Source organism: Chitinophaga sp. W3I9 (genome assembly GCF_050434025.1).
Classification (GTDB): Bacteria; Bacteroidota; Bacteroidia; order Chitinophagales; family Chitinophagaceae; genus Chitinophaga.
Genome location: NZ_JBNPWC010000001.1, coordinates 7230906 through 7288213, shown reverse-complemented (window position 1 = coordinate 7288213; position 57308 = coordinate 7230906). Strand labels below are relative to the sequence as shown.

Here is a 57308-nt window from a genome sequence, read left to right as displayed (position 1 = left end):
TCAACGAAAGCGAACTGGCGGCTTTCATGACGGTATACCTGATGCGCAGCATCACCATCGATGAGTTGCTGGGCTTCCGCGACGCGCTGCTGGAACTCTGTGTACCGGTTAATCTCAACGGTTACGATGTACTGGACATTGTTGGTACCGGCGGGGATGCAAAAAATACTTTTAATATTTCTACCTTGTCGTGCTTTGTGGTAGCCGGCGCAGGGGCAAAAGTAGCTAAGCATGGCAACTATGGCGTGTCTTCTGTCAGTGGTGCTTCCAATGTAATGGAGCTGGTAGGGTATAAATTCAAGAATGACGATGCCAAACTGAGAACAGAGCTGGAGGATTCAGGGATCTGTTTTCTGCACGCACCACTGTTCCACCCGGCATTGAAACATGTAGCAGGCATCCGCCGCCAGCTGGGTATCCGTACGTTCTTTAACATGCTTGGTCCCCTTGTGAACCCGGCGCTGGCCAAACATCAGCTGATCGGTGTTTACAGCCTGGAAATGGCGAGGGTATACAACTACCTGTTCCAGCAAACGGACAAGCAGTTTGTGATTGTTCACAGCCTCGATGGATATGATGAAATATCCCTCACGGCAGATACCAAAGTGATTACCAATAAAGGTGAACAGGACTGGACCCCGGAGCAGCTGGGCAAACGTAAAGTTCACCAGGAAGATATTTACGGCGGTAACTCTACTGAAGAAGCCGCAAAGATCTTTATGAAGATCCTGAAAGGAGAAGGTACCTGGGCACAGAATTCCGTTGTTTTTGCCAACGCAGCAATGGGTTTGTACAGCCTCGGAACATATAATTCGTATGAAGATTGCTTCGCCGCCGCGGTAGAATCCCTGGAGTCGGGCAATGCACATAATGCGTTCAAAAAACTGATTGCTTTGCAGTCGTAGTACAGATAGTTTATCATGAAGAATATTTTAGCAGAAATTGTTGCTCATAAACACATCGAAGTAGCTGCCCGCAAATTGCAGCGCAGCGCGCAGGACCTGGAGCAGTCGCCGGCCTTCCCGAGGGAAACATTATCGCTCCGCCATTTCCTGCAGCAGCCGGAAAAAACGGGCATTATTGCGGAATTCAAACGGCGCTCTCCTTCGAAAGGAGTGATCAATGGCGATGTAACTGTTCAACAGGTAACTACCGCATACACCCGTTACGGCGCTTCCGGGCTGTCGGTGCTCACCGATGAAAAATATTTCGGTGGTTCTTCCGACGATCTGCAACAGGCGCGTAGCTTCAACCAGATCCCGATTCTGCGGAAAGATTTTGTGATAGATGAATACCAGATACTGGAGGCAAAGGCTATCGGGGCAGATGTAATACTCCTCATTGCAGAATGCCTGGATGCCGCACAGGTAGCACACCTGGCAGCTTTTGCACATAACCTCGGACTGGAAGTATTACTGGAAGTACATAGTGAAGCGCAACTGGAAAAAGTAACGGCACATACCCACCTGGTGGGCGTGAATAACCGCGATCTGATCACGTTCCAGGTAGACTTTAACCGTTCCTGTGAACTGGCGCCGAAGATTCCAGCGGATAAAGTGAAAGTGGCGGAAAGTGGTATCAATGACCCCGCTGCTATTGTAACACTGAAAGCCGCCGGATTCCAGGGATTCCTGATAGGCGAGCATTTCATGAAGCAGGAAGATCCCGCACGTGCCTTTGAAAATTTTGTACAAACACTCAGCGATCTGCAGCATAAATCATAACACGATGCGTATTAAAGTTTGCGGTATTACCAGGATAAATGATCTGCAGGCGCTGGCGGATAACGGCGTTGACTATGCAGGATTTATTTTTTACGAGAAGTCACCGCGTTTTGCCGGTAACAAAATAGATGCGAGATCGGTACGGGAAACCTCCGGCATCAAAAAGGCAGGGGTTTTTGTAAACGCGCCGCTGGAGCAGATCCAACGCACCGTGAGTGATTATGCACTGGACCTGGTGCAATTGCATGGTGATGAAACGCCGGAGTTTTGCGCTGCTGTCCGCACCTTCATCCCGGTGGTAAAAGCTTTTCGTATAGGTGATAACGTTAACTGGCAAACGGAAGTGGCGCCTTTTATACCGGTAACCGATTACTTTCTCTTCGATACCGCTTCCGTAAAAGGTTATGGCGGAACAGGCGAGCAATTCAACTGGGACCTGCTGAAAACGTACCCGTTTGATCATCCTTTCTTTTTGAGCGGCGGCATCAGTGCCGGCCAGGCAACAGAAATACAGGAGATGCAGTTGCCGGCGTTGTTTGCAGCAGATGTGAACAGTAAATTTGAGGACAGTCCGGGTGTGAAAAACATCGCGCTGGTAAAACAATTTGTGAAACAAATTCATTCATCAATAATAAAATAAACGGTCATGGATATTGCGATTAATACCGGCAACTCCAGGTATCAGGTGGATAAGAATGGCTATTATGGCAGATTTGGCGGGGCGTACATTCCCGAGATGCTGTATCCCAACGTAGAGGAATTACAGTCCAAATATCTCGGCATCCTCAGCGATCCCGGTTTTCAGCAGGACTTTGAAGCCCTGTTGCGGGATTATGTAGGAAGGCCTTCCCCTTTATATTTTGCCAAACGTTTGTCTGAAAAATATAAAGCGAAAATTTATCTTAAAAGAGAAGATCTGAATCATACCGGTGCACATAAAGTAAACAATACCATCGGGCAGATCCTGCTGGCGCAACGCCTGGGCAAACGCCGTATCATCGCTGAAACCGGCGCTGGTCAGCATGGCGTGGCCACGGCTACCGTATGCGCGCTCATGGGCATGGAGTGCGTGGTGTATATGGGCAGCATTGATATAGAAAGACAGGCGCCCAACGTAGCGCGGATGAAAATGCTGGGAGCCACCGTAGTGCCGGCCACCAGCGGCAGTAAAACCTTGAAAGATGCTACCAATGAAGCGATTCGCGACTGGATCAACAACCCGGTAGATACACATTATATTCTGGGCACCGCTGCAGGTCCGCATCCATATCCTGATATGGTGGCCCGCTTCCAGTCGGTGATCAGCGAAGAAATAAAAAAACAGCTGTTGGAGAAAACCGGCAGCGAGAATCCTGACTATGTCCTGGCTTGTATCGGTGGCGGCAGCAATGCAGCCGGCGCTTACTTCCATTACCTCGACAGGGAAGAGGTAAAACTGGTAGCCGTGGAAGCTGGCGGAAAGGGTGTACACAGCGGGTTTTCCGCAGCTACTACGCAGCTGGGCACCATTGGTATTATCCATGCCAGCAAAACATTGCTGATGCAAACCAACGACGGACAGATCGTGGAACCACATTCCATTTCCGCAGGACTCGATTATCCCGGCATCGGACCTATGCACGCCCATTTGTATGAATCGGGCCGCGCACAGTTCCTGTCGGCTACCGATGAAGAAGCCCTGGCGGCGGCTTATGAACTGAGCCTGCTGGAAGGAATTATTCCTGCTATGGAATCGGCTCACGCCCTGGCTAAACTGAAAGACCTGCCCCTGAATACAGATGATGTAGTGGTGGTATGCCTTTCCGGCCGCGGGGATAAAGATCTGGATACCTATATCCGTCACATGAATAAATAAATGGATTATGCAAAATCGTATTGATCAACTGTTTGCTGTTAAGCGGCACAACGTTTTAAATATATATTGTACGGCTGGCTTTCCGCAGTTAAATGACACCCTGCCTGTAATGACTGCATTACAGCAATATGGAGCGGACCTTATTGAGCTGGGCATGCCATTCTCCGATCCGCTGGCCGACGGGCCTGTTATCCAGGACAGCAGCACTAAAGCGTTGCAGAACGGCATGAGCCTGCACAAACTGTTTGAACAACTTACCGGTTTCAGGGACCGTATACAGGTGCCTGTTATCCTGATGGGATATTTTAACCCGGTATTAACTTACGGTGTGGAAGCCTTTTGCGCAAAATGTGCAGAAGTAGGTGTGGATGGTATCATTGTGCCGGACCTGCCAATGGCCGAATATGAAAATGAGTACAGACCAGTGTTTGAAAAATACAACCTGCACCTGATTTTCCTGGTGACACCGGAAACCAGTGAAGCACGGATCCGTAAAATAGACAGCCTGAGTAAAGGCTTTATTTATGCCGTATCTTCTTCTTCCACCACGGGGAAAGACAAGGATATGAAAGACCAGCAGGCTTATTTTGAGCGGCTGAAGCAGTTGCAGCTCACAAACCCTGTTTTAATTGGTTTTGGTATAAAAGATAAAGCTACTTTTGATACGGCATCTGCATATGCCAATGGCGCTATTATCGGCACTGCCTTTATCAGGGCCATTGAGCACAGTAAGAATATTGACGAAACGGTGAAAACGTTTATTTCGGGAATAATTCAGTAATAACATGAAAACGGTTATCATAAAATACAACGCCGGTAATATCCGCTCTGTGCAGTTTGCATTGGAGCGTTTAGGCGTAAACGGCACTGTTACGGATGATCACGAAGAGATCATGTCGGCCGATAAGGTGATTTTTCCCGGTGTGGGAGAAGCCAGCACGGCGATGCAGTACCTGAGAGAAAGAAAACTGGATGCCGTAATTGCCGGCCTGAAACAGCCGGTGCTGGGCATTTGCCTGGGTATGCAGCTGTTGTGTAAATATTCGGAAGAAAACGATACCAAATGCATCGGTGTATTTGATGTGGATGTGAAACGTTTTCAATCGCCGGTGGAAAACCTGCTGAAAATACCGCAGATCGGATGGAACAATATCACCGGTTTGCACAGCGTGGTGTTTGAACACGTACCGGAGAACTCCTATATGTACTTTGTGCATAGCTATTATGCGGCACTCGGGGCAGATACCGTGGCCATCACCAATTATGTGATCAACTACAGCGCTGCGTTGCAGAAGGATAATTTTTATGCAGTGCAGTTTCACCCGGAGAAATCAGCTATAGCAGGCGCCCGTATTATTGAAAACTTTTTGAACCTGTAAGATGAATATCCGGAAAATCAGCGCAGATGACACGCTGCAACTCCGCAGGGATGTGATGTATCCCAATGAGTCGCTGGAAGCCGTAAAAGTAGACCACGATGCAGATGGACTGCACTTCGGCGTTTTTGACCAGGGGCAACTGGTAACAGTAGTGTCCCTTTTCCTGGGCCGCGAAAGCGCGCAGTTCCGCAAACTGGCTACAGCGCCGGCTGCACAGGGGAAAGGCTTTGGTAAAGCGATACTGGCACATCTGGTGGACATCTGTAAAAAAGAAAAAATAAAACTGCTCTGGTGTAATGCCCGTGATACCGCAGTAACATTTTATGACAGGCTGGGCTATACGAAGAAAGGAGATTACTTTGTTAAGGGAGGAATCACTTTTGTGAGAATGGAACTGCCTTTGGATCAGCAAAACATGACAACTAAAAAATTTGAAGTTATACCTGCCATTGATATCATCGATGGTAAATGTGTAAGGCTTACCCAGGGTGATTACAACCAGCAGAAAGTGTACAACGAACATCCGCTCGAAGTGGCAAAGGAATTTGAAGCCATCGGCGTTCGCCGCCTTCACCTGGTAGACCTCGACGGCGCCAAGAAAGGAGCGGTGGTAAACTGGAAAGTGCTGGAGAGCATTGCCGGTAAAACCGGTTTGATAACAGATTTTGGCGGCGGTATTAAAACGGATAAAGACCTGGAGATTGTATTTCAAAGCGGTGCTGCATTGGCTACGATAGGCAGCGTAGCGGTGAAGCAACCGGAACTGTTTTTCAGTTGGGTGAAGCAATACGGAGCCGGTAAAATATTCCTGGGCGCCGATGTAAAAGAAGAAAAGATTGCAGTAGGTGGGTGGCTGGAAACAACGGAGTTGTCGGTATTCGATTTTCTGGAAAGCAATATCTCGCAGGGCGTCAGCAATATCTTTTGTACAGATATCGCTAAGGATGGTCTTTTACAGGGACCGTCTGTAGAGCTGTATAAAAAGATTATAGAACGCTTCCCGGATATTAACTTTGTGGCCAGCGGCGGCGTGAGTAATATTGAAGATGTGGCTGCCTTGCAGGAAATTGGCTGCAGTGGCGCTATCATCGGTAAAGCGATCTATGAAGGTAACATCTCCATGGATGCATTAAAAACATTCCTGTAAACTATTAGCACATGTTGACCAAACGCATCATACCATGCCTGGATATCAAAGACGGCCGTACCGTGAAAGGCATCAATTTTGAAAATATCCGCGATGCCGGCGACCCTGTTGAACTGGGAGCGTTGTATGCTTCACAGGGAGCTGATGAGCTGGTATTTCTGGATATAACGGCAACGAACGAACGGAGAAAGACGCTGGCGGAACTGGTAACGAATATTGCCCGTCATGTGAATATTCCTTTTACCGTGGGCGGGGGCATATCTTCCGTGGAAGATGTATACGTGCTGCTGCAATCCGGTGCGGATAAGATTTCGGTGAATACCTCTGCGTTTAAGGACCCTGCGCTGGTGGACAGGCTGGCCCGTGAATTTGGGAGTCAGTGTATAGTACTGGCTATTGACACCCGCTTTGAGGAGGGCGACTGGTATGTGTACCTGAATGGTGGCCGTGTGAAAACGGATATAAAGGCATTTGACTGGGCAAAAGAAGCGGTAGGCCGTGGTGCTGGTGAGATACTGCTCACTTCCATGAACAACGATGGCACCAAGAAAGGCTTTGCCCTGGATATTACCGGGCAGCTGGCACAGCACCTGAATGTACCTGTTATCGCTTCCGGCGGTGCTGGTACAATGGAACATTTTACCGATGTTTTTGAAAACGCACAGGCAGATGCCGCACTCGCAGCCAGCATCTTCCATTATAAAGAAATAGAAATTCCTGCGCTCAAAACTTTTCTTTATAACAAAGGAGTGAACGTAAGATTTTAAGTGATACCTGAAATAAATAAACAATGCAGATAGATTTTCAAAAGTCGCCCGATGGCCTCGTACCGGCCGTTATACAGGACGCCATCACCAATAAGGTGCTGATGCTTGGTTATATGAACCGGGAGTCGCTGGAGAAAACCGTTTTGGATGGCAAGGTGACTTTTTTCAGCCGCTCAAAAAACCGTTTGTGGACAAAAGGAGAAGAGAGTGGTAATTTCCTGATCGTAAAAGACCTTAAAGTAGATTGCGACCAGGATACGATTCTCATCAAAGCCAGTCCTGTAGGCCCGGTATGCCATACCGGCGCTGATACCTGCTGGGATGAAAAGAATGTAAGCAACGACTTTCTTTCTACCCTGGAGAACATTATTACCGACCGGAAAAATAATCCTTCCGATAAATCTTACACTGCCAGTCTTTTTGAAAAGGGCATCAACAAAATTGCACAGAAAGTAGGAGAGGAAGCGGTAGAAGTGGTCATTGAAGCCAAGGACAATAACGATGAGCTGTTCCTCAATGAATCCGCTGACCTGTTGTTCCATTACCTGATCCTTCTTCAGGCAAAGGGTTTCCAGCTGGCAGATGTTATATCGGTGTTAAAACAGCGCCACAAGTAGCTGCCGGCTTCGCCGGCTTTTAGATTGTCTTATTGCATGATTTAGTTGATTATACTGATTACCATGATTTTATTTTTATTTATTAGAGGTTGATAATTAACTTATAAGCTTGCTCATAAACAAAATCAAATCATGGTAATCAGTATAATCAACTAAATCATGCAATAAGACAATTTAGTGCTGGCGAAGCCGGCACCCCTCGCCATAAAAAAATCTCTTCGTATATTACACCCCACTAACTAATTAAAATAATTTGTAATGAAACAGATTTTACTGTTAGCCGCTGCGGTGTTGGTTTTCGCAGGTGTGAATGCCCAACAGGTGTCGGGTGTTGTGAGGGGAGGCAACGGCAAAACCATTTATCTTTTTGACGACCAGGATAATAACCCGGATGATTCGGTGGTGATAAAGAATGAGCAGTTCAGCTTCCGTGTAAAAAGTGGCAAGGAGCCAGCAGTGTATGCGTTGATCCTGCGGGATGTAAATTACCCGATGTTGTTTGTAACAGGGAATGAGCCTGTTCAGTTTACTACTTCCGTGGCTACTTATCCTATTGCTACTTCCGTGAAGGGAAATGCGAATACGCTGGCGATGCAGGAGTACCAGAAGGCATTTGAGCCTTTGATCAAACAGGCGCAGGAGCTGAACAACGAAGCAAAGCAGATTAACCCCGAGGATGAGCCAGGGAAGAATGCCTTCCGTAAGAAAGCGGAGACATTCAGCCGGGAGGTGGTGAACACTGGTAAGCAGTTTATTACCTCACATCCAAAGAGTATTGCCAGTATATGGCTGATGATGAATGAGCTGCGCAGCAGGCTGGAACCGGAGGAGTTCAGGCAATTGTTTGAATCACTGGATAAGTCGGTGCAGGAAAGTTCGTACGGACAAAGCGTAACCGCCTATGTAAAAAGTTTGAAAGCAAATGTGTTGAATGTGGCCGCCGACGATTTTTCGCAGGAGGATACCAAAGGGAATCCGGTAAAATTATCGTCTTTCCGTGGTAAGTACGTATTGGTTGATTTCTGGGCGAGCTGGTGTGGTCCCTGCCGCCAGGAGAATCCTAATGTAGTAAAGGCTTATAACAGGTTCAAGGATAAAAACTTCACCATTTTGGGCGTTTCGCTGGATGACAACCGTGATCGTTGGTTACGGGCTATCAGCCAGGATGGACTGGCCTGGACCCAGGTATCTGACCTGCGAGGCTGGGGCAATGAAGTAGCGGTGCAGTATGGCGTTCAGTCTATTCCCACCAACTTCCTGGTAGATCCTGCCGGGAAAATTATCGCCCGCAATCTCCGCGGGGAAGAGCTGGAGGCGAAGCTGGAGCAGTTGTTAAAATAGCCGCTTATCAAAATCAGGTTGCTAAAGAGCGGCGGATTTTACAAATTTGTTATTCGTAAAACAAAAACCAATGAAAAAAGCGATTATAGGTGTTGCCCTTTTAGTGCCGGGGTTCATGTTTGCCCAGGATAAGAAAGACGCAAGTGCAGGAAAACCTTATACTATACAGGGAACTCTTTCCCAGCAACAGAATCCGGCTACTGTTTATCTCAGGATGCGCAAGGGCGGTGAGAACTTCATGGACAGCGCGCAGATCAAGGACGGCAAATTTACCTTTAACGGAACTTTGGAAGAAGCCGGTTTGGCCAGCCTGATGCTGGTACAAAAAGGTTCAGAAAAGCCAATGTCGATGGGACGTGATATGCTGGCGGTTTTCCTGGATAAAGGCGTTATCACTATCAGCACTACTGATTCTATCAGCAAAGCTACTGTTACGGGCTCTAAAGCAAACGATGATTACAAAAATCTGAATGAACTGCTGAAAGATGTAAATGAGAAGGGTGCAGCTTTGCAGAAACAATACCGTGAACTTGCGAAGAATAAGGATGAAGAAGGGATTAAGAAACTTGAAGCAGCATATGATTCGTTAGATACAGAAGAGAAAAAAATTGAGAACGATTTTCTTTCTAAAAATACCAATTCTCCTATTGCGATGTTCCTGTTAAACCAGGTAGCCGGTTACGATATAAAACCTGCTGAAGTTACACCGCTGTTCAAGAAATTAAGTAAGGAAGCAAAGAATTCACCTTCAGGTAAAGAATTCTCCAAGCGTCTTGAGGCGGCCCGTAAAACGGCGGTTGGTCAGCCTGCTATTGAATTTGCCCAGGCAGATGCCAATGGTAAGGACATCAGCCTGTCGTCTTTCCGTGGCAAATATGTATTGGTTGATTTCTGGGCCAGCTGGTGCGGTCCCTGCCGTGCAGAAAACCCTAACGTGGTAAAGGCATACGATAAATTTAAGTCCAAAGGCTTTGAAATCCTCGGTGTTTCCCTGGATGACAAAAAAGACAAATGGCTGGCTGCTGTTGATGCAGATAAGCTCACCTGGACGCATGTTTCCGATCTGAAAGGCTGGAAGAATGCAGCAGCAGACCTTTACGGCGTGCGTGCCATCCCGCAGAATGTACTGATTGATCCTAAAGGAAAGATCGTAGCGAAAAACCTGCGTGGTGAGGAACTGGCCTCCAAGCTGGAAGAAATATTGAAGTAATAATTTCCTCTCCGGGAGAAAGTATATCAAGAGGTGCAGGGTTTATCCTTGCACCTCTTTCTTTTTTAAACAATTTTGCCTGCTAAGATCATTTATCTAAAAAAATATTTGTTTATCTACGAAACATTCGTAGATTTACGAAAGAATCGTAATTCAAAATATTCATTTGTATGGAAAAACTTACCCAGCAAGAAGAAACGGCCATGCTGGCTATCTGGAAAGTAGGGAAAGGTTTTGTGAAAGACTTCCTGGAAGCGCACAGCGCTCCGGCGCCGCCTTATACTACATTGGCTTCTACGATTAAGAACCTGGAGAAAAAGGGATTTGTGGAAAGCCGGAAAGTGGGTAACGTATATGAATATACGCCGGTTATGGAAGAAGCAGCTTATAAACAGAAGTTTATGAATGGCTTTGTAAAAGACTATTTCGAAAACTCCTACAAAGAGCTGGTGTCTTTTTTCGCGAAAGAGAAAAAGATCAGCCCGGATGAGTTAAAGGAAATTATCAACATGATAGAAAAAGGTAAATAATAAAATTACAGCCATGGTACCTGCTATTTTAATATACCTCTTAAAGGCAAATATCGCACTCACCTTATTTTTTCTCGCTTACCGCTTTGGTTTGCGCAGGCTTACCTTTTATACCGGGAACAGGTTGTTCCTGCTCACCGGTATTGTCTTTTCGTCCCTGTTTCCCTTAATTCCCATTGATGCGTTTGTAAACAGGCATGAAGTGCTGGCGGGCAACGTCATGACCTATGTTCCGGATCTGGCCGGCTGGCGGGCGCCTGCACCGGTGTTCACGATCTGGACACTACTGGTGTATATTTTCTGGGCAGGGGTATCTGTAATGGCTATACGTTTTTGTTTCCAGTTGTTATCCTTATGGAAGATACACCGGACCTCGCAACGCAGTGAAATAGCCGATATCCCGGTGCAGGTATTGCGGCAACCGGTGAATCCTTTTTCTTTTTTCCGGAATATCTATATCAATCCGGTACTTCATCAACCTGAGGAGCTGCCCGCCATACTGCGTCATGAAAAAGTGCATGTACAGCAGTGGCACAGCGTGGATGTGGTGTTAGGAGAACTTAATAACATTTTTTACTGGTTCAATCCCGGCGCATGGCTGATGAAAACAGCCATCCGTGAAAACCTGGAGTTTATAACAGACAGGTACCTGCTGAAGCAGGGTGTGGATAAAACCGCCTATCAATACAATTTAATTAAAGTAAGTGGGATCCCATATGCGACGGCCATCGCAAACAATTTCAATTTCTCACATCTAAAAAACAGGATCATCATGATGAACAGCAAAAAGTCATCACGTTATCAAATGGCGCGTTACCTGGTATTAGGACTGCTGGTAGGTGGAACCGTTTTGTCGCTCAATTACACCAAGGCGCCTTCCGTTAATCCTTTAGCCCTTGTTATCGTCAAGGACACTGTACCGCCATCTCCGCCGGCGCCACCACTTCCTCCACCTCCGCCGGCGCCACCTAAAATAAAGGTGGCTAAACCGACACCACCGGCAAAAGTAAAAGAAGTACCAGCGCCGGAAGTCAAACTGAGCGGTAGTATGACTCTTCGGGGAATAGACCCCGCCAATGCACCGCTCTATATAATTGATGGTAAAGTTGCGGAATCAATTGAAGGTATTGACCCTAACAGGATTGAAGCCATCAATGTGCTGAAAGACGGCTCTGCCACCTCGTTGTATGGCACACGTGAAAAGAACGGCGTAATTCTCGTTACTATGAAAGGCACAGAGACTGTGAAAGGCAAAGGTTCTGATGACAAGCTCTCAGAAGTTACGGTGGAAGGATACGGGGAAAAGAAAGGGGGCCGGCCCTTAGAAGGTAAAGTTATCGGACTCGGAAGCAACAATGCTTTTCCCGCTGATGCATTGATAGTAGTAGATGGGAAAAAAGTAACCCATGAAGAAGCCGCGGCCATACCGCCAGGCGTCATCCAGTCGGTAGATGTAGTGAAGGGCGGTAAAGCCGTTTATAAAGGCACACCGCAACCAGGAGGAATTATTTACATCAACACAAAAGCAAATGCGGACAAAAACACCCAATCGGGAATAAATGTGAAATCCGATACCAGCAACATAAAATAGAAAATAATAGCAACAGCAGAACAAAAAGCCACGGTCCGCCACCGTGGCATTTTTGTTTCTGCACAACATTATTCCGCAATAGCTGTTTATATAGGGTTAAGAACTCATTGCTTATGTTACAGAAAGGCGAAACTGCTCCCGATTTCACGCTGGATGCCACTCCTGAAAAGAAGGTGCATTTAAAAGACCTTCGCGGGAAAAATGTTATCCTGGCTTTTTACCCGGCCGACTGGAGCCCTGTATGCAGCGATCAGATGGCGTTGTATAACGAAATACTGCCCTATTTCGAAAAGTACAATGCGGTGTTGCTGGGTATTTCGGTAGATGGCGCCTGGTGTCATCAGGCATTTGCCAGCGCCCGCCAGATCCACTTCGACCTGCTTTCCGATTTTGAGCCGAAAGGCGCCGTTTCCATTGCTTACGGTGTATATGAAGAAAAGTTTGGGGTGAGTAAACGTGCCTTGTTTGTAATAGACGCCAACGGCATTATCCAGTGGAGCTATTTATCGCCGGTAAATGAAAACCCCGGTGCAGATGGTATCCTCGAAGCATTGGAAAACCTCAAAAATAAATAAGATATGCCCACCCTCATCCCGCCGGTAAATGCTATGGATCATGTGCTAGGCAAACCTGATGCAGCTATTGAACTGGTAGAATACGGAGATTTTCAATGCACTTTCTGCGGCGAAGCTTTTTTTATTATAAAACAGTTGCGGGAGCAACTGGGCACCCGGCTCCGTTTTGTGTTCCGTAATTTCCCTTTGTCTGAAGCCCATGAATATGCGATGGATGCTGCGCTCGCAGCGGAGGCCGCCAGCCGGCAAAACCAATTCTGGGAAATGCATGATGCGATCTACGCCCGTCAGTCTGATTTGACTGAAGGGTTGCTATTGCAGCTGGCCACGAGTCTCGGATTGGATCTGAGGCAATTCAGGGAAGACATGGAATCCCCCAAACTACTGAGCAGGGTGGAAGCCGACTTTGAAAGCGGTGTTCGCAGCGGCGTGAATGGTACGCCCACTTTTTATGTAAACGGCAAACGTTATAACGGCGACTACCGCGAATTGCCGTCATTTCTGGACAAGTGAACGCACGCAGCGGAAGCCAAGATTGGCCAGGCCCGATTCAGGCGTGCTTTTCATACGTGCAGATACCCGGTATCCCCGGCAATATTCATCACTGCACATAAAGGAGCCTCCCCGGATGACGCGCTTGGCCTGGCCCGGATCGTCCGGATCAAATCCTGCTGCCGGTCCGGCCGGATTCTTCACCCCTTTTTCTCCCTGGATATAATAATTGGCGTCGTACCAGTCTTCACACCATTCCCACACATTGCCGGACATGTCATATAACTGGTAACCATTAGGGCTATACGATTTCACTGGCGCAAGCCCGTAGTAACCATCTGTTTTGGTATTATGGTAGGGGAAGTTACCGTTCCAGGTGTTGGCTTTAGGTTGGCCGCTGGTTAAGGCTTCGGTTCCCCAGGGATATATTTTGCCTGAGAGACCGCCACGTGCCGCGTATTCCCATTCGGCTTCCGTAGGAAGGCGTTTCCCGGCCCATTTGGCATAAGCCTGTGCATCCAGCCACGACACCTGCGTTACCGGCTCATTTTCCCGCTTATCGATATTACTGGCCGGTCCTTCGGGATGCTGCCAGGTGGCGCCTGGTACAAACGACCACCATTGGGAAATATCATTAAAAGGAACAGCATGATCAGGAGGCGTGAATACCAGGGCTCCCGGCGCCATCATTCCTGCCAATGCCGCGCTGTCGGGTTCTGGTGTTCCGGGCGGCAGGCTGGCCAGCAATTCTTCTTTGCTGATGGGCTTTTCGGCAGTAGTTACATATCCTGTTGCCGCCACAAACTGTGCAAATTCGGCGTTGGTTACTTCATGTTCATCCATCCAGAACCCGGCGATATCCACCGTGTGTTTGGGATATTCATCTGCCATACCGGTTGAATCGTCGGCTCCCATCGTAAAAGTTCCCGCCGGTATCAGTACCATTTTATTCAGTGAGTCCTTTCCGCCGGCAGCTGCATCCTGTTTTCCCGGATTGCCCGCACAGGCGCTCAGGAATGCAAGGCCAAGCGATAGGTTTATCTTAAACATATATTTGTCTATCAATTTAGTAGGCTTCCAAAAATAGGATATTAAAACAGCTTTTGCGAAATTTTCACGGCGGACTTTCACACCGTAATTACCCGTTAACAATTATATAATTAAATTTCCCCGAAAACTGTTGTAAACTGCATGCTGTTTCGGGAAGCACTTGGCCCCGGTTACAGGTATTGCATATGCAAACAACTGCCGTACCCTTTACCCGAAAGGATTTCGGGGACGATTTTCTCTGGGGGGTTACTATTTCCGCATTTCAGAATGAAGGTGCCTTCGATACCGATGGCAAAGGGCCTTCTATTTGGGATACTTTCACCGGCCGTAAGGGCAAGATCAAAGATAAAAGCCACGCACAAACCGCTACCGATTTTTATAACCGCTACACGCAGGATATCCTGCTGGCAAAGCTGCTGGGCTTTTCCGTTTTCCGTTTTTCATTGTCGTGGTCACGCATCATGCCTAAAGGCACCGGTGCGGTAAATCCTGCCGGGATCGACTTTTACCACCGGGTAATAGACGCGTGCCTGGAGTTGGGGCTGGAGCCTTATGTAACGCTGTATCACTGGGATTTGCCCCAGGCGCTGGAGTATAAAGGTGGCTGGAGCCACCGGGGTGTTGTTTTTGCTTTTGAAGAATTTGTACGGGTATGTGCCCGTGAATTCGGGAATAAAGTGAAGAACTGGATTGTGATGAATGAGCCTTTCGGGTTTACCGCCCTTGGTTATATGCTGGGTGTGCATGCACCTGGCAAATTTGGCCTTTCCTGGTTTTTGCCGGCGGTGCACCATGCGGTGATGGCGCAGGCGGAAGGCGGACGGGTACTCCGGGAAGAAGTTGCCGGCGCCAATATCGGCACGGCATTGTCGTGCTCACAGATTATTCCCAACAGCAACAGCGATGCCGACCTGATGGCCGCGCGCCGCGCAGATGCACTGTTTAACCGCTTGTTCCTGGAACCCTCGCTGGGGATGGGATACCCGGTAGCAGATTTTCCGTTGCTTAAACGTATTGAACGTCGCTACGCCCTGTGGCGCGACTGGGACCGGCTGGCCTTTAATTTTGATTTTATTGGTGTGCAGAATTATTTTCCGCTGGTAGTAAAGTACAACACTTTCATGCCGGTGGTAAGGATCTCTGAGGTGAAGGCCAGGTACAGGAATGTACCGCTAACAGGACTGGGATGGGAGATTAACGGCAATGGGTTATACGAAATTCTCCGGCAGTTTGCCGGTTACAAAGGAGTGAAAAAACTGATCGTTACTGAAGGCGGAGCCGCTTTCCCGGATATCCCCGGCGCCGATGGCCGTATTGCGGATACAGCCCGCATCAGCTACTTCCAGGAATATCTTGCTGCCGTACTGAAAGCAAAGAAAGAAGGGATTCCGGTAGACGGTTATTTCGCCTGGACCCTCACCGACAACTTCGAGTGGGCCGAAGGCTACCGTGCACGCTTTGGCCTGGTGTACGTAAATTTTGATACACAACAGCGAATGATTAAAGACTCCGGCTACTGGTTCCGCGAGCTGCTGTCGGCGGGATTATAGCGGAGATCGCCTTCGGCGATGCGAAATTTGTCTTGGCTCAGGATTACGCTGATTATACTGATTAGTTTGATTTTTACTTTTTTGATTTTATAAAGGATTAAGGGAGATAGAAGCGGATATTCGCTTTTATCTCCCTTAATTATTAATCTAAAAATCCAAAAGTAAAAATCAAACTAATCAGTATAATCAGCGTAATCCTGAGCCAAGACAAAATCCGCGCTATTGTGCCAGGCGTTTGAAGAACCAGATATCGCGCAAGCTGAAGTTGAATACGGCGTTGACATAAGTTTCCTTGACCAGTGCCGTGCCTTCTTTTCCGCGTTGCCCGGCTTCCAGGCCGATGTAGTATCTGAGCTGCCCGTTTTTATTGGGGAGTGATACGCCTAGTGTGCCCGAGATATCGGTGATTTGCGTGCTGCCTATTACCAGCGGGGTTTTATTATAAGCAAATCCGGCCTGTAACACGGCTCCTTCAAAGCTTTGGTTATAGTAATGCCGTTTAATCGTATATTCTACACCGGTAGAATACCGTTCTCCGTCCTGGTAGCGGTAGGTAGCGCCTTTTTCATTCAGTGAGTTCCACAGTGAATGGCGGTAGTCTGCCACCCAGGTAATGGTACCGTTGGTAAGGCTCAGACCAGCGCCGTATTCTGCGGGCAGGGTGAAGAAAGAAGGGTCCTGGTCTTTCTGATACAGCGACGTGCCGTCCTGGTTAACGATATTCAGTTTTTCCTGGAGTTTCATTGTTGTTTCGAAGCGATAAGTGGCGCCCAGTCCCAGTTGCCAGTCTTTACCTATTTTTCCTGCATATTGTGCGCCGGCTGTAAAGTTAGGTTTGAACCCATATTTATTGTGCTGTGTTTGTAAGGAGTCAGAACCAATGTATTGTGTAGTATTCAGCGGGCCAAATAAGAAAGCGGTGGATACGCCGGCGGAGAAGTTTTTGCTGATCTGGAACCCGTTGGAGATATAGGCCCTGTTGAACCCGCCGGTGCCGGTAGTAGTGGCGGTTACGGGGCTGCCGGTACCGGTTACAAATTGCTGGTTTTCCAGTTTGTAATCAATCGTGCTGAAAGGTGTGATACCTGCGCCGATGCCCCACCATTTGGCTGCTTTGAATCCAAGTGCGAGCCGTTTAAAGTTAATATCCCCGGCGCTTTGTGAAATATTATTGCCACTATAATTTATCTGTTGTGCTTTCAGCGACACATCAAACATAAAGTTTTGCGGAGGCAGTGCGCTATAGGAAGCGGGATTGAGTTCGTTGAGATAACCGGAGTGCCTGCGGCCGATGCCGGTGCTTCCCAGTCCGAAATTGCGGCTGTAATCCCTCGATTCCAGGTCGCCTATGCCGTAGGCAGAATAAATGGAATTAAGGCCACGTTGCGCTTTTACGGTAGCCGTGCACAACAGGAGTAAGATTAATCCGCTATATATTTTTATTCGCATGAGTGTCCTTTATTTATACAACAGGTAGTATAACTGTATTTTAAGCTGGTTTTGCGTATTCTTCTGATCACCGGTAACCAGCCTGTCCAGCGTTGTTCTGCTGTCGGTAGCACTTGGTGTAAGCAAAAGGCCGCGGGAGTCGACATCGCTGACAGTTTGTTCTTTTGTTACATAGTTGGTGATGTCGAAGGTGTAATTGGTATTTTTATCATACAGTTTATCTACTGTCAGTTGACCATAAGTAAGGGTATCTGTTACATCATTCAGTTTATTCACCTCGCACAGTGCCATTCTCGGTGGAAGGCGGCTATCTGTGTAGCTGCCGAGGACCGGTTTTAGCGTCATATATACTTTCATTATTTTAAAGAACTGCCCCATGTACACGAGGTTCTTGATATAAGGGATATCTATTCGTGTAGCCGATCCCGTGATAGGCCGGGTGAACACCCTGTTGCCGGTGCTGGCGGAGGAAAGTTCTTTAACGTTGCCTGTAAGCGGCGCCAGTGGCGTACCGGTCTGATCTGCTACTACCTGGTTGAATTGCAGGTTAGATGCCTGCATTTTAAAATCAACATATTTAACGGTGGTAATAATTTCGTTGACATGATAGTATAACCGCATTACGAGATAATTTTCTGTAGCACGAAAGCCGCTAACGGCTTTGCTATTGGGCCCACCCCGTACATTCAGACCTTTAAAAAATTCGAGGAAAGTATTATTGGCGGTGATATCCGGACTTTTGTTAACCAGCATCGTAAATAGCTGACTGCCCAGCTGATCGGACATATGTACGGTAACGATGGTGTCGGTACCGGGCCGTATAAGGCCGTTGAAGCTGCCTATTGGGGTACTTTCTGTTGAGAAGCTGCTGTTGTTGTACAGGTAATAGAAATTTTTTGCGGTTTGTATGGTAGATGTTACCCGGTATACCTGGAGTTCCTGTGGTATGGTGGAATCGCCGGCGATGTAACCGTTGGGGCGCATCATCAATACCATTGAATCGTATGCAGAGCCATTCGCCGGAATTTCCACGGCGGCAGGTTGTGCTATCTGGAAAAAGGATTGTATGGTGGCGGTGCCAAAAAGCGGATCGGTATTTTTACCGGCCAACAGCACTTCTACTCCCGAGGTGGGTACAGAATCCTGCTGCACGGTTTTCACATTTACGGTAAGTGTGTCGGTCAGGATGTAATCTGTATTCTGATTATTATCTACAACATTATTATAGGTAAAGCCTGTTTTTTGGCAGGAAGAAACAGCAGCCACCAGTAAAAGCGCCGGGAGATACCTGCGTAAACTCCCTGCCGTACGCCTGAAAAATAAGTGATACATGGTATTGTTCATGGTGCGCAATTTTAGACAGGATCGATACTTTCAGTTCCTTTAATATGCCAACGGCCAAAATTCATCGATGAATAACGAAATATATCCTTTATGCCGCCAATAGCGCAGCAACAGGCATTTCAGGCGAAAGAAACCAACTGGTAGATGAAATAACGGTATCCGTCCGCTAAAAACAGGGGAACAGCTATTTCCTGTTTGCCGGAATGCTCCTGCGGATAATTTTGGCGCTAGTAAAAAGAACATGCTAATGCGATATTTAAAAGGTTATAGTTTATTATTGATGGCTTCCCTGGCAGCCTGTTCGAAAGGTTCAGATACTACTACGCTGGTAGGAAACTGGGTTAAGCGCTCTCAGTATGAAGGCGTTGCCAGGAGCTCGGCAGCTTCCTTTGTAATTGATAATAAAGCTTATGTAGGTACCGGCTATGATGGAACTGAAAGGTTACAGGATTTCTGGGTATATAACGTGGATCAGAACCAGTGGACACAGGTAGCGCCGTTTACCGGTGTGGCCCGTAACGGAGCCGTTGGCATGGCTATGGCCGGTAAAGGGTATGTAGGTACCGGTTACGACGGATTAAATAAACTGAATGATTTTTACGAATACGATCCAGCTGCCAACAGCTGGACAGCGAAAGCTCCTTTTAAGGGTACTGCCCGTTATGGCGCGGTGGCTTTTGCACTGAACGATAAAGGCTTTATTACTACCGGTTATGATGGCAACTGGTTAAAGGATAACTGGCAATATGATCCGGGTACCAATGCATGGACGCAGGTGGAAAGCATGAACAGCGGCAAGAGAACAGATGCTTCGGCGTTTGTGATCGGCAACAAAGCCTATGTTTGTATGGGTACCGCCAATGCTGCTAATGTAACCGACTTCTATTCATTCGACGGAACTACGTGGACGACGCTGAACCAGATTTCCAATGTAAGTGACGATAGCTTTGATGATGACTATAACTTTGCAGGCAGTTCTGCCGCCGCATTCTCTATGCAGGGCAAAGGCTACATCGTTTCCGGTATTAAGGGTGGCTATTCCGCCGCAGTGTGGGAATACACTCCGGGTACCGACCGTTGGGTGCAGAAAACCGCTTTTGAAGGTGCTGCCCGGTCGGGTGCAGTAGGCTTTGGTATAAAAGACCGTGGCTTTGTAGGTTTGGGCGCCAGCTCCAGCCTGTCGCTGGATGATTTATGGGAATTTAATCCTAGTGCAGAGTACAATAAAAATGACTAAGCGTAATATCATTATCGTAACCGGTATAGCCGTGATCATACTGGCTTTTGTGGTGGGCAGATCTTACCGGCGACCACACGACGCTGGCAGCGATATGCTTCCGGTAGCGGTGGTGCCCTTTGAAATACACAACGGATGGGGATATAAGGTAAACGTAGACGGACATACCTACATCTACCAGGATATCATTCCAGGCGTTCCGGGCAACCGTGTTTTCAGTTCAAAGGAGCACGCCCTGCGCGTTGGGCAGGCCGTGGCAGCGAAGCTGACACAGAACAAAATACCATCGGTATCCCGGCAGGAATTAATAGCCATCGGTATCCCGGAAGCGCAATAACGCGCGCGGATTTTGTGTTGGCTCAGGATTACGCTGATTATACTGATTTAGAGATTTGATCACTTTGGATTTTAAAGGATTTGGGAAGATGGGCGCGAATATATCCGCTGCTATCTCCCAAATCCTTTATAAAATCAAAAAAAAATAAAATCAAAGTAATCAGTATAATCAGCGTAATTCTGAGCCAAGACAATTTCCGCGTTTTTAAGCTGTTTTTAATTTCTTTATTAAATTTAACAAACCCTTATATCGGATTAACAAATTTTAACACAAGCCTAACCCTATCTGGTGTAAGTTTATCGCATCAAATAATGTGATGCTAAATTTTAAACGGATTATCAAAAGTCGTCCCTTCCTCATTTCACTGCACATCCTTGGCTGGGCGTGCTTTCTGTTTTTTCCATTTTTCATTTATCGCATCCAGATTCTGCATACAGGTTTCTTTATTAAGGAACTTATTGACAACCTGTTTTTAATCGGTATATTCTATCTCAATATTTATGTGTTGATCCCCCGTTTTTTTAACGGGAAAAAGATTGCTATTTATCTCAGCACGATCGTTTTGCTGATCGTTTTTATTACGGCGCAACAGGCGGTCTTAAATTTTTATTTCTTCCGGAATTATGCGCACAGGGCGCATCCGATGATGGCTATTCGCCTGGATAAAAAATTTAACAATTCAGAAGTAACATCCGACGACTTTCCGCCGTTTCAACGTCGTCGTATGATGATCAGGGAAAGAATGGCGGGTGCAGAGGCGATCCCTGTTGAGCAGGCAACTGTGACGAGAGACACGCCTAACGATACCGCCGGTGTTGCCGTTACCAGTGTAGCCGCTACTCCCTTGCCGCCCGGAATGCCGCCAATGGAGCCGGATGCGCCAACTATCCTGGAGTACCTGTTTTTTCCGGAAGTGCTGCGGAGATCCGGATTTTTTGCCTTGCTCATGTTGTTTATGAGCGGATTTATAAAGATTGCCCTCGAATGGTTTAAAAGTGAAAAACAACGGGAAGAGCTGAAAGTGGAGAAATTAAATGCGGAATTAAAATTTTTAAAGTCGCAGATTAATCCTCACTTCCTTTTTAACTGTCTAAATACTATTTACTCGCTGGCGCATAAACAATCGGCGCAAACAGAACACGCCATTCTGAAGCTGTCAACCATTATGCGCTATATGATCTATGAGTCCAATGAAGCCAGGGTATTGCTGTCGCACGAACTGAAATACCTCCATGATTACATTGAAATACAACGTTTGCGGTTACCAAAGGACATAGAGATCACCTACCAGTTAAACGGAAATGCAGATGGCGTAGAGATAGAGCCTATGCTGCTGGTGCCCTTTGTGGAAAATGCGTTTAAACACGGGATCAGTTACACGGAAGATTCCTTTATAGACATAGATATTGCTACAACTGAAAATATGATCAGATTAACGGTTAAGAACAGTCACTTTAAAGAACGGGTAGCCGAAAGGGGGGGCGTTGGCCTGGACAACGTATTAAAACGATTGGCATTGCTCTATGAGCATGAACATGAGATTGATATCACGGAAACCGAGAACCAATTTATTGTTGATCTTAAAATTGCGTTGAAAAAATGATAAAGTGTATTGCAGTGGATGACGAGCCGCTGGCGCTGGAAATCATGGAAGACTACATCCGTAAGGTTCCTTTTCTGACCCTGGCAGGTAAATTCGAAAACGCGGCCACCGCGTTACGCTTCATCCAGGATGAACCGGTAGACCTGGTATTCCTTGATATCAAAATGCCTGATATTACGGGTATCCAGTTCCTGAAGTCCCTCAAATACCCGCCAATGGTGGTGTTTACCACTGCCTACGGAGAGTACGCCCTGGATGGCTTTAACCTGGATGTGGTAGATTACCTGCTGAAACCCGTTCCTTTTGAACGCTTCCTGAAGGCGGCCGCCAAGGCCAGCGAAACATGGTCTGCCACCCAGCAGAAAAATGTAAGCGCCGGCAATAATGCCATCCCGATGGACGCCGCATGGGTAAATGACTACATCTTCATAAAAACAGAATACAAGATCATCAAGATCAATCTGGAAGACATTCTTTTCATTGAAGCACTGAAAGACTATACGAAGATTTATACACAAAACCTGCCCGTACTCACGCTGCGCAGCCTGAAATCATTTGAAACCCGTTTGCCGGCCGATAAATTCATCCGGGTACACCGGTCGTACCTCGTTTCCCTGAATAAAATCAACTGCGTGGAGAAGAATACCGTGATGATCGCCAACCAGTCGATCCCCATTTCAGATGGGTACCGCGACCGGTTCTATGACGTGATTAACAGAAATTCATAATATATTTTCCCTTCGGGAGATGTGGGTTAAAAGGAAACAACGCGCTTCAACAGGTTGGGCGGGCTGTTTCCTTTTAAATTTCCGTTCATAAAAAACCAAAATCAAAAATCCCAAAATTTTCGGAACTTCGCTTCCTTTTAAGACCACCAACCACCATTAATTATTATTCTTTTATCAAAAACCACCAAACATTGGAAAGAATATACTTCGACAATGCAGCTACCACATCGCTGGATCCAGCGGTATTGGAAGCAATGCTGCCATTTATGACGGAAAAGTTCGGTAATCCTTCCTCTATCTATTCTTACGGACGGGAATCAAGACTGGGTATCGAAAACGCGCGTAAATCAGTCGCCAAAACACTCAATGCACATCCGGGAGAAATTTTCTTTACCTCCGGCGGGACCGAAAGCAGCAATACGGCCATCAATGCGGCAGTAAAGGATCTTGGCTGCAAGCATATCATTTCTTCGCCAATCGAGCACCATGCTACGCTGCACACCGTAGAATACCTGCATCACCACGATGGCATAGCCCTTTCCTTTGTGAATGTGCTGCCTAGCGGCCATATTGATATGGACCACCTGCGTGAACTGCTGCAGAATGCTCAGGAGCGTTGCCTGGTATCCCTCATGCACGCCAATAACGAAATCGGTAACCTGCTGGATATTCATGCCGTGGGCAACCTCTGCAAAGAGTTTGACGCCATTTTTCATTCAGACACCGTGCAAACCGTAGGTCACTACCCCTTTGACCTGCGTAATACGCCTGTACACTTCATCACCGGCGCCGGGCATAAGTTCCACGGCCCCAAGGGAGTTGGAATCCTGTACATCAATGAAAATGTTAAGATAACGCCTTTCATCCAGGGAGGCAGCCAGGAACGTAACATGCGCGCCGGCACCGAAAACCTGTATGGCATCATCGGTTTTGCCAAAGCCCTGGAACTGGCCACCATACACCATGAAGAACACAGCGCACATATCAATGGCCTGCGCATGTACATGGCAGAACAATTGCAAAAGCATATTCCTGAAGTAGCTTTCAACGGCGACCTGTATGGCCGTAGTTTGTATACTGTATTGAATGTGGCTTTTCCCAAATCTGAGAAAACAGAGATGATCCTGTTTAATATGGATATCAACGGCATCTGCGCTTCCGGCGGCAGTGCGTGTACATCCGGCGCCAATGCGGGATCTCACGTTATTCGCGCCATCAACAGCAATCCTAATCAAATTGCGGTGCGCTTCTCCTTCTGTAAAAATAACACCAAAGAAGAAGTGGACAAGGTAGTGGAGCGACTGAAAGAATTGATGTAAGCGGATTTTGTCTTTCTCGCTGATTACGCTGATTTTACTGATTAGCTGGATTTTTACTTTTGGATTTTTTTGATTTTCTTAAAATAATAATTAAGGGAGATAAGAGCGAATATCCGCTTCTATCTCCCTTAATCCTTTATAAAATCCAAAAGTAAAAATCCAGCTAATCAGTAAAATCAGCGTAATCAGCGAGAAAGACAAAATCCGCACCGCCGAAGGCGATTTAGTGCATAAACTCTTTAATGTCCTGCATGATCCTTTTGGCGATATTGTCTGCCGTAGTTTCATTCTGGCTTTCGGCGTATATACGGATGATGGGTTCTGTATTGGAAGTGCGCAAGTGTACCCAGTCTTTGTCGAACTCTATTTTCAATCCGTCTTCGGTATTTAAAGGCTGGTTTTTATACTTTACCTTGATTTTTTCGAAGATAGTTTTTACATCCACACCTTTATCCAGCTCTATTTTATTTTTGGAGATGAAATAGTCGGGATAGCTGTTGCGTAAAGCTTTGATGCTTTTTTTGCTGTGCGCCAGGTGGCTCAGGAAAAGCCCGATACCGATCAGGGCATCGCGGCCGTAGTGCAGGTCAGGCACAATGATGCCGCCATTACCTTCTCCGCCGATCACCGCGTTGGTGTCTTTCATTTTCTTTACCACATTCACTTCACCTACTGCAGAGGGAGTGTATTCACCACCATGCTTCAGGGTGACGTCTTTCAACGCCTGTGTGGAAGACATATTGGAAACGGTGTTACCTTTTCTTTTGCTTAACACGTAATCGGCTACAGCCACCAGCGTGTATTCTTCGCCGAACATGCTTCCATCTTCACAAACAAAGCATAAGCGGTCTACATCCGGATCAACGGCAATGCCGAGGTCGGCATTGGATTTATTTACCTCATTGGAAAGAGCGGTCAGGTTTTCTGCCAGCGGTTCCGGATTGTGGCTGAATTTGCCGTTTACTTCTGCAAACAGCACTTCTACTTCCTCCACACCCAATGCTTTCAGCAAAGGTGGAACAAAGATAGCGCCGGTAGAATTTACCGCATCCACCACAATTTTGAAGTTACGTGCTTTAATGGCAGGCACATCCACCAATGGGTAGTTCACGATCAGGTCGATATGTTTCTGCAGATAGGAATCGTCGACGGTGTAGGAGCCGAGCTTATTTACATCTGCAAAATTAAAGTCTTCCTGTTCGGCTATTTCCAGCAACTGTGCACCATCTTCACCGGAAATGAACTCGCCTTTGCTGTTCAGCAGCTTCAGGGCGTTCCATTCTCTGGGGTTATGGCTGGCAGTGAGAATAATACCGCCTGCGGCATTTTCCATCGTTACCGCCAGTTCCACGGTAGGGGTGGTGGATAAACCGAGGTCTATCACATCAATCCCCAGCCCGTTGAGGGTGGATACTACCAGGTTTTTTACCATTTCGCCGGAAATACGGCCATCACGGCCTATTACCACCTTACGGTTGTCTGTTTGCCGGCTCAGCCAGGTGCCGTAGGCAGCAGTAAATTTCACCACGTCTAATGGAGAAAGCCCCTCGCCGGGCTTACCGCCTATGGTTCCGCGTATGCCGGATATCGATTTGATCAGTGCCACAAGATTCAATTTTAAAGGAAGGCAAATATAAAAAAATCCATTCCAGAAATCCTAATTATGAAAAGATGACCACGAATACGCTGCTGTCATTCCTGTTTTTCAATTTTCCGCCATCACTTTTCACTATATTTGCAGCTACGCTTTTCAAAAAACAGCTATACGTTACATGCAATACTCGTGGAAGAATATACCCCGGTATATTCGTTATGTGTTTGTTCAAACGCTTTACCTCTTCCTGTTAATGGTGATGTTCAGGGCTATATTTTACCTGTTTTTCTTTAAAACAACCATTACAGAGCATGCAGCGATACTCAAAGCCTGGAACCTGGGACTAAGATTTGATCTCCGGCTGGCACTTTACCTCATGATCCCCATCTTGTTATTAACGCTGATTACCCGGAATAAATTTTTTACCTCCAGGGCTATACGTAATACCAGTTTTATCTATTTTTTCCTTATTTACCTGTTACTTACGCTTTTATATATTCTTGACCTGGGTCATTACGACTATCTCGGACAACGTCTAGATCCTTCTGTACTGAGGTTCCTGGCAAAGGGGGAGCGGGCCGACAATGCCAGGATGGTATGGCAAAGTTACCCCGTAGTGCGGGGCGCCCTGGGAATTGTGGTGTTCATGTTCCTTGTATACCGTTTGCAAAAGGCTACCTGGAAAAAATTTGCCGCCCAGCCGGTTACTTACCTGCGTAACTGGCCCTTTACCGGCTACGTTATAGGGATGGTGCTGCTGTTTGCCGCCGGCATCTATGGGAATATCGCTTATTTCCCGCTGCGCTGGAGCCAGGCCATGTTTACCCGTGATAACGGCGTAACCAGCCTGGGACTCAATCCCATCCTGTATTTCGCTTCCAACTTCTCCGTAAAAGGAGATACTTACAACCTGGAAGCCACCAAAAAATATTATCCTTACCTGGCTTCCTACCTGAAAGTGGATTCCACGGATGTTAATAATCTCAATTATGTTCGTACCGTTGCCGGCGATAGCAGCAAGCCCAGGCTCAATGTAGTATTGGTGATGCTGGAATCTACCGGTGCGGCGGTAACCAGTATGTATGGAAATCCCATGCAGGCTACGCCTCATATGCAGCGCCTGGCAGACAGCGGTATCCTGTTTAAGAATTTTTATGTGCCGGCTATCAGCACCGCCAAAACAGTATTTGGTGTGCACACCGGTTTACCGGACATTACCGCGGTAAAAACAGCGAGCCGTCATCCTAAAATGCTGGATCAACGTATTGTGATGGACCAGTTCAAAGGATACGACAAACTGTACCTGCTTGGCGGAAATACCAACTGGGCCAATATCCGCGCGGTATTTACCAATAACGTGGAAGGTATCCGCATCTATGAAGAGGGGATGTACAAATCAGGAAAGGCCGATGTATGGGGTATTTCCGATTACGACCTCATCACGGAGGCCAGTGGTATTTTTAAAGAAGATAATGATAAGAAGAAACCTTTTGTAGCGTTCCTCCAGCTGGCAGATAACCACCCGCCGTATACCACCACCAGCGGCTCCGGCGATTTTAAGAAGCTGACGGAGAAAGACCTCGATATGAAAAAGTTTAAACAATCGGGCTTTGTGTCGGTGGATCAGTTCAATGCGTTGAGGTATGAAGATTATAACGTAGGGCACCTTATTGATATGGCGCGCAAAGATGGCTATCTTGATAACACCATTTTTGTATTTTTCGGTGATCATAACTGTGTGCTCAATCCATATAGTTTTATGCCGTTGCCGGAGTATGAGTTATCCACCGGCGGCGTGCATGTAACCGCATTTATGTACAGTCCGAAGCACCTGGCGCCGCAACAGGTTAATACGCCGGGAAGCTTACTGGATGTGTATCCTACCGTGGCAAAACTGGTGGGAATGCCATATAAAAATTATACATTGGGCGTAGACCTGTTTGACAGCACCCGGGTAAACGATAAATATGTGTTCATGACCTACCTGCGTAATCAGATGCCTTTTTACGCTACATTGGGCGATCGTTACCTGTACGAAATCAACCTGGTTACGGATGCTGCTGCTCTGTATGATCTGAAGGGCGACCCGTTGAAGAATATCCGTGCCCAGCAGCCGGATACAGCGAAAAGCCTCGATAATTTAACACGTGGCTTTTACGAAAGCACCCGATATTTGATGTTTAATAATAAAAAATAGCTGTTAGTTTCTGCCTATAGCTGCACAAAATATGGAAGTAGATAAACTATGGTTTAAAGATTGGTTTAATTCTCCTTATTATCACCTGTTGTACAACAACCGGGATGACAGGGAAGCCGCGGCATTTATTGATAAGTTACTCACCTATCTGCAACCGGCGCCGGATGCGGAAATGCTGGATGTAGCCTGTGGAAGGGGACGGCACGCCAAATACCTGGCAGATAAAGGTTATTATGTAACCGGGATCGATCTTTCTATCGAAAGTATTAATGTGGCAAGAAAGCTGGAAAATAATCACCTGAGCTTTTTTCAGCATGACATGCGCTTACCTTTCTGGGTAAACTACTTCGATGTGGTGTTTAATTTCTTTACCAGCTTTGGCTACTTTGAATCGCAGCGCGATAATGACAACGCATTGCGTACACTCAAAAATGCGTTGAAGCCGGGTGGTAAACTGGTGCTGGACTACCTGAACAGTAATTATGTAGCTGCCCACCTGGTGAATGATGAAGTAAAGGAAAAGGACAATGTGGTATTTGATATCCGCCGGGAACTGAAGGCGCATAAATTTATGAAGCAAATCAGTATCCTGGATAAGGAAAAAATGCGCCGCGCTACTTACACAGAAAGCGTGAATGCCTTTACCAGGCAGGAGTTTGAGGTCATGTTTGCCAAACAGGGACTCAAAATAACAGAAATATTCGGCGACTATCACTTTAACAGCTATGATGAACAACGTTCGCCACGACTGATCATCATCGCCACAAAATCATAGCCATGCTTGAATCGATACTCCGCGGGGATCTCCGGCTCTTCTTTCATATTAATGGTCAATGGTATAACGGGTTCCTGGATGTGGTGCTGCCTTTTTTAAGGGAGCCTTTTGTTTGGGCGCCGCTGTACCTGTTCCTGGGGCTGTTTGTAACTATTAACTATGGCTGGAAAGGCCTTTTCTGGATATTATTTTTCCTGCTGTGCTTTGGCGTGGCAGATCAGAGCAGCTTGTACCTGAAAAGCGCGATCGGAAGGGTGCGGCCCTGCCGTGATCCGCTGGTGTCGCATTACGCCCGGGTATTGGTGGTGTATTGTCCTATGAGTGGAAGTTTTACTTCTAATCATGCCGCCAATCATTTTGCACTGGCTACATTTTGTTTCATAACTTTAAAACAGGCATTTCACCGGTACGCCTGGTTATTCTTTGCATGGGCGGCTGCTATTGCCTATGCTCAGGTATACGTAGGGGTGCACTATCCGCTCGATGTGGCAGGAGGTGCGGTACTGGGTATTTTAATCGGACTGCTGAGCGGCAGTTTTTTTCAACGCCGCATAAGACTGGAGTCTGAACTCGCATCATGAACTGGAACTATCTGATACTAATACTGGCTGCAACCATTGCTGGTGGGATGATTCCCATGACAGTAAAACGCGTCAATGCCAACTTTTCCATTTACCTGCTCGCTTTTACGGGGGCTTTTCTTTTCGGCGTGATCATTATGCACCTGCTGCCGGAAGTGTACGAGGCGCTGGGTCACCAGGCGGGTGTTTATATTGTGTTGGGATTTTTCCTGCAGGTATTCCTGCAGCAGCTTTCGCATGGAATGGAACATGGCCATACCCATATGCCGCAGGAGCATCACCATCATATTGCGGTTCCCCCGCTTTTGCTGGGGCTTTCCATCCATGCGTTCATGGAAGGGTTGCCGCTGGGCTTTAAATATAATGATCATTCTGCGCTGCCTTCACTGATGGCGGGCGTTGCTGCTCATAAAATCCCGGAGGCATTAACGCTTATTACCGTGATGATGCATGCCCATAAGAAAAGGGCGGATCTCTGGCGGATCCTGATCATTTTTGCGCTGGTAACGCCGCTGGCCGCAGTACTGGCGGGTTGGCTGGGAAGCCGATTTGAAGTGATACAACATTACTTTTTATACGTGGTAGCGCTGGTGGTGGGTGCATTTCTGCACATTTCCACTACTATCTTTTACGAAAGTGGTACAAAACATCATGAACTCAGCAGGAAGAAAGTGCTGGCAATAGCCGTAGGCTTGCTTCTGGCATTTCTAACCCTGATATTTGAATAATTTTTTATTTTTAGGCTTTATATATGGAAGTCGTCATTATCCTCATCCTTATTTTATTGAACGGCCTGTTCTCGATGTCGGAGATAGCGTTGGTCTCGGCCCGGAAGATCCGATTGGAGAACCAGGCCAATAAAGGGGATGAAAAAGCAAAGGCAGCTTTAAAGCTTGCCAACAATCCGGACACCTTTCTTTCTACCGTGCAAATCGGTATTACGCTGATCGGCATCTTAACGGGTATTTATTCAGGCGAGAACATCAAAACTGATGTGATGGCCTGGCTCAATACCTTTCCGGCCATACAGCCTTACAGCAGTGTGGTGGCCACTATTCTCATTGTAGTGGTGATCACTTATTTTTCTATGGTATTGGGAGAACTGGTTCCGAAACGTATCGGGCTGGCCAAACCGGAAGCGATCGCCAAGTTTATGGCGAAGCCCATGCAGGTGCTTTCCTGGCTTACTTTTCCTTTTATCTGGTTATTAACCGCTTCTTCTGCGGCACTGATAAAATTGTTAAATCTCAAATCCGGTGAACCCCATGTTACGGAAGAAGAGATCAAAGCCATTATTAATGAGGGTACCAGTTCCGGCGCCATTGAAGAAACAGAACAGGAGATCATAGAAAGGGTATTCCACCTGGGCGACCGTAATATCACGTCGCTCATGACTTACCGTAATGATATTACCTGGCTGGATATCAACGATGAACCGGCCACCTACCGGCAAACGATCCTCGACAGCCTGCATTCGGTATATCCCGTGTGTGACGGGCAGATAGACAGTATTAAGGGATTAATTACCATCAAAGACCTGTATTCGGTAGCGGGCCAGTCGACCCCGCTTACAGAAATTATCCGTAAGCCGTTGTTTGTGCCGGAAAATAATACCGCTTACCAGGTGTTGGAGAAATTTAAGGAAACGCACCTGCACGCCGCTTTTATTGTAGATGAATATGGTACCTTCCTGGGAATGATTACATTGAATGATATCCTGGAAGCCATAGTGGGCGATATGCCGGAAACAGCTGAAAGCGACGACTATGAAATGGTGCTCCGGGAAGATGGGACCTGGCTGGTAGATGCCCAGATCCCGTTTTATGATTTCCTGGAAGAATTTGATAAAGAAGACTGGATGACCGAATTTGAGCAGGATTTTGATACGCTGGCAGGGTTTATCCTGCATCACCTGGAACACATTCCTCAAACGGGAGAGAAGTTCTCCTGGAGAGATTTTACCTTTGAAATAGTGGACATGGATGCGCATCGTATCGACAAAGTACTGGTTACACCGCCAACAACAAACGAAGAAGAATAAGCTTGCTCCCTTCCCTGATAAGTAAAAACCGCATGCGTAATTACCCGTAATTCGTTGAATGGGATTGTTATTTATTTGGATAAATCTAGCTTTATGCTAATTTTGAGCACTTTTTTACATATACAAATAATTTAATTTAAGATAAAATGGTTGCAATAGGAAGTAAGGCACTGTCTCTGGAAGAAGTGTACAGGGTCCTTTTGGGCGGGGAAGAGCTGACATTGGAAGCAGCGGCTTTGCAGCAGGTGGAAGCTAGTTTTTTATTCCTCGAGAAATTTTCGGCAAAGAAACTGATCTACGGTATCAACACTGGTTTTGGTCCGATGGCCCAATACCGCATCAGTGATGAAGATACTTTCCAGTTGCAGTATAACCTGATCCGCAGCCATAGCTCCGGCGCCGGCAACTGCATGTCGCCGTTGCATACCAAAGCCCTGATGATCGCCCGTTTGAGCAGCTTTATGCAGGCGCATTCCGGTATTCACCCGGAAGTGGTACATCTTTTAAAAGACCTGATCAACAAAAACGTATATCCTTGTGTGTTTGAGCATGGAGGCGTAGGTGCCAGCGGCGACCTGGTACAGCTGGCCCACCTGGCGCTGGTACTGATCGGGGAAGGAGAGGTTTGGTATGAAGATAAATATCAGCCTACGGCAGATGTTTTTGCTAAACTGAACCTGAAACCTATAGGCATCCATGTGAGGGAGGGACTGGCCATTATAAATGGCACTTCCGCCATGACGGGTATCGGGCTGGTAAACCTCATTGAAGCGAAGAAGCTGCTGGGATGGTCGGTGGTATTATCTGCCATGATCAATGAAATAGTAGAAGCATTCGACGATCACCTGTCGGCCGAACTGAATGCCGTGAAAAAGCATGAAGGCCAGCAGCAGATTGCCGCAAAAATGCGGGAGATCCTTACTGGCAGCAAAATGGTGCGCCATCGCCCTGATCATCTCTATAAAGAACTGGAAGAAGAAATTTTTAAAGATAAAGTACAGGAATATTATTCCCTGCGCTGCGTACCGCAGATACTGGGGCCTGTTTACGATACCCTTGCACAGGCAGAGAAGCTGGTGGTACAGGAGCTGAATTCCGTGAGTGATAATCCTGTAGTGGATCATCACCTGGAAAACGTTTTTCACGGCGGAAATTTCCACGGCGATTATGTCTCCCTGGAAATGGATAAAATCAAGATAGCCATCACCAAATTGTCGATGCTGGCAGAAAGACAACTCAACTACCTGCTGAATGATAAGCTGAATCACAAGTTTCCGCCGTTTATGAACCTCGGTAAACTTGGCTTTAATTTTGGAATGCAGGGAGTGCAATTTACGGCAACCTCCACCGTGGCGGAAAACCAGACATTGTCGTTCCCGATGTACGTACACAGTATTCCGAACAACAACGATAACCAGGATATTGTGAGTATGGGAACCAATGCGGCTGTTATGACCAGCAAGGTAATAGAAAATACTTTCCAGGTATTGGCTATACAGGTAATGACAGTGTTACAGGCGGTGGATTATCTGAATTGCCAGGACCGTTTGGCGGGATTTTCACACAAAGTATACCAGGAAGTGAGAGCAATTTTCCCTAAATTTATTGAGGACAGCCCGCGCTATAAAGATCTTCAGCAAATTAAAGCTTACCTGGTAAAGAATATGCCGATCCAGTTCTGATCAGATAATTGTGGTTAGCCGTCATTCGTCATTCGTAATTTGTAATTCATGAAATGTGCATTAGTAACAGGAGGGTCAAGGGGAATAGGAAGGGCAGTATGTATTAAGATGGCCGAAGCAGGTTATCATGTGCTGATCAACTACAAGGGAAATGAGGCAGCAGCACTGGAAACGCTGGAAGCAGTGAAGGCAAAAGGCAGTACCGGTGAACTGATACCATTTAACGTAGGCGATGCCGCCGAAGTGCAACAGGTATTGGGAGGCTGGGTGGAAAATAATAAAGATCAACAGATAGAAGTGCTGGTGAATAATGCAGGTATCCGGGAAGATTCCCTGATGTTCTGGATGAATGAGGCGCAATGGAGTAATGTACTCAATATCAGTTTGAATGGATTTTTTAACGTAACCAAGCAGGTGCTGAATGGCATGTTGCTGAAACGTTACGGGCGTATCATCAATATGGTATCGCTGTCCGGTATTAAAGGTTTACCCGGACAAACCAATTATTCTGCCGCCAAAGCAGGGGTAATAGGCGCTACAAAGGCGCTGGCACAGGAAGTAGCCAAAAGAGGGGTAACGGTGAACGCCGTTGCGCCGGGTTTTATTAAAACAGATATGACGGCTGAACTGAATGAAAAGGAGCTGGCAGCGCAGGTTCCCATGAACCGTTTTGGCACAGCCGAAGAGGTGGCAGATGCAGTGGCCTTCCTGGCTTCCAGGTCGGCAGGTTATATTACCGGAGAAATTTTGAACATCAATGGGGGGCTGCACACTTAATAACGTCAATATTACTGGGCTATAGGCTAACCGCTAAAAGCTAAGAGCTATGAACAGAGTAGTGATCACTGGGATGGGAATTTATTCCTGCATCGGAAAGGACATGCAGGAAGTGAAAGATTCATTGTATCAGGGCAAATCCGGTATTGTACTGGATCCTGAAAGAAAGACATTTGGTTACCGTTCCGGTTTAACCGGGTATATAGAAAGACCTGAACTCAAAGGATTGCTGGATCGCCGGGCCAGGCTTATGATGCCTGAACAGGCGGAATTTGCCTATATGGCCACCCGGGAAGCCCTTGCACAGGCAGGCATGACACCTGAATATATCGACTCCACACCTATAGGACTTTTATATGGTAACGACAGCTCCGCAAAACCGGTGGTAGAAGCCAATGACATAATGCGGGCTAAAAAAGATACGATGCTGGTGGGTTCAGGATCTGTTTTCCAGACCATGAACTCCACGGTAAATATGAACCTGGCTACTATTTTTAAGCTCAGGGGCGTGAATTTCACTGTAAGTGCAGCTTGCGCGAGTGGTTCACATGCCATCGGGCTTGGGTATATGTTTATCCGCAACGGTATGCAGGACGCTGTGATCTGCGGCGGGGCACAGGAAGTGAATGTGTATGCCATGGGTAATTTTGATGCCATTGCCGCTTTTTCGGTGAGGGAAAGCGATCCTACCAGGGCTTCCCGGCCATTTGACCGCGACCGGGATGGACTGGTACCCAGTGGTGGTGCTGCCACCGTGATCCTGGAAAGCCTTGAATCTGCGCAGCGCAGGGGCGCCACTATTTTAGGTGAAGTGCTGGGATATGGTTTTTCCTCCAATGGCGCGCATATTTCCAATCCTACTGTAGACGGACCTGTAAGATCCCTGCAGATAGCCCTGCAGGATGCAGGGTTACAGCCGGGAGATATAGAATATATCAACGCGCACGCTACATCTACCGCCGCCGGCGATGCCAGCGAGGCCAAAGCGATTCATGAAGTATTTGGCGGTTCGCGCCCGTACGTAAGCTCTACGAAGTCCATGACCGGCCATGAATGCTGGATGGCGGGCGCCAGTGAAATTGTGTATTCCATGCTGATGATGCAGCACGGCTTTATTGCCCCCAATATCAACCTGGATAACCCCGATGATGATGCCGCGAGGCTAAATATTGTAACCAGTACAATTAATAAAAATTTTAATATATTTTTGTCGAATTCTTTTGGCTTTGGAGGAACAAATTCGTCCCTGGTAGTAAGGGGGTGGAATGGAAAATAAATATCCTTAACTTTGGGCGCTCGGAATAGGATTAGCTGACCAATAGACTACGTAAACACAATTTTTAAACCGACCTATATCTGATTTCACACTTTATGGACATTAGAGAGATAATAACTGTTACGAATAAGTTTCTGGTAGAGGAGTTTGAAGCAAACCCCGCGGCCATCACACCGGAAGCAAACATGAAATCCACACTGGATCTGGATAGTTTGGATTATATCGATATGGTGGTAGTAATAGAAGATAACTTCGGATTTAAAGTAAATCCCGAAGAATTCCAGGCTATTGTTACTTTCCAGGATTTCTACAATTATGTAGCCACTCGTGTACAACAAAAAGAACTGGTATAATGCCCTCCTGGCAAGGAAAATCTAAAGGGAGTAAGTTCGGATATAGTTGTTTTGTTTTCCTGTTGAAGCATGGAGGGGTGGTGCCTGCGTATATGTTGCTGAGATTTGTAGCCTTCTATTTTTTTGCATTTTCCTGGAGTTCCTCAAAACCTGTCTATCATTATCTCCGTAAAAAAATTGGTTATAGCAGGGCGCGCGCATTGCTCAGTTTATACCGGAATTATTACGTATTTGGTCAAACACTGATCGATAAGGTGGTGGTAATGGCAGATATGTCCAATAAATTCACCTTTGAGTTTGAGGGAGAACATCATTTACGTGAAATGATTGCCGGTGGCAAAGGCGGTATCCTGCTGAGCGCACATGTGGGTAACTGGGAAGTGGCAGGTCATTTGTTTAAGCGCCTGCAAACCCGTATTAATATCGTGATGTTCGATGGCGAACACCAGCGGATCAAAGATTACCTGTCTGGTATTACGGGCGACCGGAATATGAATGTTATCGTGATCAAAGACGACCTGTCGCACATTTATGCTATCAATGAAGCATTGAGTAATAAAGAACTGGTGTGTATGCATGCCGACAGGTTTCTGCCCGGTAATAAAACTGTAACAGTCCCTTTTTTAGGACAGGACGCCCGTTTCCCGCTGGGTCCTTTCCTGTTAGCCGCCACCTTCCGGGTGCCGGTTTCCGTGGTATTCGCCTTTAAGGAATCGTCTGCCCACTATCATTTTTTTGCGACCGAGCCCCGTCAGTACCACGGCCGGCGTAACCAGGGAGTAGAAACCGCCCTGCAGGATTTTGTGCATCATGTGGAAGAAAAAGTATACCGTTACCCGGTGCAATGGTTCAATTATTACGATTTTTGGGAATAATGCGTGTTTTTACTGTTCATAATTTCGTATAATTCTATTTATTTCGTGTTTCATATTTAATAATAACTTGTGCAGATGTTTATTCATTCAGACGATATCACCGCCTATATTCCCCAGCGTACCCCCATTGTAATGATCAGTGGTATTCTGGCAGTAGATGGCCCCATCACCCGCACCGGTCTTCATATCGCACCTGATAATATTTTTGTGGAGAATGGAGTGCTTACGGCGCCCGGCCTGATGGAGAATATTGCACAAACCGCCGCTGCCCGCATCGGCTATATCGCCAAACAACAAAATACACCCGTTCCCCTGGGATTTATTGGCGCGGTGAAAGACCTGGAAATACTGGAGCTGCCGCCGGCAGGACAAATGATAGAAACGACCACCGAAATCGGCGGTGAAGTGTTTAACGCCACTATGGTAACCGGCAAAGTAATGTTTGACGGCCGCCTGATGGCACAATGTGAAATGAAAATATTCATCAATCCCCAAATTTAATCACACATGAACTGCAGAAAATTAATTGCACTTCCGTTGCTGATGTTGAGCATGATGGCTATGACAGCAAATGCTCAGACACTGAAGAACTTCCTGGACAACAAAGATTCGAGCTTTACCTGGCTGGGCGTGGATTTTACACAGGCTAAACTGATAGGTGACGCCGCTGCCAAAACAGATGCGATCGTAGACCACGAGTTTACTGCCCTGAACCAGGTAATTGTGAACGAACAAAAGAAGTACGATGTACCAGGCGCATTTCACCGCGATAAATACAATACCAGTATTGGTTTGGTGAACAAACGCAATGAAGCCATCAATAAAGATGCGCTGAAATCCGACGAATCTTCCGACTTTGAACGTCTTAAACCGGAAGACATCACCAAAGTGGTGAAATCGTATGATTTTTCCGGAAAACACGGAATTGGCGTAATGCTGGTAATGGAAGGTATGAGCAAAACCAGCAAAAGTGCGTCTATGTGGCTGGCCATAGTAGATATGGACCGGAAAAATGTACTGCTCACAGAACGTTATGTGGGTAAAGGCCAGAAATGGAGCTTCGCATGGCGCAACTACTGGCTGGCTACCATTAAAAGCGCGTTGGAAGAGATCAATGATGATTACAGCAAACTGAAAACCAAATATGCTGACGCCAAAGATCCGGAGGAACCAAAACCGGTAGTGCAGGCGCCAGCAGCAAAGAAGGAAACTAAAGCTGCCGGTACAACACCCGCAACAAAGAAACCAAAGAAGAAAGGATAAATTATGATACTCACTGAATGCACCAACATACTGATAAGATTTAATGAAGCAGATCCGCTGGGAATAGTATGGCACGGGCATTATGTGCGGTATTTTGAAGATGGCAGGGAAGCTTTCGGAGAAAAATATGGGCTCAGATACCTGGATATTTTTGAAGAAGGATTCACCGTGCCGGTAGTAAATGTACAATGTGATTACAAACGCTCTTTGCGCTACGGCGACAGGGTAATAGTAGAAACAAGGTATGTGGACGACCTGGCAGCAAAAATAAAATTTGAATACATCCTTACCAATCCCGCCACAGGGGAAATAGTAGCAAAGGGTTCTTCCGTACAGGTATTCCTGGACAAGGAAACTTCTTCCCTGCAATTGATTGCTCCTCCTTTTTTCAGTGAATGGAAAAAGAAGCACGGACTGGTATAACCAAAGGGTACTATGCAACAGGTGTATGTAGTAGCAGATAATATTGTGGGGCCTCTTGGCAGTACTACCCGGGAAAATTTTGACCAGGTGTTATCTGGCAACAGTGGCATAGCGCAGCACAACAATGCTGCCTATGCCGCTGCTCCGTTTTATGGCGCCATCACAACGCCGGCGCTACTGGATGCCTTTACGGCAAACACTAACGTAAAAGGATATACGCGGTTTGAGCGGCTGCTGGTTGCCTCCATACAATCGGCCCTGCAGCAAACTGCTGTTACGCTTACGGATACACGTACCGGCTTCATTGTTTCCACTACAAAAGGAAATATTGAATTACTGGAGCAGCAACCCGAAGGCGCCGTACCGCCGCTGGCCAACATGCAGCTGTACACCACCGCAAAGAAGCTGGCGGCCCATTTTAACGCCGCTAATGAACCGCTGGTGATTAGCAGTGCCTGTATTTCCGGACTGGTAGCCATTTTAACCGGCAAACGGCTCATTGAATCGGGACGTTATGACCATATAGTGGTGGCCGGCGCAGATGTGCTCACCCGCTTTGTGTTATCGGGGTTTCAGTCGTTCCAGGCGGTAAGCGCCGTTCCCTGTAAACCATTCGATGCCAACAGAACAGGTGTTACACTCGGAGAAGGCGCGGCCACCGTGATCCTCAGCAGGGAGAAAGGGAATGCGCTCTTTTCATTGGGTGCAGGCGCTATCAGCAACGACGCCAATCATATTTCCGGTCCTTCCCGTACCGGCGAAGAACTGGCGGCAGTAATGCAGCTCGCGGTAAATGGCAGCGGACTAACCGCTGCCGACATCGGTTTTGTATCGGCGCATGGCACTGCCACGCTGTACAACGATGAAATGGAGGCGAAGGCGCTGCACCACGCAGGCCTGGCAGCAGTACCAGTGAACAGCCTGAAGGGCTACTACGGTCATACGCTGGGCGCCGCCGGGCTCATTGAAGCAATCATCAGCATGCAGGCCATGAAAGCCGGTGTGGTATTGCCAACAAAAGGATTTGAAATACCCGGTGTAAGTATGCCGGTGAATGTTCATAATACCCTGCTGCAAAAAACATCCCGCCACTTCCTGAAAACAGTATCAGGTTTCGGTGGATGCAATGCAGCGATGGTTTTTAATCTTAACAGCTAAACAAAGTTATTGTCGTGTTTAATAAAGAAACAAAAACAGCACTCGAAGCAAAAGAAGCGGCATTGCGTCTGGCATTTGCCCCCGTTGCTTTTCAGGCTACCCGGGCATTACGTGATATGGGCATTTTAACGGCAGTGAGCAACAGCCGCTCTGCCGGTATTACCATTGAGGAAATAATGGAGCAAACCAAAATGTCGCGTTATGCCGTAAGAGTGTTGCTGGAAGCAGGTTTAGGTATGGAGCTGGTGATCGTGAACGATAAACGGTATACCCTCACCAAAACCGGTTACTTTATTTTACATGATCAGCTTACCCGCATCAATATGGACTTTTCACAGGATATCTGCTACAAAGGCATGAATCACCTGCAGGAAAGCCTGAGAGAAGGAAAGCCCGCCGGCCTGCGCGAACTCGGTCCCTGGGATACGATTTATCCCGGCCTGTCGCTGCTGCCACCTGAAGTAGGTAAAAGCTGGTTCGACTTCGACCATTACTATTCAGACCTTGCCACTCCGCAGGCGCTGGATATTGTTTTTGAAAAGAAACCGAAACGTTTGCTCGATATCGGTGGTAACACCGGTAAGTGGGCCCTGGCCTGCACGGCCAAAGATCCGGAAGTGGAAGTAACCATCTTTGATTTGCCGGGTCAGGCAGGACTGGCACAGCAGAAAATGAAAGATGCCGGCGTGGAAAACCGCGTGCATTTTCATATTGCAAACATCCTCCACGAGGAAGTACCCTTTCCGAAGGGCTTTGATGCCATCTGGATGAGCCAGTTCCTCGATTGTTTTTCTGAAGCAGAAATTGTTTCCATCCTGAAACGTTGCCGCGAAGCGCTCAACGACGGAGGAACAGTATATATCCTGGAACCTTTCTGGAACCGCCAGCAATTTAAATCCGCCGCTTTTTGCCTGCAGCAGACTTCCCTGTACTTTACCGCTATGGCTAATGGTAACAGCCAGATGTATCACACAGATGATTTCTTCCAGTGTATTGACGATGCGGGGTTAACGATTATCGAGGAAAATGACCAGATGGGCATGAATTATACTTTGTTGAAATGTCAAAAAAAATAACCAATCCAATCGCATAAAATTTATAACTCCCAAAATCGTCACTTATGAAAACTGAGCAAGTTGATGTACTGGTAATAGGGGCAGGTCCGGCGGGAACAGTAGCGGCGTCTATTATCCATCAGGCAGGTTACAAGGTAAAAGTGGTGGAGAAGCAGAAATTCCCCCGTTTTGTAATCGGCGAAAGCCTGTTGCCACGCAGCATGGAAGCCCTGGAAGAAGCAGGATTTATTGATGCCATCAAAGCAAAAGGTTTTCAGCAGAAGTATGGGGCAAAGTTTGTAAAAGGAGATGCGCTCTGCGATTTTACTTTCGAAGAGCAATTTACGCCGGGCTGGACCTGGACCTGGCAGGTAACGCGTGCCGATTTTGACAAAACGCTTGCCGACACCGTAGAAAGTATGGGAGTGCCGGTAGCTTATGAAACAACCGTAACGGATATACGTTTTAATGGATCCGATTCCATTACAACCGTGGAAGATAAAGATGGCCAGCAATCGCAGATAGCCGCCCGTTTCATTGTAGACGGCAGTGGCTACGGCCGGGTAATTCCCAAATTATTCAACCTGGAGAAAAACTCCAACCTGCAACCCCGTAAGGCGTTGTTTGCCCATACGGTGGATGCGCGCCGTTCCATGGCCGACCAGCCAAACCGCATTACCGCGGTGGTGCATAAAAAAGGCGTATGGATCTGGATCATTCCTTTCTCTACCGGGGTTACTTCCCTGGGTTTTGTAGGAGATCCTGAGTTTTTTGAGCAGTACCCCGGCACTGATGAGGACAAATACCGCGCCCTGCTGGAGGCGGAACCCTATACCAGGGAACGTTTCCGCGATGTAGAGCTGGTATTTGAACCACGTGTTTTACAGTCGTGGTCTGCCACCACGGATAAATTTTACGGGGATGGATTTGTGCTGACAGGCAACGTGACAGAATTTCTGGACCCGATTTTCTCATCTGGTGTAACTTTGGCCTGTGTTTCTTCACAAACGGCGGCAAAACTGGTGATCCGGAAACTGAAAGGTGAGGCGGTTGACTGGGAGAAAGAGTATATGGAGCCTACTATGCAGGGCGTGAATACGTTCCGCTCTTATGTAATGGCCTGGTACGAAGGTACACTGGATACTATTTTCTTTAAAAAAGATGCTGATCCGCTGATAAAAGGACAAATTTGTTCTGTACTGGCTGGTTATGTGTGGGATATGAACAATCCCTTTGTGAAAAATCATGATACTGCCTTAAAACGTCTGGCAAGAACTATTGAATTAACAGAAAAATTAAAAAGCAGCCCTGAGATTGAATAGCGGATCGACATATATTACGGGGAGTTGCGTCATACGGCAAAACAGGGTTTATTTAAATGGCTCTTTGTTGTGGGAAGCGGATTCCGCGCTGGAATTACCTGAATTTCTGCGGGCGGGATATGACCGTTTTTCCGGTCAATATCCTAAATTCCATAAAATGGATGCCCTCAGCAAGCTGGGCTGGCTGGCAGCGGAAGTATTGCTGAAAGATACCGGCATCCATTCGTTGTCACCGGAGCAAACGGGCATGGTATTGTCCAACCGGAGCAGCAGCCTGGATACGGATTTGCGGTATTACGCTACTGTAAAGGACTTTGCCAGTCCGGCGCTGTTTGTGTATACCCTGCCGAATATCGTGATGGGAGAGATTTCTATCCGGCATGGTTTTAAAGGAGAGAATACTTTTTTTGTATCAGATATTTTTGATACGGCTTTAATGAGTACCTATCCGGCACAGCTGCTGGCAGAAACGCCTTTACAGGCTTGTATTTGCGGGTGGGTGGAAGTAATGGAACAAGCATACGAGGCAGTATTATTCCTCGTGGAAAATAAACAGCGAAACAATGCCATCCCGTTAACGGAGGCGGCTTTGTCAGCGTTGTATCAACAAAAAAACAGTTAATAACTTTAATCAAACTACAGTGGAAAAGTTGATGGCGGATCTGAAAGCGCAGATCATAGAACAATTGAACTTGCAGGAAGTAGCACCGGACAGCATTGGCAACGATCAGCCGTTGTTTACAAAGGAGGGGCTTGGGCTCGATTCTATCGATGCGCTGGAATTGATTGTATTGCTGCAACAGCACTACAATATCCGCATTGCCAATCCTGAAGAAGGACCGAAGATCTTCCACTCGGTGCGCACGATGGCGGTGTATATTACCGAAAATCAAACCGTAAAGGCATGAGTGAAAAGGTGTGGATAGCAGGTGGTGGTGTGATCTGCGGTATCGGGCTGGACGTACCTGCCTGTATACAATCATTCCGGGACATGAAGCCCGGTATGGAAGCCATGCAGCACCTGTCTTCTGTTCACCGCAGTACTTTTCCGGTAGCGGAAGTAAAGGCCGATAACGCCACCCTTGCTGATATAGCACGGATGCCGGAAAATATCAGCCGTACGGCCCTGCTGAGCATGATTGCCGCCCGTGAGGCGTGGCAATCCAGCGGTTTGGGAGATATTTCCCAATACCGGGTAGGGTTTGTTTCAGGTAATACCGTGGGTGGGATGGATAAAACCGAGGATTTTTTCGCGGAGTACCTGTCTGATCCCCGTGGTGGCCGGTTGCAAAACCTGCTTCACCACGAGTGCGGGAGCATCACAGAACTGGTGGCCGACAGCCTTGGGGTGCGTCATCATATTTCTACCATCAGCACCGCCTGTTCTTCCGGCGCCAACGCACTTATGTATGGCTCCCGGCTGATCCGCAACAACATTGTGGATGTAGTAATTGCCGGTGGTACAGATGCGCTGACCCGCTTTACCCTCAACGGGTTCAACACCCTCATGATCCTGGATCAGCAACCCTGCCGGCCTTTCGATGATACCCGTACGGGGCTTAACCTCGGCGAAGGCGCGGGTTATGTGGTACTGGTGTCCGACAGCCTGGCTGCCCGTTTGCAGCCCTGGTGCCGCTTCAGCGGCTTCGCCAACGCCAACGATGCCTTTCACCAAACGGCTTCTTCGCCGGATGGCACCGGTAATTACCTGGCCATGAAAGGTGCGCTGGATATGAGCGGATTGCAGCCACAACAAATTGGTTATATTAATTTACACGGTACTGGTACACAGAACAACGATGTATCGGAAGGAATCGCTATAAACCGGCTCTTTGCACCGTATTTCCCGGCAATGAGTTCTACCAAATCCTTTACAGGTCATACGCTGGGCGCCAGCGGCGGCATAGAAGCTGTATTTTCGGCGCTGGCAGTAAAGGAAGGAATTATTTACCCGAATGCACGTTTCGAACACCAGATGAAGGAGTTACCGTTTGCACCCGTTACCGCCTTTTCTGCAGGTCATGATCTGCAACATGTAATGTCCAACTCATTCGGTTTTGGCGGCAATTGTTCCAGCCTCGTATTTTCAAGGGCCAGTTAACAGCTATAAATTATGCAGATCTATATAAATGGCACCGGTTGTATTTCTCCGCAGGAAACTGCACAGGGAGGCCCTTTGCTGGCGGCTCCAAGGGAATATGAGCAGGTACGCCTGGCGACAGTGGACCCGGACTACAAACAGTGGATTGATGTGAAACAGATCCGCAGGATGAGCCGCGTGGTGAAAATGGGAGTAGGGGCAGCGAATTTAAGCCTGGAAGCAGCCGGTGTTACCGCCCCGGATGCTATCATTACCGGTACTGCTTATGGCTGCCTGGACGACACCGGCGTGTTCCTCACCAAAATGGTAAACCAGCAGGAGGAAATGCTGACGCCTACTGCATTTATACAAAGCACCCACAACACCGTAGCCGGCCAGATTGCGCTGCTACTGGGTTGCAACGGATATAACAATACCTTCGTTCATCGCGGCTTTTCTTTTGAAAACGCCCTGCTGGACGCTATCATGATATTGAAAGAAGGTTCGGCACAACATATTCTCGCCGGTGGCGTGGATGAAATTACGAATCACAGTCACCAGTTGCTGTCGCGTTTCGGACTCTATAAAAAGACGCCGGTAAAAACGATGGAACTGCTGAATAGTCCTTCCAGGGGCACTATTGCCGGAGAAGGCGCCGCCTTTTTTACATTGGGTATTGCCAAACAACCCGGCGCTGTAGCCGAATTATCCGGTGTAAGCACCTTATACAAGCCGCTCTGGGAAGGAGAAGTGATCGGGCACATCATGAAATTCCTGGAAGATAATAATTGCACGCCTGCAGATATCGATCTGATCGTTACCGGCAGGAACGGGGATATTGACCAGGATGAAATTTATGAAGAAGTAGCCGATGCCTTATTTCCTGATCATGCGGAAGCCAGCTTTAAACACCTCTGCGGGGAATACCCTACAGCAGCGGCATTTGGCGTTTGGATGGCGAATGCCATTATAGCGCAGCAGGAAGTGCCGGAAGCAGCAGTGTTTTTTGGCAGGACGCCGGAGAAGATAAAAAAAGTATTAATCTATAATCATCACCAGGGAACACATCATTCACTGGTATTACTCACTGCATGCTAAACAACAGGATTGTAAATATCATTGCTGTTATCACGCTCCTGGTACTTTTATTCCTGGATAAAGTAATGGCGTATGGTATTTCTTTCTGGTGGTATAGTTTGCCGGTGCTTATTTTTCTCCCGGTAACTGTTTACGGGGCGATGAATATTGAATCGGGTTTTTTTTTAAAGGCGTTCTGTGAGGCCAGTACTACGGAAAGGGTAGTGGCACTGACTTTTGACGATGGGCCACAGGAGGCATATACGCCGCAGATACTGGATATCCTGTATCGGGAACAGGTACCTGCTGCTTTTTTTTGTATCGGGAAAAATATCAGGGGGAATGAGTACTTACTGAAACGGATATACGAAGAGGGACATGTAATAGGCAATCATACTTATTCACATCACTTCTGGTTTGATATGAAGTTGTCTGGTAACATGCTGAAGGATATGCAGGAAATGGATGCGCTTACGGTAAATGCTACAGGCTTGCATCCACGGTTGTTCCGGCCACCTTACGGCGTAACCAATCCTAACCTGGCAAGGGCAGTAAAGGCAGGGAATTATCTGCCGGTAGGCTGGAACATACGCTCACTGGATACAGTAGCAAAAGATGAAACGGTTTTGTTGCACCGGATCATGCAGCAGCTGAAACCGGGAGCAGTTATTTTGTTGCATGATACCTGTAAAATAACCGCCGACATACTGCCTCAGCTGATCCGGGGCATCCGTGAAAAGGGATACCGCCTGGAGAGAATTGATAAAATGTTAAATGTTCGAGCATATGTGTAAATGGCTGTTATTATTAATTGGATGTGTGGTGAGCCTGCAAATGCAGGCGCAGTCCGGGTTTAAACCGGTAGCGGATATGGCGCCGCTGAAACAGCAGTTTGCAAAAGCGGCTCAGAGTACACAAAGTATTCAGTGCGATTTTGTACAGGAAAAGAACCTGAGCATGTTGTCTGATAAAATTGTGTCTAAAGGGAAATTCTGGTTTAAGAAAGATAATAAAGTAAGAATGGAATACCTCCAGCCTTCTTATTATCTGCTGGTGATTAACGGGAAAGATATCCGTATCAAAGATGCACAGAAAGAGAATAAAGTATCGGGAAAGAATAATAAGTTGTTTGAGCAGATCAATAAAATTACGGTGGATTGTGTAAGAGGAACTGTGCTGGATAACGCCGATTTTTCTACCAAAGCCGCTGAAAATGCGCAGTATTACCGCCTGGAGCTTACGCCGGTAAACAAGGTGATGAAAACATATTTTCAAACGATTGTGTTGTTGGTAGATAAACAGGACTATTCTGTATCAAAGATTACAATGGCAGAATCATCAGGTGATGATACCACCATCAGTTTTTTACATAAACAATTGAACACAAATATCCCGGATGCGGTATTTTCTGCTAAGTAGCTTGTTGGGCATCGTGTTGCTGATGGCAGGTTGCCGGTCGGTGTACAAAGGGTTGCAGCCTGTAAACGGCGATGTGACTTGTATCAGGCAGTTCAGCCCGCGGTTCACCTCCACGCTGTACAGCACACAGGTGGATATCCTGAAGCATCACCTGAGCGGACTCCTGTTTTTTAAGCAGATGCCGGATAGCAGTATCCGCGTGGTATTTGCCAATGAGATGGGATTTAAGTTCTTTGATTTTGAATTTGACAAGCAGGGAAATTTTACCAAACACTACCTGATGGCCAAAATGGACAAGAAGGCGGTGGTGAGAACCTTGCAGCAGGACTTTGCATTAGTACTGCTGCGGCCCGATCTGCGGGCGGCACATACAGCTGTGGATAACCGTTACCGTTATACAGTGGTACCTACCGAAAAAGGTAATAACTATTATATCACGGACACGGCTTGTAGTGAACTGGTACGGATAGAAAAGTCGTCGCGCCGCAAACCGGCTGTCACCGTATGGATGCAGCATTATAACAATGGTGTGCCGGATACGATCAACATCCGTCATGAGCATTTCAAATTCAATATTTCATTGCAGAAAGTAGAAAAGTAAAACGTCACCTTAATTATATAATCACATAAGTTCAATGTTAGCAGGAAATTTTTATACCGTCACAGCGCAATCCCGGGAACCAGGGCAGGTGACTGCCACCATCGAATTGAATGCGGCACATCCCATATTCCAGGGTCATTTCCCGGAACAGCCTGTAGTGCCTGGTGTATGCATGATGCAGACCCTTACGGAAATGCTGGAAAGCGCGCTGGATAAAAAGGTGATGCTGAAAAAGGCCAGCCAGATGAAATTCCTGCATATGATAGACCCGGTGAAACAGCCACTGGTGGATGTTTCACTTACCTACAAAGAAGATGAAGGAGGGTGGAAAGTGAATGCTACGCTGAGGCGCGACGATAAAATATTTATGAAGTTCCAGGGTATATTCAATTAAGTGACCAGTCAGCCTACACATAACGAACATTTTGAACGTCACCGCGCCGCGGTGCTCATTCCTACGTATAACAACGCCGGTACCCTGGGCGCTGTATTGTCTGATGCGCTTACCTATACCAGTCATGTGATTGTGGTAAACGACGGTGCTACAGATGAAACAGCTGCGGTGCTGGAAAAGTTCCCTTCCCTGCAAATAGTTTCGTATAGCCCCAACCGTGGTAAAGGAGTGGCGCTTCGCCGCGGATTTTCCTATGCGCTGGAGCAGGGCTACGACTATGTAATCACTATGGATGCCGACGGGCAGCATTTTGCGACCGACCTGCCCACCATGTTGCAGCAGATTGAAGAACATCCCGGGGCGCTGATCATAGGCGCCCGGAACCTGCACCAGGAGAATATGCCGGGCAAAAGTACTTCTGCCAATAAAGTATCTAACTTCTGGTTTCACGTAACTACCGGATTAAAAGGCCCCGATACACAATCCGGCTACCGCCTGTATCCCCTGCAGCGCATGGGGAGAATGCATTACTTCTGCACCAAATACGAATTTGAGATAGAGGTGTTGGTGCGTAGTGCGTGGAAAGGTATCAAGGTGGACTGGACACCTGTGCGTGTATATTACCCGCCACCGGAAGAGCGGGTATCACATTTCAGACCGGTAAGGGATGTTTCGCGTATTACTGTATTGAATACCATACTGGTGTTCGTCACCTTTTTATATATCAAGCCCCGCGACCTGATCCGTTTTCTTTTAAAAAAAGAAAACTGGAAAAAGATGTGGAAAGAAGAAGTGCTGAAGTCTGACGAATCCAATATCAGGAAAGCGGCTTCCATTGGCTTTGGTATTTTTATGGGGATCATACCTATCTGGGGATTCCAGCTGCTGGTATCTATCCTGTTGTCTATAAAATTCAGGTTGAATAAGGCGTTGGTACTGCTTTTTGCGCATATCAGCACGCCGCCGCTAACGCCGTTTGTGATCTTTGCCAGCTTCCTGGCCGGCCGGGTATGGATGGGGCAAACTGCCAAAGACCTGGTATTTTCCAATGGTATTAACTTCGACACCATCAGGGATAACCTGTTACAATATGTATTTGGCAGTATTACACTGGCAGTATTGGGTGGATTGCTGGCCTGGATAGTGAGTTGGGCAATACTGACAATTTTTAGAAAAGAACGAAGAAATGGGTAATCTTTTTGTAGCGATCTATAATTTTTTTGAGCGGCGTAAAGCATGGCTGTGGTGTTGCACCATCGCCAGTTTTTTGCTGGTTGGATATTTTGCTGCACAAATAAAGCTGGAAGAAGATATTACCAAAATTTTACCGCAGGATAAGAAACTGGATAAACTGCAACAGGTGTTCCAGGATTCCAGATTTGCAGACAAGCTGATTGTTACCATCTCCCAAAAAGATACTATACAGGAAGCCCGGCCCGACAGGCTAACGGCTTATGCCGCAGAACTGTCTGCCAGGGCGGGCGCGCAGCTATCACCCTATATCAGGCAGATCCAGTCGCAAACAGACGACGCCATGATAATGGGATTGATGCAGGTGATACAACAACACCTGCCCATCTTCCTGGAAAAAAATGATTACGCGAAGATTGATAGTTTGTTGTTACCCGGGCAACTGCAGCAATCGTTACAATATGATTATAATACACTGATATCGCCTACAGGACTGGTGTTAAAAAAGATGATCCAGGCCGATCCCGTAGGCATCTCCTGGATAGGCGTAAAGAAACTGCAACACCTGCAGTATGATGACCAGTTTGAACTGTACGACAACTACATCATCACCAGGGATCATAAACACCTGATGATCTTTATCACCCCGGCAAATCCGCCGGGCGCCACAAAAATCAATGCACAGTTCCTGAAAGGACTGGATAAAATAAAAGATAGTCTTGATCGGCAATACCCCGGCATCGCCGCTTCCTACTTCGGCGGAACCGCTGTGTCTGTGGGCAATGCCACGCAGCTAAGACAGGATACTTTTTTAACACAAGGCATTACCGTAGTACTATTGATAGTACTGATCGCCCTGTTTTTTAAAAAGAAAAGAGCGCCGGTGCTGGTCATGCTGCCGGTTATTTTCGGCGGACTGTTTTCACTGGCATGGATATACGTTATTAAAGGGCATATCTCTGTAATGGCCATGGGTGCGGGCGCTGTAGTACTCGGTATTGCGGTGAATTATTCGCTGCATGTATTTAATCACTACCGCCATTCGCAGGATATCCGTGAAGTAATCAGCGACCTGGCTACCCCTATGACGCTCGGTAGCTTCACTACTATCGGCGGGTTCCTGTGTTTGCAGTTCGTGCATTCCCCCATGCTGAAAGATGTGGGGCTGTTTGCCGCACTCAGCCTGGTGGGCGCTGCATTGTTTTCGCTGATTTTCCTGCCCCACTGGATTGTGATGGGGCAACAACCGGTCCAGGTAGCCGCGCATCATGATAACTGGCTCGACAAATTATCGGCATACCGGCCGGAGAAAAATAAGTACCTGGTAGGCGCTATTTTCCTGCTGACCATCGTATTTTTCTATACCGCGCGCAACGTATCCTTTGAAAGCGATATGATGCGTATGAATTACATGACGCCGCAATTAAAAGCAGCAGAAGCACAGCTCAACAGTGTGAATTCCTATGTAGCGCAGTCGGTATATGTAGTATCGGATGGCCGGGACCTGGAAGGGGCGCTTGAAAGCGGCGAAAAGCTGTTGCCGGTTATTGAGCAGCTGCAGAAAAAGGGTGTCATAAAAAAGTACGCCGGCGTACAGGCGTTACTGTTATCCAATAAAGAACAACAGGCACGCATTGACCGCTGGAACAAATACTGGACGGCAGACAGGAAACAACAATTGCTGGAATATCTCCGTAGTGAAGGGAGTGTGCTGGGATTTAGCAAGGCAGCTTTTGATCCGTTCGATCAGCTGATAAACAATGATTTCAAACCACTTGATCCGGATGCTTTGAAGGTACTGCGCAGCGGCAACCTGGGAGACTTTATCATAGAGAAGAACGGCACTACCTCCGTAGTAACATTGCTGAAAGTAGATCCGGCGCACAAACAAGCTGTATATGATGCGTTGGAAAATATCCCGAATACGACAGTGCTGGACAAACAATACGCCGCTAACCGCCTGGTGGAAGTAGTGAAAGATGAGTTTAACAGCATTGCGTGGATGACTTCCCTGCTGGTATTTTTTGCGTTGTTGTTATCGTATGGCCGCATTGAACTGGCGCTCATTACCTTTATCCCGATGGCCATCAGCTGGGTATGGATATTAGGTATCATGGGGCTTTTCGGGATTAAGTTCAATATTGTAAATATTATCCTTTCTACTTTTATTTTTGGTTTGGGAGACGATTACAGCATCTTTATGATGGATGGGCTGTTGCAGGAGTACAGGACCGGAAAGAAAACCCTTTCTTCTTTTAAATCATCTATCTTCCTGTCGGCCATCACCACTATTCTTGGGCTGGGCGTGCTGATCTTTGCACAACATCCTTCGCTTAAATCTATTGCGCTGATTTCTATTATCGGTATTAGCACTGTAGTACTGATTTCGCAGGTAATGATCCCTTTCCTGTTTAACTGGCTGATCACCGGCCGTGTACGGAAGGGCTTTGCACCATGGACTTTCAAAGGATGGACGCTGTCTGTGTTTTCCTTTACTTATTTTGCCATGGGCAGTTTTATCCTTACCGCTATTGGTACCGTGCTGATACGCTGGAATCCGTTCAATAAAGAAAAGGGCAAGGTGTTGTATCACCGTATACTTTCTGCTTATACGCACAGCGTGTTGTATATTATGCGCAATGTGAAGAAGCGCATCATCAATCCTTCCAATGAACAACTGGAGAAACCGGCGGTGATTATCAGTAATCATCAGTCTTTCCTCGATATATTGGTATCCACTATGCTGCACCCGAAGGTGATATTGCTTACCAATCAATGGGTATGGCGATCGCCGGTGTTTGGGTCAGTGGTTCGCCTGGCGGATTACTACCCCGTAGCGGATGGCGCAGAAGGAGCTATTGACAGGCTGAGAGACAGAGTGAAGGCAGGGTATTCTATTGTGGTGTACCCGGAGGGCACCCGTTCTCCCGATCCGGCTATTAAGCGTTTTCATAAAGGCGCCTTTTATATTGCAGAGCAACTAGGGCTGGATATTTTACCAATGGTGATTCACGGTACCGCCTATACGATGAGTAAAGGAGATTTCCTGTTGAAAGATGGAACGGTATCGGTAAAATACCTGCCGCGTATCAGGCAGGAGGATAAGTCGTGGGGAGATAACTACAGCGCACGTACGAAATCTATCAGCCGGTATTTTAAGCAACAATACGAGCTATTGCGCGCAGAAACGGAAGTGCCAAAGTATTTCCGGGAGCAGCTGAAGTATAATTACATCTACAAAGGGCCGGTGCTGGAATGGTATATGCGCGTGAAAACGGCGATGGAAAACAATTACCAGCTGTTCCATGAGTTGCTGCCCAAAGAAGGACGTATACTGGATATTGGCTGCGGATATGGATTCATGGATTACATGCTTACCTGGACCGCACCGGGCAGAACCATCACAGGTATTGACTATGACGAAGATAAGATTGCCACTGCCGCTTACTGTTATAATAAGCCGGAACAGCTGCAATTTATTCATGGAGATATTTCGGCTACTCCTTTTAAAGAATACGACGCCTTTATACTGAGTGATGTATTGCACTACCTGCCTGCCGGTGAGCAGGAAATGCTGCTGCAGCAGTGTATAGCGCGCCTTACGCCGGATGGCGTGATTGTAATCCGTGATGGCGACAGCGATATGGCCAAAAGGCACGAGCGGACGAAGTTCACGGAGTTTATGTCTACAAAAGTAATTGGGTTTAATAAAACGAAAGACCAGCCATTGTCGTTTTTCTCAGCTGCACATGTCCGTAGTCTTGTTCACAAATACGGCGCGGTGGCGGAGGAAATAGACAATACGCGGTATACCTCTAACGTAATATTTGTGATAAAAAAACTTCCCCGGGAGGATTATGCACCACTATGATGTGATCATTATAGGCAGCGGCCTTGGCGGACTGGTATGTGGAGCTATCCTCAGCCGGCATGGGTATCGTGTATGCATATACGAAAAAAATAGGCAAACGGGTGGATGCCTGCAAACATGGTCACGCGATAAGGTTATTTTTGACTCGGGGGTGCACTATATTGGCGGACTGGCGCCCGGTGAAAATCTCTACAAAGTATTTAAATACCTCGGCATTTATGATAAGCTCCGGCTGAAACGTATGGATATGGATGGTTTTGACCATATCAGTTTTGCCGGCGATGATAAAGTATACCGGATAGCGCAGGGAGAAGAAAATTTTATCCGCACGTTGCTGGAAGATTTCCCTGGGGAAGAAAACGCATTGCGTGCTTATTGCAATAAAATCACGGAAGTCTGCAGTAAGTTCCCGCTGTATAATCTCCGTACCGGCGATTATGAAGAGAAGCGGTCGGTGTTACAGCTGAATACCGCTGAGTATTTGCGCAGTATTACGAGCAATGAAAAGCTGCAGCAGGTATTGGCTGGTAACAATCTTTTGTATGCTGGTGTAGCGGAGAAGACACCATTTTACGTACACGCGTTGGTGTTAAACAGTTATATGAAAAGCTCCTGGAAGTGTGTGGATGGCGGCTCCCAAATAGGAAAGCTGTTGTGCCAACAGATCCGGGAGAACGGCGGAGAGGTAATCCGCAATATGGCGGTTACCGCTATCCACGGCGAAGGTGATAAAGTAAATCATATTGTATTGCAGGATGGGAGAACGGTACAGGCCACGCATTATATTTCCAACCTGCATCCGGCGCAAACCATGGCGATTACCCACAGCGATGTATTGCGCGGCGCTTACCGCAGCCGTATGCAGGGATTAGAGAACTCTATAGGGGCTTTTGTATTGAACGTGGCATTGAAACCAGGTACCTTTAAATACCTTAACTACAATCATTACTACCATGCCACGGGCAACGCCTGGGCAGGAATTGACTATAAAGAAGAAGATTGGCCGCAAACCTATGCGATGTATGTGTCGGCCAGCTCGCGGCATGAAACCTGGGCAGATAGTTTATCCATCATGACCTACATGCGGTACGACGAAGTAAAGCAATGGCAGCATACTTTTAATACAGTGTTGCAAACCGGCAGCAGGGGCGCGGACTATGAAGCTTTTAAAGAAAGAAAAGCCAACCTGCTGATCGATTGCGTGGAAAAACAGTTTCCCGGCTTCCGTAATTGTATTCATACTTCCTATGTGGCTACGCCGTTATCTTATCGTGATTACATCGGTACCAGCGACGGCAGTATGTACGGCATAGCAAAAGATAGTGCAGATCCGCTACGGACAATGGTTTCGGCCCGCACCAAACTATCCAATTTGTATCTTACCGGTCAAAACCTGAACTTGCATGGAATTTTAGGGGTAACTATCAGCAGTGTGATCACCTCGGCAGAGTTGCTGGGAATGGATTTTTTGGTAAATGAAATTAATCAGTCAATATATACTTGAAGTGAAAAATAAGAAACGCAGCGGCTGGAGACGATTTGGGCGCATACTACTATACATCATCGGCTTTTTTGTATTGCTTTTTATCGGGCTGGCCATTTACCTGGTATCGGTAAGTAAAATGCCGCCGCCGGTAATAGCCGACCAGCGTGCATTGCAGCTGCAACGTACCCAACTGGACAGCACCGCCTACACACTGGGTAACAACTGGTTCCGTAAAAGCAACAGTGGTTTATACGAGATGTATGTGGAAGGCGCTCCGTTTGAAAGAGGCGTGATCAACGGTAAGCTCTCCGGGGAGTTGATCCGGCGCCAGGAAGACGTATTTGTGGCACAGTTCAGTAAAATGGTGCCGTCCACTTTTTACCTGCATTTCCTGAAGTATTTTATCGGCTGGTTTAACCGCGACCTGGCGGATCATGTGCCGGAAGAGTTTAAGGAAGAAATTTACGGAGAGTCTTTTTCGGCTTCTCCCAACTACGATTATATCGGGACCAACTATGCCCGGCTGATGAACTATCATGCAGCGCACGACATTGGACATGCCCTGCAAGGCATGATGCTGGTGGGTTGTACGTCGTTCGGCACCTGGAATGATCAATCGGCCGACAGTAACCTGATCATCGGCCGCAACTTCGATTTTTACATGGGTGATGCCTTTGCAGAAGAGAAGATGGTGGTATTCTACCGTCCTGAAAAGGGACACAACTTTATGTTTGTCACCTGGGGCGGCTTCACCGGCGTGGTTTCCGGCATGAACGACAAGGGACTTACCGTAACGATCAATGCAGCCAAAACCAGCGTACCTACAGCTGCTGCTACGCCAGTATCGCTGGTAGCGCGGGAAATACTGCAATATGCGAAGAACATCCAGGAAGCATGGGAGATTGCGCGGAAGCGTAAGATGTTTGTTTCAGAATCTTTCCTCGTAGGTTCTGCGGAAGATAATAAAGCGGTGCTCATTGAAAAAACGCCTGAGGGCATGGATATGTACAGCTCCGGTAAAAATTTTATTACCTGTACCAATCACTTCCAGGGCGATTCACTGGGGAGCCTGGCCTCTAACAAACTGCAGATAAAGGAAAGCGCCTCTGAATACCGCTACGAAAGGTTGACAGAGCTGATGAAAGAGAAAGGACCCAATACTGTTCAGAAAACGGTGGATATCCTGCGCGACCGCGGTGGTTTACACAATGCCGATATCGGGATGGGGAATGAGAAAGCTATTTAACCAGCTGATTGCACATCACTCAATCGTATTTGAACCTAAGAAAGGGATGGTATGGGTATCTACAGCTCCTTACCAGCTGGGACAGTTTGTGGCTTACGATCTGAATAAAATTTTCAGCATGCATGGTCTTACTACCGACCATGAAGTATATGACAGCGCGCAGAACATTGCGGCTGATAGTTTCCTGCTGTCAAAAGATTATCTTGCCTTTGAAACCTACCGCAGGCTGAGAGACCAGCTGAAAGAAGGAAAGGCAGTGGATATACAAGCATTGATCGCTTCCAACCCGGCCTACTATCATACTTATGTGCTGGCCGGCGATTATGAGTATCAGCAGAAAGCATATGCAAAGGCGAAAGGTTATTACGAAACGGCGTTAACAAAAGTAATTGCTACCAAAGGAGAGGAAGATCACATCCGCAAACAACTGGCACTGTGCAATGCTAAACTAAAAAGCTAACCACTATGATCATTGGCATCGGAACAGATATCGTAGAAGTACCGCGTATCGCGGCCAAGCTGGCGAAGGGAGATGGATTCCGGAACCTGGTATTTACTCCTTTTGAAATCAGTTATTGTGAAAACCAGGCGATGCCGGCAGAAAGCTATGCCGCTCGTTTTGCTGCGAAAGAAGCCCTGCTCAAAGCGTTGGGTACCGGCTGGGGAAACGGCGGTGTTAACTTCGATGAAATAGAGATCCGTAATAATGAAGTTGGGAAACCGGAATTATTTTTAATAGGAAATGGTGCTGACAGATATGCATCATCAGGCATCAGGAAAATATGGGTATCCTTATCCCATGAAAAAAGTGCCGCTGTTGCAATGGTGATTTTAGAAGGATAAATTTATAGCAGATGTATATACCGGATATTGAACTACAGTCGAAAGCAGCCATCAGGGCCTACCAGGAGAAGGAAGTAATGCGCCTGCTGGGTTATCTGCGTGAATTTTCACCATTCTATAAAGCATGGTTTAAAAAACACGGCATCGTTGCAGACCAGGTTCAATCGCTGGAAGCATTTTCACAGATCCCGCCCGTAACAAAGGAAGATCTCCAGGAACACAACTGGGAATTTCTTTGTGTAGATAAAAGTAAAATAGCCGAATACACCACTACATCAGGCACTTTAGGACGCCCGGTGATCATAGCCCTGACAGAAAAGGACCTGCAGCGTTTAAGCTATAATGAATATATTTCTTTCTGTTGTGCAGATGGCACCGATAGCGACATCTATCAGCTCATGCTTACGCTGGACCGCCAGTTTATGGCAGGTATGGCTTATTACTATGGCATCCGTAAACTGGGAGCGGGCGTGCTGCGTGTGGGGCCTGGTGTACCAAGCATGCAGTGGGAAAACATTCAGCGGATACAGCCTACCACTATTGTAGGTGTTCCTTCTTTTATTGTAAAGCTGATTGCTTATGCCCAAGAGCATCATATAGATATCAATCAGACGTCTGTAAAGAAAGCTGTTTGCATTGGGGAGAATATCCGCAATACGGATTTTTCGCTGAATGTATTGGGTAAGAAGATTACGGAGCAATGGAATATCCAGCTCTATTCCACCTACGCATCCACTGAAATGCAAACTGCTTTTACTGAATGTAAAGCCGGGCAGGGCGGTCATCACCATCCGGAACTGCTCTATGTTGAGTTGCTGGATGAAAACAATCGGCCTGTTGCACCGGGTGAAGAAGGCGAAGTAACTATTACCACCCTGGGCGTGGAAGGCATGCCCCTGCTGCGTTATAAAACCGGCGACATCTGCCAGTATCATTATGAAGCCTGTTCCTGCGGCAGACATACGCTCCGGTTATCTCCCGTAATAGGCCGTAAAAAACAGATGATCAAATATAAGGGTACTACGTTGTATCCACCTGCGCTGTTTGATTTGCTCAATGATATGGAAGATGTGAAAGAATTTGTGGTGGAAGTGTATTCCAATGAACTTGGTACGGATGAAATACTGCTGCACCTGTGGCCGCGGGAAGAATCAGAGGAAATGGACCGGAAGATAAAGTCATATCTGCAGGCAAAGCTGCGCGTCATTCCACAGGTACGGTATACCAGTCAGCAGGATATTATGCGGATGCAGTTTCCGGAGAACAGCCGGAAGCCGGTAAAGTTTTTGGATAACAGGAGTTAAACATGCTGCATAATAAACTCTGCATCAATTTTGAGCTTGTGATAAATTTTCTTCAGAAAATCCACATCCGGATCTCGTTTGCCATTTAATATCTGTGAAAATTTGGCTTCTCCTATATCCAACATACTTGCCATCTCTTTTTGTTTGAGTTTCATTTCAAACATTTTTAATGCTATCATGCCAGCCAATGTAGTTGGCTTAGGGATTGGATAACGTGTATCTTCATAATGCTCAGCAGCGATGGAAAGTTGTTGAAGTTCTTTTAATTCATTAGCACTTAAATTGGATTCACCTTTTTTCATTAATAGGTGAATACGTTGCATTGCGGCAGCATACTCTTTTTCAGTAGAAAAGGAAGGGTTGGGTAACTTTTTCATATTATCGTTTTTACTGTGTGCACACATCACCCCATGTGCAGATGGGCCTGTTATTAAAGCGAGTCAGGTTTTACCTTATCATATTCTTTGTGAGTACCATAAATCTTATATATACGGTTCGGACACGAAAGAAAATCCTTGCTATTAGTCTGAATTTATTTCCACCTATATCAAAAACATATAAGTCGTCACCAATATAGTC

At 46.9% G+C, this 57308-nt stretch carries 58 protein-coding genes (2 of these 58 cut by a window edge); 52 read left to right on the top strand and 6 right to left on the bottom strand.

Annotated features, from left to right (window positions below; translation table 11 throughout):
• From trpD to QFZ51_RS29450, 15 genes are all read left to right on the top strand, one after another.
• Window positions 1-905 carry the 3' portion of an anthranilate phosphoribosyltransferase gene (trpD, locus tag QFZ51_RS29520; protein WP_370912261.1) on the top strand. It extends 91 nt beyond the left edge of the window, so only the last 905 of its 996 coding nucleotides appear in the window; the start codon falls outside the window, past its left edge; its stop codon occupies window positions 903-905.
• A 15-nt stretch (window positions 906-920) separates the two neighbouring features.
• Window positions 921-1724: an indole-3-glycerol phosphate synthase TrpC gene (trpC, locus tag QFZ51_RS29515; protein ID WP_429051037.1), complete on the top strand. Its 804-nt coding sequence runs from the start codon at window positions 921-923 to the stop codon at window positions 1722-1724.
• A 4-nt stretch (window positions 1725-1728) separates the two neighbouring features.
• Window positions 1729-2364 carry a phosphoribosylanthranilate isomerase gene (locus QFZ51_RS29510; protein WP_429051036.1) on the top strand — a complete coding sequence of 212 codons (636 nt, stop codon included), beginning with the start codon at window positions 1729-1731 and terminating at the stop codon, window positions 2362-2364.
• A 6-nt stretch (window positions 2365-2370) separates the two neighbouring features.
• Window positions 2371-3579 (top strand): tryptophan synthase subunit beta, encoded by a 1209-nt coding sequence (trpB, locus tag QFZ51_RS29505; protein WP_429051035.1) that lies wholly within the window; start codon window positions 2371-2373, stop codon window positions 3577-3579.
• Window positions 3580-3586: 7 nt separating this feature from the next.
• On the top strand, window positions 3587-4360 hold the full coding sequence (gene trpA / locus QFZ51_RS29500) for a tryptophan synthase subunit alpha (RefSeq protein WP_429051034.1): 774 nt from the start codon (window positions 3587-3589) through the stop codon (window positions 4358-4360).
• Between the two features lie 4 nt (window positions 4361-4364).
• On the top strand, window positions 4365-4958 hold the full coding sequence (hisH, locus tag QFZ51_RS29495) for an imidazole glycerol phosphate synthase subunit HisH (protein WP_370912266.1): 594 nt from the start codon (window positions 4365-4367) through the stop codon (window positions 4956-4958).
• A gap of 1 nt (window position 4959) precedes the next feature.
• Window positions 4960-6105 (top strand): 1-(5-phosphoribosyl)-5-[(5-phosphoribosylamino)methylideneamino]imidazole-4-carboxamide isomerase, encoded by a 1146-nt coding sequence (gene hisA / locus QFZ51_RS29490; RefSeq protein ID WP_429051032.1) that lies wholly within the window; start codon window positions 4960-4962, stop codon window positions 6103-6105.
• Window positions 6106-6116: 11 nt separating this feature from the next.
• On the top strand, window positions 6117-6872 hold the full coding sequence (gene hisF / locus QFZ51_RS29485) for an imidazole glycerol phosphate synthase subunit HisF (protein WP_429051030.1): 756 nt from the start codon (window positions 6117-6119) through the stop codon (window positions 6870-6872).
• Window positions 6873-6895: 23 nt separating this feature from the next.
• Window positions 6896-7489: a bifunctional phosphoribosyl-AMP cyclohydrolase/phosphoribosyl-ATP diphosphatase HisIE gene (gene hisIE, locus QFZ51_RS29480; protein WP_429051028.1), complete on the top strand. Its 594-nt coding sequence runs from the start codon at window positions 6896-6898 to the stop codon at window positions 7487-7489.
• Window positions 7490-7747: 258 nt separating this feature from the next.
• Window positions 7748-8830, top strand: coding sequence for a redoxin domain-containing protein (locus QFZ51_RS29475; protein ID WP_429051027.1), 1083 nt, complete (start codon window positions 7748-7750; stop codon window positions 8828-8830).
• Between the two features lie 70 nt (window positions 8831-8900).
• Complete coding sequence (locus tag QFZ51_RS29470; protein WP_429051026.1) at window positions 8901-10040, top strand: redoxin domain-containing protein; 1140 nt, start codon at window positions 8901-8903, stop codon at window positions 10038-10040.
• Window positions 10041-10210: 170 nt separating this feature from the next.
• Complete coding sequence (locus QFZ51_RS29465; protein WP_370912272.1) at window positions 10211-10570, top strand: BlaI/MecI/CopY family transcriptional regulator; 360 nt, start codon at window positions 10211-10213, stop codon at window positions 10568-10570.
• Between the two features lie 13 nt (window positions 10571-10583).
• Window positions 10584-12161, top strand: coding sequence for a TonB-dependent receptor plug domain-containing protein (locus tag QFZ51_RS29460; RefSeq protein WP_429051025.1), 1578 nt, complete (start codon window positions 10584-10586; stop codon window positions 12159-12161).
• 113 nt (window positions 12162-12274) lie between these two features.
• Window positions 12275-12736, top strand: coding sequence for a peroxiredoxin (locus QFZ51_RS29455; RefSeq protein ID WP_370912274.1), 462 nt, complete (start codon window positions 12275-12277; stop codon window positions 12734-12736).
• 3 nt (window positions 12737-12739) lie between these two features.
• Window positions 12740-13249: a DsbA family protein gene (locus QFZ51_RS29450; protein WP_429051023.1), complete on the top strand. Its 510-nt coding sequence runs from the start codon at window positions 12740-12742 to the stop codon at window positions 13247-13249.
• Here QFZ51_RS29450 and QFZ51_RS29445 read toward each other — a convergent pair.
• On the bottom strand, window positions 13232-14278 hold the full coding sequence (locus QFZ51_RS29445) for a formylglycine-generating enzyme family protein (protein ID WP_429051022.1): 1047 nt from the start codon (window positions 14276-14278) through the stop codon (window positions 13232-13234). The two genes, QFZ51_RS29450 and QFZ51_RS29445, sit on opposite strands and share 18 nt — an antisense overlap.
• A 185-nt stretch (window positions 14279-14463) precedes the next feature.
• Here QFZ51_RS29445 and QFZ51_RS29440 point away from each other — a divergent pair, with 185 nt between their 5' ends.
• Complete coding sequence (locus tag QFZ51_RS29440) at window positions 14464-15828, top strand: GH1 family beta-glucosidase (RefSeq protein WP_429051020.1); 1365 nt, start codon at window positions 14464-14466, stop codon at window positions 15826-15828.
• A gap of 219 nt (window positions 15829-16047) precedes the next feature.
• Here QFZ51_RS29440 and QFZ51_RS29435 read toward each other — a convergent pair whose 3' ends face one another.
• Both QFZ51_RS29435 and QFZ51_RS29430 read right to left on the bottom strand, forming a co-directional pair.
• Window positions 16048-17277 (bottom strand): hypothetical protein, encoded by a 1230-nt coding sequence (locus tag QFZ51_RS29435; protein ID WP_429051019.1) that lies wholly within the window; start codon window positions 17275-17277, stop codon window positions 16048-16050.
• A 9-nt stretch (window positions 17278-17286) separates the two neighbouring features.
• On the bottom strand, window positions 17287-18621 hold the full coding sequence (locus QFZ51_RS29430) for a DUF4270 family protein (RefSeq protein WP_429051017.1): 1335 nt from the start codon (window positions 18619-18621) through the stop codon (window positions 17287-17289).
• Between the two features lie 247 nt (window positions 18622-18868).
• Between QFZ51_RS29430 and QFZ51_RS29425 the strand changes: the two genes are divergently transcribed.
• The 5 genes from QFZ51_RS29425 to QFZ51_RS29405 all read left to right on the top strand — a co-directional run bounded on the left by QFZ51_RS29425 (window position 18869) and on the right by QFZ51_RS29405 (window position 23845).
• Window positions 18869-19858, top strand: a complete 990-nt coding sequence (locus QFZ51_RS29425) for a Kelch repeat-containing protein (RefSeq protein WP_370912280.1) — start codon at window positions 18869-18871, stop codon at window positions 19856-19858.
• The gene (locus tag QFZ51_RS29420; RefSeq protein ID WP_429051015.1) at window positions 19851-20195 is read left to right on the top strand and encodes a DUF4907 domain-containing protein; all 345 of its coding nucleotides are present in this window, start codon (window positions 19851-19853) and stop codon (window positions 20193-20195) included. Before QFZ51_RS29425 ends, QFZ51_RS29420 begins: the two co-directional genes overlap by 8 nt.
• Window positions 20196-20700: 505 nt before the next feature.
• Entirely contained in the window at window positions 20701-21798 is a 1098-nt protein-coding gene (locus QFZ51_RS29415) for a sensor histidine kinase (RefSeq protein WP_429051014.1), read from the top strand.
• On the top strand, window positions 21795-22526 hold the full coding sequence (locus QFZ51_RS29410) for a LytR/AlgR family response regulator transcription factor (RefSeq protein ID WP_079470552.1): 732 nt from the start codon (window positions 21795-21797) through the stop codon (window positions 22524-22526). Before QFZ51_RS29415 ends, QFZ51_RS29410 begins: the two co-directional genes overlap by 4 nt.
• 191 nt (window positions 22527-22717) lie before the next feature.
• The gene (locus QFZ51_RS29405) at window positions 22718-23845 is read left to right on the top strand and encodes a cysteine desulfurase family protein (protein ID WP_370912283.1); all 1128 of its coding nucleotides are present in this window, start codon (window positions 22718-22720) and stop codon (window positions 23843-23845) included.
• Between the two features lie 223 nt (window positions 23846-24068).
• On the opposite strand, the gene glmM is transcribed toward QFZ51_RS29405, so the two are convergent.
• Window positions 24069-25451 carry a phosphoglucosamine mutase gene (gene glmM / locus QFZ51_RS29400; RefSeq protein ID WP_429051011.1) on the bottom strand — a complete coding sequence of 461 codons (1383 nt, stop codon included), beginning with the start codon at window positions 25449-25451 and terminating at the stop codon, window positions 24069-24071.
• Between the two features lie 166 nt (window positions 25452-25617).
• Between glmM and QFZ51_RS29395 the strand changes: the two genes are divergently transcribed.
• The 31 genes from QFZ51_RS29395 to QFZ51_RS29245 all read left to right on the top strand — a co-directional run bounded on the left by QFZ51_RS29395 (window position 25618) and on the right by QFZ51_RS29245 (window position 56729).
• A complete protein-coding gene (locus QFZ51_RS29395) occupies window positions 25618-27636 on the top strand; it encodes an LTA synthase family protein (protein WP_429051009.1) in 2019 nt (672 codons plus the stop codon).
• Window positions 27637-27667: 31 nt separating this feature from the next.
• Entirely contained in the window at window positions 27668-28411 is a 744-nt protein-coding gene (locus tag QFZ51_RS29390) for a class I SAM-dependent methyltransferase (protein ID WP_429051007.1), read from the top strand.
• 2 nt (window positions 28412-28413) lie between these two features.
• Window positions 28414-28992, top strand: a complete 579-nt coding sequence (locus QFZ51_RS29385; protein ID WP_429051006.1) for a phosphatase PAP2 family protein — start codon at window positions 28414-28416, stop codon at window positions 28990-28992.
• Window positions 28989-29720, top strand: a complete 732-nt coding sequence (locus tag QFZ51_RS29380; protein WP_429051004.1) for a ZIP family metal transporter — start codon at window positions 28989-28991, stop codon at window positions 29718-29720. The genes QFZ51_RS29385 and QFZ51_RS29380 overlap by 4 nt, the downstream gene beginning before the upstream one ends.
• Window positions 29721-29743: 23 nt before the next feature.
• Window positions 29744-31033: a hemolysin family protein gene (locus tag QFZ51_RS29375; protein WP_370912289.1), complete on the top strand. Its 1290-nt coding sequence runs from the start codon at window positions 29744-29746 to the stop codon at window positions 31031-31033.
• A gap of 146 nt (window positions 31034-31179) precedes the next feature.
• Window positions 31180-32715 carry an HAL/PAL/TAL family ammonia-lyase gene (locus tag QFZ51_RS29370; protein ID WP_370912290.1) on the top strand — a complete coding sequence of 512 codons (1536 nt, stop codon included), beginning with the start codon at window positions 31180-31182 and terminating at the stop codon, window positions 32713-32715.
• Window positions 32716-32763: 48 nt separating this feature from the next.
• Window positions 32764-33492, top strand: coding sequence for a 3-oxoacyl-ACP reductase FabG (fabG, locus tag QFZ51_RS29365; protein ID WP_429051002.1), 729 nt, complete (start codon window positions 32764-32766; stop codon window positions 33490-33492).
• Window positions 33493-33541: 49 nt separating this feature from the next.
• On the top strand, window positions 33542-34768 hold the full coding sequence (locus QFZ51_RS29360) for a beta-ketoacyl-[acyl-carrier-protein] synthase family protein (RefSeq protein WP_429051001.1): 1227 nt from the start codon (window positions 33542-33544) through the stop codon (window positions 34766-34768).
• Window positions 34769-34863: 95 nt separating this feature from the next.
• On the top strand, window positions 34864-35121 hold the full coding sequence (locus QFZ51_RS29355) for a phosphopantetheine-binding protein (protein ID WP_370912293.1): 258 nt from the start codon (window positions 34864-34866) through the stop codon (window positions 35119-35121).
• Window positions 35121-35996, top strand: a complete 876-nt coding sequence (locus QFZ51_RS29350) for a lipid A biosynthesis acyltransferase (RefSeq protein ID WP_429050999.1) — start codon at window positions 35121-35123, stop codon at window positions 35994-35996. Before QFZ51_RS29355 ends, QFZ51_RS29350 begins: the two co-directional genes overlap by 1 nt.
• Before the next feature lie 75 nt (window positions 35997-36071).
• Window positions 36072-36497, top strand: coding sequence for a 3-hydroxyacyl-ACP dehydratase (locus QFZ51_RS29345; protein WP_429050998.1), 426 nt, complete (start codon window positions 36072-36074; stop codon window positions 36495-36497).
• 6 nt (window positions 36498-36503) lie between these two features.
• Window positions 36504-37259, top strand: a complete 756-nt coding sequence (locus QFZ51_RS29340) for a hypothetical protein (protein ID WP_429050996.1) — start codon at window positions 36504-36506, stop codon at window positions 37257-37259.
• 3 nt (window positions 37260-37262) lie between these two features.
• Window positions 37263-37682, top strand: coding sequence for an acyl-CoA thioesterase (locus QFZ51_RS29335; protein ID WP_079470537.1), 420 nt, complete (start codon window positions 37263-37265; stop codon window positions 37680-37682).
• Window positions 37683-37694: 12 nt separating this feature from the next.
• A complete protein-coding gene (locus QFZ51_RS29330) occupies window positions 37695-38840 on the top strand; it encodes a beta-ketoacyl-[acyl-carrier-protein] synthase family protein (protein ID WP_429050993.1) in 1146 nt (381 codons plus the stop codon).
• Window positions 38841-38854: 14 nt separating this feature from the next.
• Window positions 38855-39916 (top strand): SAM-dependent methyltransferase, encoded by a 1062-nt coding sequence (locus tag QFZ51_RS29325; RefSeq protein ID WP_429050991.1) that lies wholly within the window; start codon window positions 38855-38857, stop codon window positions 39914-39916.
• Window positions 39917-39960: 44 nt separating this feature from the next.
• On the top strand, window positions 39961-41217 hold the full coding sequence (locus QFZ51_RS29320; protein WP_429050990.1) for an NAD(P)/FAD-dependent oxidoreductase: 1257 nt from the start codon (window positions 39961-39963) through the stop codon (window positions 41215-41217).
• A 67-nt stretch (window positions 41218-41284) separates the two neighbouring features.
• Window positions 41285-41839 (top strand): beta-ketoacyl synthase N-terminal-like domain-containing protein, encoded by a 555-nt coding sequence (locus QFZ51_RS29315; protein WP_429050988.1) that lies wholly within the window; start codon window positions 41285-41287, stop codon window positions 41837-41839.
• A 19-nt stretch (window positions 41840-41858) separates the two neighbouring features.
• Window positions 41859-42125, top strand: coding sequence for a phosphopantetheine-binding protein (locus tag QFZ51_RS29310; RefSeq protein ID WP_079470532.1), 267 nt, complete (start codon window positions 41859-41861; stop codon window positions 42123-42125).
• Window positions 42122-43318, top strand: coding sequence for a beta-ketoacyl-[acyl-carrier-protein] synthase family protein (locus tag QFZ51_RS29305; protein WP_429050986.1), 1197 nt, complete (start codon window positions 42122-42124; stop codon window positions 43316-43318). The genes QFZ51_RS29310 and QFZ51_RS29305 overlap by 4 nt, the downstream gene beginning before the upstream one ends.
• 12 nt (window positions 43319-43330) lie before the next feature.
• Window positions 43331-44395 (top strand): beta-ketoacyl synthase N-terminal-like domain-containing protein, encoded by a 1065-nt coding sequence (locus QFZ51_RS29300; RefSeq protein WP_370912303.1) that lies wholly within the window; start codon window positions 43331-43333, stop codon window positions 44393-44395.
• Entirely contained in the window at window positions 44389-45168 is a 780-nt protein-coding gene (locus QFZ51_RS29295) for a polysaccharide deacetylase family protein (RefSeq protein WP_429050984.1), read from the top strand. The genes QFZ51_RS29300 and QFZ51_RS29295 overlap by 7 nt, the downstream gene beginning before the upstream one ends.
• Window positions 45161-45793, top strand: coding sequence for an outer membrane lipoprotein carrier protein LolA (locus QFZ51_RS29290; RefSeq protein ID WP_429050982.1), 633 nt, complete (start codon window positions 45161-45163; stop codon window positions 45791-45793). Before QFZ51_RS29295 ends, QFZ51_RS29290 begins: the two co-directional genes overlap by 8 nt.
• Window positions 45771-46394, top strand: coding sequence for a hypothetical protein (locus tag QFZ51_RS29285; protein WP_429050980.1), 624 nt, complete (start codon window positions 45771-45773; stop codon window positions 46392-46394). Before QFZ51_RS29290 ends, QFZ51_RS29285 begins: the two co-directional genes overlap by 23 nt.
• 34 nt (window positions 46395-46428) lie before the next feature.
• A complete protein-coding gene (locus QFZ51_RS29280) occupies window positions 46429-46788 on the top strand; it encodes a 3-hydroxyacyl-ACP dehydratase (protein ID WP_429050978.1) in 360 nt (119 codons plus the stop codon).
• The gene (locus QFZ51_RS29275; RefSeq protein ID WP_429050977.1) at window positions 46789-47982 is read left to right on the top strand and encodes a DUF2062 domain-containing protein; all 1194 of its coding nucleotides are present in this window, start codon (window positions 46789-46791) and stop codon (window positions 47980-47982) included.
• On the top strand, window positions 47975-51850 hold the full coding sequence (locus QFZ51_RS29270) for a 1-acyl-sn-glycerol-3-phosphate acyltransferase (protein ID WP_429050975.1): 3876 nt from the start codon (window positions 47975-47977) through the stop codon (window positions 51848-51850). The genes QFZ51_RS29275 and QFZ51_RS29270 overlap by 8 nt, the downstream gene beginning before the upstream one ends.
• Window positions 51837-53354, top strand: a complete 1518-nt coding sequence (locus QFZ51_RS29265) for a phytoene desaturase family protein (RefSeq protein ID WP_429050973.1) — start codon at window positions 51837-51839, stop codon at window positions 53352-53354. The genes QFZ51_RS29270 and QFZ51_RS29265 overlap by 14 nt, the downstream gene beginning before the upstream one ends.
• A gap of 1 nt (window position 53355) precedes the next feature.
• The gene (locus tag QFZ51_RS29260; RefSeq protein WP_429050971.1) at window positions 53356-54582 is read left to right on the top strand and encodes a C45 family autoproteolytic acyltransferase/hydolase; all 1227 of its coding nucleotides are present in this window, start codon (window positions 53356-53358) and stop codon (window positions 54580-54582) included.
• Window positions 54566-55042: a hypothetical protein gene (locus QFZ51_RS29255; RefSeq protein ID WP_429050969.1), complete on the top strand. Its 477-nt coding sequence runs from the start codon at window positions 54566-54568 to the stop codon at window positions 55040-55042. Before QFZ51_RS29260 ends, QFZ51_RS29255 begins: the two co-directional genes overlap by 17 nt.
• Before the next feature lie 5 nt (window positions 55043-55047).
• Window positions 55048-55425 (top strand): holo-ACP synthase, encoded by a 378-nt coding sequence (locus tag QFZ51_RS29250; protein ID WP_370912319.1) that lies wholly within the window; start codon window positions 55048-55050, stop codon window positions 55423-55425.
• A gap of 11 nt (window positions 55426-55436) precedes the next feature.
• Complete coding sequence (locus QFZ51_RS29245; protein WP_429050968.1) at window positions 55437-56729, top strand: phenylacetate--CoA ligase family protein; 1293 nt, start codon at window positions 55437-55439, stop codon at window positions 56727-56729.
• Here QFZ51_RS29245 and QFZ51_RS29240 read toward each other — a convergent pair.
• Together QFZ51_RS29240 and QFZ51_RS29235 are read right to left on the bottom strand one after the other, a co-directional pair.
• Window positions 56726-57106: a helix-turn-helix domain-containing protein gene (locus tag QFZ51_RS29240; RefSeq protein ID WP_370912321.1), complete on the bottom strand. Its 381-nt coding sequence runs from the start codon at window positions 57104-57106 to the stop codon at window positions 56726-56728. The two genes, QFZ51_RS29245 and QFZ51_RS29240, sit on opposite strands and share 4 nt — an antisense overlap.
• A 70-nt stretch (window positions 57107-57176) precedes the next feature.
• Window positions 57177-57308: the final stretch of a type II toxin-antitoxin system HigB family toxin gene (locus QFZ51_RS29235; protein ID WP_429050966.1), read on the bottom strand. The gene runs 144 nt beyond the window's last position; 132 of the gene's 276 nt are visible here — the last part of the coding sequence; its start codon lies off the right edge, out of view; it ends in the stop codon at window positions 57177-57179.

What these genes read in the sequence shown, in the direction of transcription:
- trpC (WP_429051037.1), top strand. Translation starts at nt 921, where the DNA reads ATGAAGAATATTTTAGCAGAAATTGTTGCTCATAAACACATCGAAGTA.
- QFZ51_RS29510 (WP_429051036.1), top strand. Translation starts at nt 1,729, where the DNA reads ATGCGTATTAAAGTTTGCGGTATTACCAGGATAAATGATCTGCAGGCG.
- trpB (WP_429051035.1), top strand. Translation starts at nt 2,371, where the DNA reads ATGGATATTGCGATTAATACCGGCAACTCCAGGTATCAGGTGGATAAG.
- trpA (WP_429051034.1), top strand. Translation starts at nt 3,587, where the DNA reads ATGCAAAATCGTATTGATCAACTGTTTGCTGTTAAGCGGCACAACGTT.
- hisH (WP_370912266.1), top strand. Translation starts at nt 4,365, where the DNA reads ATGAAAACGGTTATCATAAAATACAACGCCGGTAATATCCGCTCTGTG.
- hisA (WP_429051032.1), top strand. Translation starts at nt 4,960, where the DNA reads ATGAATATCCGGAAAATCAGCGCAGATGACACGCTGCAACTCCGCAGG.
- hisF (WP_429051030.1), top strand. Translation starts at nt 6,117, where the DNA reads ATGTTGACCAAACGCATCATACCATGCCTGGATATCAAAGACGGCCGT.
- hisIE (WP_429051028.1), top strand. Translation starts at nt 6,896, where the DNA reads ATGCAGATAGATTTTCAAAAGTCGCCCGATGGCCTCGTACCGGCCGTT.
- QFZ51_RS29475 (WP_429051027.1), top strand. Translation starts at nt 7,748, where the DNA reads ATGAAACAGATTTTACTGTTAGCCGCTGCGGTGTTGGTTTTCGCAGGT.
- QFZ51_RS29470 (WP_429051026.1), top strand. Translation starts at nt 8,901, where the DNA reads ATGAAAAAAGCGATTATAGGTGTTGCCCTTTTAGTGCCGGGGTTCATG.
- QFZ51_RS29465 (WP_370912272.1), top strand. Translation starts at nt 10,211, where the DNA reads ATGGAAAAACTTACCCAGCAAGAAGAAACGGCCATGCTGGCTATCTGG.
- QFZ51_RS29460 (WP_429051025.1), top strand. Translation starts at nt 10,584, where the DNA reads ATGGTACCTGCTATTTTAATATACCTCTTAAAGGCAAATATCGCACTC.
- QFZ51_RS29455 (WP_370912274.1), top strand. Translation starts at nt 12,275, where the DNA reads ATGTTACAGAAAGGCGAAACTGCTCCCGATTTCACGCTGGATGCCACT.
- QFZ51_RS29450 (WP_429051023.1), top strand. Translation starts at nt 12,740, where the DNA reads ATGCCCACCCTCATCCCGCCGGTAAATGCTATGGATCATGTGCTAGGC.
- QFZ51_RS29445 (WP_429051022.1), bottom strand. Translation starts at nt 14,278, where the DNA reads ATGTTTAAGATAAACCTATCGCTTGGCCTTGCATTCCTGAGCGCCTGT.
- QFZ51_RS29440 (WP_429051020.1), top strand. Translation starts at nt 14,464, where the DNA reads ATGCAAACAACTGCCGTACCCTTTACCCGAAAGGATTTCGGGGACGAT.
- QFZ51_RS29435 (WP_429051019.1), bottom strand. Translation starts at nt 17,277, where the DNA reads ATGCGAATAAAAATATATAGCGGATTAATCTTACTCCTGTTGTGCACG.
- QFZ51_RS29430 (WP_429051017.1), bottom strand. Translation starts at nt 18,621, where the DNA reads ATGAACAATACCATGTATCACTTATTTTTCAGGCGTACGGCAGGGAGT.
- QFZ51_RS29425 (WP_370912280.1), top strand. Translation starts at nt 18,869, where the DNA reads ATGCGATATTTAAAAGGTTATAGTTTATTATTGATGGCTTCCCTGGCA.
- QFZ51_RS29420 (WP_429051015.1), top strand. Translation starts at nt 19,851, where the DNA reads ATGACTAAGCGTAATATCATTATCGTAACCGGTATAGCCGTGATCATA.
- QFZ51_RS29410 (WP_079470552.1), top strand. Translation starts at nt 21,795, where the DNA reads ATGATAAAGTGTATTGCAGTGGATGACGAGCCGCTGGCGCTGGAAATC.
- QFZ51_RS29395 (WP_429051009.1), top strand. Translation starts at nt 25,618, where the DNA reads ATGCAATACTCGTGGAAGAATATACCCCGGTATATTCGTTATGTGTTT.
- QFZ51_RS29390 (WP_429051007.1), top strand. Translation starts at nt 27,668, where the DNA reads ATGGAAGTAGATAAACTATGGTTTAAAGATTGGTTTAATTCTCCTTAT.
- QFZ51_RS29385 (WP_429051006.1), top strand. Translation starts at nt 28,414, where the DNA reads ATGCTTGAATCGATACTCCGCGGGGATCTCCGGCTCTTCTTTCATATT.
- QFZ51_RS29380 (WP_429051004.1), top strand. Translation starts at nt 28,989, where the DNA reads ATGAACTGGAACTATCTGATACTAATACTGGCTGCAACCATTGCTGGT.
- QFZ51_RS29375 (WP_370912289.1), top strand. Translation starts at nt 29,744, where the DNA reads ATGGAAGTCGTCATTATCCTCATCCTTATTTTATTGAACGGCCTGTTC.
- QFZ51_RS29370 (WP_370912290.1), top strand. Translation starts at nt 31,180, where the DNA reads ATGGTTGCAATAGGAAGTAAGGCACTGTCTCTGGAAGAAGTGTACAGG.
- fabG (WP_429051002.1), top strand. Translation starts at nt 32,764, where the DNA reads ATGAAATGTGCATTAGTAACAGGAGGGTCAAGGGGAATAGGAAGGGCA.
- QFZ51_RS29360 (WP_429051001.1), top strand. Translation starts at nt 33,542, where the DNA reads ATGAACAGAGTAGTGATCACTGGGATGGGAATTTATTCCTGCATCGGA.
- QFZ51_RS29355 (WP_370912293.1), top strand. Translation starts at nt 34,864, where the DNA reads ATGGACATTAGAGAGATAATAACTGTTACGAATAAGTTTCTGGTAGAG.
- QFZ51_RS29350 (WP_429050999.1), top strand. Translation starts at nt 35,121, where the DNA reads ATGCCCTCCTGGCAAGGAAAATCTAAAGGGAGTAAGTTCGGATATAGT.
- QFZ51_RS29345 (WP_429050998.1), top strand. Translation starts at nt 36,072, where the DNA reads ATGTTTATTCATTCAGACGATATCACCGCCTATATTCCCCAGCGTACC.
- QFZ51_RS29340 (WP_429050996.1), top strand. Translation starts at nt 36,504, where the DNA reads ATGAACTGCAGAAAATTAATTGCACTTCCGTTGCTGATGTTGAGCATG.
- QFZ51_RS29335 (WP_079470537.1), top strand. Translation starts at nt 37,263, where the DNA reads ATGATACTCACTGAATGCACCAACATACTGATAAGATTTAATGAAGCA.
- QFZ51_RS29330 (WP_429050993.1), top strand. Translation starts at nt 37,695, where the DNA reads ATGCAACAGGTGTATGTAGTAGCAGATAATATTGTGGGGCCTCTTGGC.
- QFZ51_RS29320 (WP_429050990.1), top strand. Translation starts at nt 39,961, where the DNA reads ATGAAAACTGAGCAAGTTGATGTACTGGTAATAGGGGCAGGTCCGGCG.
- QFZ51_RS29305 (WP_429050986.1), top strand. Translation starts at nt 42,122, where the DNA reads ATGAGTGAAAAGGTGTGGATAGCAGGTGGTGGTGTGATCTGCGGTATC.
- QFZ51_RS29300 (WP_370912303.1), top strand. Translation starts at nt 43,331, where the DNA reads ATGCAGATCTATATAAATGGCACCGGTTGTATTTCTCCGCAGGAAACT.
- QFZ51_RS29295 (WP_429050984.1), top strand. Translation starts at nt 44,389, where the DNA reads ATGCTAAACAACAGGATTGTAAATATCATTGCTGTTATCACGCTCCTG.
- QFZ51_RS29290 (WP_429050982.1), top strand. Translation starts at nt 45,161, where the DNA reads ATGTGTAAATGGCTGTTATTATTAATTGGATGTGTGGTGAGCCTGCAA.
- QFZ51_RS29285 (WP_429050980.1), top strand. Translation starts at nt 45,771, where the DNA reads ATGCGGTATTTTCTGCTAAGTAGCTTGTTGGGCATCGTGTTGCTGATG.
- QFZ51_RS29280 (WP_429050978.1), top strand. Translation starts at nt 46,429, where the DNA reads ATGTTAGCAGGAAATTTTTATACCGTCACAGCGCAATCCCGGGAACCA.
- QFZ51_RS29270 (WP_429050975.1), top strand. Translation starts at nt 47,975, where the DNA reads ATGGGTAATCTTTTTGTAGCGATCTATAATTTTTTTGAGCGGCGTAAA.
- QFZ51_RS29265 (WP_429050973.1), top strand. Translation starts at nt 51,837, where the DNA reads ATGCACCACTATGATGTGATCATTATAGGCAGCGGCCTTGGCGGACTG.
- QFZ51_RS29255 (WP_429050969.1), top strand. Translation starts at nt 54,566, where the DNA reads ATGAGAAAGCTATTTAACCAGCTGATTGCACATCACTCAATCGTATTT.
- QFZ51_RS29250 (WP_370912319.1), top strand. Translation starts at nt 55,048, where the DNA reads ATGATCATTGGCATCGGAACAGATATCGTAGAAGTACCGCGTATCGCG.
- QFZ51_RS29245 (WP_429050968.1), top strand. Translation starts at nt 55,437, where the DNA reads ATGTATATACCGGATATTGAACTACAGTCGAAAGCAGCCATCAGGGCC.
- QFZ51_RS29240 (WP_370912321.1), bottom strand. Translation starts at nt 57,106, where the DNA reads ATGAAAAAGTTACCCAACCCTTCCTTTTCTACTGAAAAAGAGTATGCT.